The 57,671-nt window shown below is 72.1% G+C and carries 51 protein-coding genes (1 of these 51 cut by a window edge); 36 read left to right on the top strand and 15 right to left on the bottom strand.

From position 1 onward, the window contains the following. Positions 1-230 carry the 3' portion of a chaplin ChpH gene (gene chpH / locus ACFZCF_RS23715; RefSeq protein ID WP_015032475.1) on the top strand. 4 nt of this gene lie to the left of the window's left edge, so the window shows 230 of its 234 coding nt (coding positions 5-234); the start codon falls outside the window, past its left edge; its stop codon occupies positions 228-230. Between the two features lie 171 nt (positions 231-401). Continuing rightward, a complete protein-coding gene (locus tag ACFZCF_RS23710) occupies positions 402-1,220 on the top strand; it encodes a chaplin family protein (RefSeq protein ID WP_391288584.1) in 819 nt (272 codons plus the stop codon). Between the two features lie 57 nt (positions 1,221-1,277). On the opposite strand, the gene ACFZCF_RS23705 is transcribed toward ACFZCF_RS23710, so the two are convergent. Further along, positions 1,278-1,466 carry a DUF5703 family protein gene (locus tag ACFZCF_RS23705; RefSeq protein ID WP_388447136.1) on the bottom strand — a complete coding sequence of 63 codons (189 nt, stop codon included), beginning with the start codon at positions 1,464-1,466 and terminating at the stop codon, positions 1,278-1,280. A gap of 47 nt (positions 1,467-1,513) precedes the next feature. On the opposite strand from ACFZCF_RS23705, the gene ACFZCF_RS23700 reads away from it, so the two are divergent. Beyond that, positions 1,514-2,146, top strand: coding sequence for a hypothetical protein (locus ACFZCF_RS23700; RefSeq protein WP_391288582.1), 633 nt, complete (start codon positions 1,514-1,516; stop codon positions 2,144-2,146). A 78-nt stretch (positions 2,147-2,224) separates the two neighbouring features. Here ACFZCF_RS23700 and ACFZCF_RS23695 read toward each other — a convergent pair whose 3' ends face one another. Together ACFZCF_RS23695 and ACFZCF_RS23690 are read right to left on the bottom strand one after the other, a co-directional pair. Then, a complete protein-coding gene (locus ACFZCF_RS23695) occupies positions 2,225-4,408 on the bottom strand; it encodes a helix-hairpin-helix domain-containing protein (RefSeq protein ID WP_391288580.1) in 2,184 nt (727 codons plus the stop codon). Continuing rightward, positions 4,405-5,382 carry an aldo/keto reductase gene (locus ACFZCF_RS23690; RefSeq protein ID WP_388447130.1) on the bottom strand — a complete coding sequence of 326 codons (978 nt, stop codon included), beginning with the start codon at positions 5,380-5,382 and terminating at the stop codon, positions 4,405-4,407. Before ACFZCF_RS23690 ends, ACFZCF_RS23695 begins: the two co-directional genes overlap by 4 nt. Positions 5,383-5,546: 164 nt before the next feature. On the opposite strand from ACFZCF_RS23690, the gene ACFZCF_RS23685 reads away from it, so the two are divergent. Beyond that, positions 5,547-6,596, top strand: coding sequence for an LLM class F420-dependent oxidoreductase (locus tag ACFZCF_RS23685; RefSeq protein ID WP_391288577.1), 1,050 nt, complete (start codon positions 5,547-5,549; stop codon positions 6,594-6,596). Between the two features lie 211 nt (positions 6,597-6,807). Further along, complete coding sequence (locus ACFZCF_RS23680; protein ID WP_388447126.1) at positions 6,808-7,593, top strand: ferritin-like domain-containing protein; 786 nt, start codon at positions 6,808-6,810, stop codon at positions 7,591-7,593. A 30-nt stretch (positions 7,594-7,623) separates the two neighbouring features. Here the strand turns inward: ACFZCF_RS23680 and corA are convergent, their stop codons facing one another. Beyond that, positions 7,624-8,607 carry a magnesium/cobalt transporter CorA gene (corA, locus tag ACFZCF_RS23675; protein ID WP_388447124.1) on the bottom strand — a complete coding sequence of 328 codons (984 nt, stop codon included), beginning with the start codon at positions 8,605-8,607 and terminating at the stop codon, positions 7,624-7,626. A gap of 121 nt (positions 8,608-8,728) precedes the next feature. Between corA and ACFZCF_RS23670 the strand changes: the two genes are divergently transcribed. From ACFZCF_RS23670 to mshC, 4 genes are all read left to right on the top strand, one after another. Beyond that, entirely contained in the window at positions 8,729-9,418 is a 690-nt protein-coding gene (locus tag ACFZCF_RS23670) for a histidine phosphatase family protein (protein WP_388447122.1), read from the top strand. 65 nt (positions 9,419-9,483) lie between these two features. Beyond that, positions 9,484-10,074 (top strand): DUF3090 domain-containing protein, encoded by a 591-nt coding sequence (locus ACFZCF_RS23665; protein WP_382805588.1) that lies wholly within the window; start codon positions 9,484-9,486, stop codon positions 10,072-10,074. Next, entirely contained in the window at positions 10,071-10,877 is an 807-nt protein-coding gene (locus ACFZCF_RS23660) for an SCO1664 family protein (protein WP_388447118.1), read from the top strand. The genes ACFZCF_RS23665 and ACFZCF_RS23660 overlap by 4 nt, the downstream gene beginning before the upstream one ends. Before the next feature lie 158 nt (positions 10,878-11,035). Continuing rightward, entirely contained in the window at positions 11,036-12,265 is a 1,230-nt protein-coding gene (gene mshC / locus ACFZCF_RS23655; protein WP_388447116.1) for a cysteine--1-D-myo-inosityl 2-amino-2-deoxy-alpha-D-glucopyranoside ligase, read from the top strand. 58 nt (positions 12,266-12,323) lie between these two features. On the opposite strand, the gene ACFZCF_RS23650 is transcribed toward mshC, so the two are convergent. The 5 genes from ACFZCF_RS23650 to ACFZCF_RS23630 form a co-directional block, all read right to left on the bottom strand. Further along, entirely contained in the window at positions 12,324-13,325 is a 1,002-nt protein-coding gene (locus tag ACFZCF_RS23650) for a PAC2 family protein (protein WP_388447114.1), read from the bottom strand. Positions 13,326-13,527: 202 nt separating this feature from the next. After that, the gene (locus ACFZCF_RS23645; RefSeq protein WP_388447112.1) at positions 13,528-15,135 is read right to left on the bottom strand and encodes an FAD-dependent oxidoreductase; all 1,608 of its coding nucleotides are present in this window, start codon (positions 15,133-15,135) and stop codon (positions 13,528-13,530) included. Between the two features lie 16 nt (positions 15,136-15,151). After that, a complete protein-coding gene (glpK, locus tag ACFZCF_RS23640; protein ID WP_391288571.1) occupies positions 15,152-16,690 on the bottom strand; it encodes a glycerol kinase GlpK in 1,539 nt (512 codons plus the stop codon). 50 nt (positions 16,691-16,740) lie between these two features. After that, positions 16,741-17,499 (bottom strand): MIP family channel protein, encoded by a 759-nt coding sequence (locus ACFZCF_RS23635; protein WP_391288569.1) that lies wholly within the window; start codon positions 17,497-17,499, stop codon positions 16,741-16,743. 277 nt (positions 17,500-17,776) lie between these two features. Next, complete coding sequence (locus tag ACFZCF_RS23630) at positions 17,777-18,541, bottom strand: IclR family transcriptional regulator (protein ID WP_359524738.1); 765 nt, start codon at positions 18,539-18,541, stop codon at positions 17,777-17,779. A gap of 255 nt (positions 18,542-18,796) precedes the next feature. On the opposite strand from ACFZCF_RS23630, the gene metH reads away from it, so the two are divergent. The 4 genes from metH (at position 18,797) to ACFZCF_RS23610 (ending at position 26,899) form a co-directional block, all read left to right on the top strand. Continuing rightward, positions 18,797-22,306: a methionine synthase gene (metH, locus tag ACFZCF_RS23625; RefSeq protein WP_391288567.1), complete on the top strand. Its 3,510-nt coding sequence runs from the start codon at positions 18,797-18,799 to the stop codon at positions 22,304-22,306. A gap of 177 nt (positions 22,307-22,483) precedes the next feature. After that, positions 22,484-23,182 carry an HAD-IA family hydrolase gene (locus ACFZCF_RS23620; RefSeq protein ID WP_391288565.1) on the top strand — a complete coding sequence of 233 codons (699 nt, stop codon included), beginning with the start codon at positions 22,484-22,486 and terminating at the stop codon, positions 23,180-23,182. A gap of 481 nt (positions 23,183-23,663) precedes the next feature. After that, a complete protein-coding gene (locus tag ACFZCF_RS23615; RefSeq protein WP_388447102.1) occupies positions 23,664-25,256 on the top strand; it encodes an ABC transporter substrate-binding protein in 1,593 nt (530 codons plus the stop codon). Between the two features lie 68 nt (positions 25,257-25,324). Beyond that, complete coding sequence (locus ACFZCF_RS23610; RefSeq protein ID WP_391288562.1) at positions 25,325-26,899, top strand: ABC transporter substrate-binding protein; 1,575 nt, start codon at positions 25,325-25,327, stop codon at positions 26,897-26,899. Positions 26,900-26,976: 77 nt separating this feature from the next. Here ACFZCF_RS23610 and ACFZCF_RS23605 read toward each other — a convergent pair whose 3' ends face one another. Continuing rightward, positions 26,977-27,654 (bottom strand): response regulator, encoded by a 678-nt coding sequence (locus tag ACFZCF_RS23605; protein ID WP_388447098.1) that lies wholly within the window; start codon positions 27,652-27,654, stop codon positions 26,977-26,979. A gap of 10 nt (positions 27,655-27,664) precedes the next feature. Next, a complete protein-coding gene (locus ACFZCF_RS23600) occupies positions 27,665-28,567 on the bottom strand; it encodes a PD-(D/E)XK nuclease family protein (protein WP_391288560.1) in 903 nt (300 codons plus the stop codon). A gap of 121 nt (positions 28,568-28,688) precedes the next feature. On the opposite strand from ACFZCF_RS23600, the gene ACFZCF_RS23595 reads away from it, so the two are divergent. The 3 genes from ACFZCF_RS23595 (at position 28,689) to ACFZCF_RS23585 (ending at position 31,554) form a co-directional block, all read left to right on the top strand. Beyond that, positions 28,689-29,879 (top strand): site-2 protease family protein, encoded by a 1,191-nt coding sequence (locus ACFZCF_RS23595; protein WP_391288558.1) that lies wholly within the window; start codon positions 28,689-28,691, stop codon positions 29,877-29,879. A gap of 19 nt (positions 29,880-29,898) precedes the next feature. Continuing rightward, complete coding sequence (locus ACFZCF_RS23590) at positions 29,899-30,786, top strand: tRNA (adenine-N1)-methyltransferase (RefSeq protein ID WP_031013975.1); 888 nt, start codon at positions 29,899-29,901, stop codon at positions 30,784-30,786. Positions 30,787-30,960: 174 nt separating this feature from the next. Beyond that, the gene (locus tag ACFZCF_RS23585; protein ID WP_391288556.1) at positions 30,961-31,554 is read left to right on the top strand and encodes a hypothetical protein; all 594 of its coding nucleotides are present in this window, start codon (positions 30,961-30,963) and stop codon (positions 31,552-31,554) included. A 3-nt stretch (positions 31,555-31,557) separates the two neighbouring features. On the opposite strand, the gene ACFZCF_RS23580 is transcribed toward ACFZCF_RS23585, so the two are convergent. Further along, positions 31,558-31,869 (bottom strand): ferredoxin, encoded by a 312-nt coding sequence (locus tag ACFZCF_RS23580; protein ID WP_388447089.1) that lies wholly within the window; start codon positions 31,867-31,869, stop codon positions 31,558-31,560. A 241-nt stretch (positions 31,870-32,110) separates the two neighbouring features. Here ACFZCF_RS23580 and arc point away from each other — a divergent pair, with 241 nt between their 5' ends. The 6 genes from arc (at position 32,111) to prcA (ending at position 38,043) form a co-directional block, all read left to right on the top strand. Then, positions 32,111-33,877, top strand: coding sequence for a proteasome ATPase (gene arc, locus ACFZCF_RS23575; protein ID WP_391288554.1), 1,767 nt, complete (start codon positions 32,111-32,113; stop codon positions 33,875-33,877). Positions 33,878-34,058: 181 nt separating this feature from the next. Then, on the top strand, positions 34,059-35,570 hold the full coding sequence (gene dop, locus ACFZCF_RS23570) for a depupylase/deamidase Dop (RefSeq protein WP_388447085.1): 1,512 nt from the start codon (positions 34,059-34,061) through the stop codon (positions 35,568-35,570). Between the two features lie 168 nt (positions 35,571-35,738). Then, a complete protein-coding gene (locus ACFZCF_RS23565; RefSeq protein ID WP_383462315.1) occupies positions 35,739-35,951 on the top strand; it encodes a ubiquitin-like protein Pup in 213 nt (70 codons plus the stop codon). Positions 35,952-36,069: 118 nt separating this feature from the next. Next, the gene (locus ACFZCF_RS23560) at positions 36,070-36,453 is read left to right on the top strand and encodes an endonuclease domain-containing protein (protein ID WP_391288551.1); all 384 of its coding nucleotides are present in this window, start codon (positions 36,070-36,072) and stop codon (positions 36,451-36,453) included. Then, entirely contained in the window at positions 36,405-37,244 is an 840-nt protein-coding gene (prcB, locus tag ACFZCF_RS23555) for a proteasome subunit beta (RefSeq protein ID WP_391288549.1), read from the top strand. Before ACFZCF_RS23560 ends, prcB begins: the two co-directional genes overlap by 49 nt. Positions 37,245-37,290: 46 nt before the next feature. Continuing rightward, positions 37,291-38,043 carry a proteasome subunit alpha gene (prcA, locus tag ACFZCF_RS23550; RefSeq protein WP_388447078.1) on the top strand — a complete coding sequence of 251 codons (753 nt, stop codon included), beginning with the start codon at positions 37,291-37,293 and terminating at the stop codon, positions 38,041-38,043. A gap of 64 nt (positions 38,044-38,107) precedes the next feature. On the opposite strand, the gene ACFZCF_RS23545 is transcribed toward prcA, so the two are convergent. Then, complete coding sequence (locus ACFZCF_RS23545; RefSeq protein ID WP_388447076.1) at positions 38,108-39,127, bottom strand: LacI family DNA-binding transcriptional regulator; 1,020 nt, start codon at positions 39,125-39,127, stop codon at positions 38,108-38,110. 145 nt (positions 39,128-39,272) lie between these two features. On the opposite strand from ACFZCF_RS23545, the gene ACFZCF_RS23540 reads away from it, so the two are divergent. From ACFZCF_RS23540 to ACFZCF_RS23485, 12 genes are all read left to right on the top strand, one after another. Then, positions 39,273-40,544: an MFS transporter gene (locus ACFZCF_RS23540; protein WP_391288545.1), complete on the top strand. Its 1,272-nt coding sequence runs from the start codon at positions 39,273-39,275 to the stop codon at positions 40,542-40,544. A 69-nt stretch (positions 40,545-40,613) separates the two neighbouring features. After that, complete coding sequence (pafA, locus tag ACFZCF_RS23535; protein ID WP_031013984.1) at positions 40,614-41,975, top strand: Pup--protein ligase; 1,362 nt, start codon at positions 40,614-40,616, stop codon at positions 41,973-41,975. 118 nt (positions 41,976-42,093) lie between these two features. Then, entirely contained in the window at positions 42,094-43,029 is a 936-nt protein-coding gene (locus ACFZCF_RS23530) for an FKBP-type peptidyl-prolyl cis-trans isomerase (protein ID WP_388447072.1), read from the top strand. 96 nt (positions 43,030-43,125) lie between these two features. After that, positions 43,126-43,506: an FKBP-type peptidyl-prolyl cis-trans isomerase gene (locus ACFZCF_RS23525; protein ID WP_189949638.1), complete on the top strand. Its 381-nt coding sequence runs from the start codon at positions 43,126-43,128 to the stop codon at positions 43,504-43,506. A 126-nt stretch (positions 43,507-43,632) separates the two neighbouring features. Beyond that, positions 43,633-44,589 carry a WYL domain-containing protein gene (locus ACFZCF_RS23520; RefSeq protein WP_391288542.1) on the top strand — a complete coding sequence of 319 codons (957 nt, stop codon included), beginning with the start codon at positions 43,633-43,635 and terminating at the stop codon, positions 44,587-44,589. Between the two features lie 16 nt (positions 44,590-44,605). Further along, positions 44,606-45,571 (top strand): helix-turn-helix transcriptional regulator, encoded by a 966-nt coding sequence (locus ACFZCF_RS23515; RefSeq protein WP_388447068.1) that lies wholly within the window; start codon positions 44,606-44,608, stop codon positions 45,569-45,571. A 156-nt stretch (positions 45,572-45,727) separates the two neighbouring features. Beyond that, complete coding sequence (locus tag ACFZCF_RS23510) at positions 45,728-45,982, top strand: hypothetical protein (RefSeq protein WP_388447066.1); 255 nt, start codon at positions 45,728-45,730, stop codon at positions 45,980-45,982. Positions 45,983-46,017: 35 nt separating this feature from the next. Further along, a complete protein-coding gene (locus ACFZCF_RS23505) occupies positions 46,018-46,215 on the top strand; it encodes a hypothetical protein (RefSeq protein ID WP_388447064.1) in 198 nt (65 codons plus the stop codon). Positions 46,216-46,402: 187 nt separating this feature from the next. Next, positions 46,403-46,687, top strand: a complete 285-nt coding sequence (gene tatA, locus ACFZCF_RS23500) for a Sec-independent protein translocase subunit TatA (protein WP_189949628.1) — start codon at positions 46,403-46,405, stop codon at positions 46,685-46,687. Between the two features lie 128 nt (positions 46,688-46,815). After that, positions 46,816-47,724: a twin-arginine translocase subunit TatC gene (gene tatC / locus ACFZCF_RS23495; protein WP_391288730.1), complete on the top strand. Its 909-nt coding sequence runs from the start codon at positions 46,816-46,818 to the stop codon at positions 47,722-47,724. Positions 47,725-47,889: 165 nt separating this feature from the next. Next, positions 47,890-50,718, top strand: a complete 2,829-nt coding sequence (locus ACFZCF_RS23490; RefSeq protein ID WP_391288539.1) for a DEAD/DEAH box helicase — start codon at positions 47,890-47,892, stop codon at positions 50,716-50,718. 200 nt (positions 50,719-50,918) lie between these two features. Then, positions 50,919-52,304 carry a cytochrome P450 gene (locus tag ACFZCF_RS23485; protein WP_391288538.1) on the top strand — a complete coding sequence of 462 codons (1,386 nt, stop codon included), beginning with the start codon at positions 50,919-50,921 and terminating at the stop codon, positions 52,302-52,304. A gap of 33 nt (positions 52,305-52,337) precedes the next feature. Here the strand turns inward: ACFZCF_RS23485 and ACFZCF_RS23480 are convergent, their stop codons facing one another. Continuing rightward, complete coding sequence (locus ACFZCF_RS23480; RefSeq protein WP_391288536.1) at positions 52,338-53,189, bottom strand: SIP domain-containing protein; 852 nt, start codon at positions 53,187-53,189, stop codon at positions 52,338-52,340. 70 nt (positions 53,190-53,259) lie between these two features. Beyond that, positions 53,260-54,168, bottom strand: coding sequence for a 5'-3' exonuclease H3TH domain-containing protein (locus tag ACFZCF_RS23475; RefSeq protein WP_391288728.1), 909 nt, complete (start codon positions 54,166-54,168; stop codon positions 53,260-53,262). A gap of 465 nt (positions 54,169-54,633) precedes the next feature. On the opposite strand from ACFZCF_RS23475, the gene ACFZCF_RS23470 reads away from it, so the two are divergent. Both ACFZCF_RS23470 and ACFZCF_RS23465 read left to right on the top strand, forming a co-directional pair. Then, positions 54,634-55,689, top strand: a complete 1,056-nt coding sequence (locus tag ACFZCF_RS23470) for a glycine betaine/L-proline ABC transporter ATP-binding protein (protein ID WP_388447056.1) — start codon at positions 54,634-54,636, stop codon at positions 55,687-55,689. Next, positions 55,682-57,490 carry a glycine betaine ABC transporter substrate-binding protein gene (locus tag ACFZCF_RS23465; protein ID WP_391288534.1) on the top strand — a complete coding sequence of 603 codons (1,809 nt, stop codon included), beginning with the start codon at positions 55,682-55,684 and terminating at the stop codon, positions 57,488-57,490. The genes ACFZCF_RS23470 and ACFZCF_RS23465 overlap by 8 nt, the downstream gene beginning before the upstream one ends. Positions 57,491-57,671: the final 181 nt, after the last annotated feature.

The following is a 57,671-nucleotide window of genomic DNA, read 5'->3' as shown; positions in this document are numbered from 1 at the left end:
TCAAGAAGGTCGTCGCTGCTGCGGCTGCCACTGGCGGTCTCGTTCTCGCGGGTGCGGGCATGGCCGTCGCCGACGCGGGTGCCCAGGGTGCGGCCATCGGTTCCCCCGGTGTCCTCTCGGGCAACGTCGTGCAGGTCCCGGTTCACGTGCCCGTGAACGTCTGCGGCAACACGGTCTCCGTGATCGGCCTGCTGAACCCCGCCTTCGGCAACACCTGCGTCAACGCCTGACGTTGTGCCCCGCCCCTTGAGGGCGTGAGCCGTCCGGCCCCGGAGTGCGTGCCATGCACTCCGGGGCCGGTGGCCATTCCGCCCCGGGCACGGGCCCGGTGGCCCCACTCTCCGCCGGTCGGGCCGTCCAGGCCGATCAGGCGCATTGCCGAGAAGGCAGGTAAGCAAGCTATGCGACAGGTCACGCGCAAGAGCATCATCACCGTCGCGGCGGCCGGAGGCGTCCTCGCGCTCGGCGGCGGCTTCGCGCAGGCGGACTCCGCCGCGAGCGGCACGGCCGGGAACTCACCCGGCGTCGCGTCCGGGAACACCGTGCAGGTCCCGATCCACGCCCCGGTCAACGCCTGCGGCAACACCGTGAACGTCGTCGGGGTGCTCAACCCGGCGATGGGCAACTCCTGCGCGAACATCTCCGCGCCGCCCGGACCCGGCACCTCCGGCTCCGCGCACGCGGGCGACTCCCCGGGCGTCGCCTCCGGCAACACCGTGGTCGTCCCGGTCGAGGTGCCTGTGAACGCCTGCGGCAACAACGTCACGGGCATCGGCCTCGGCAACGCCGCCGCGGGCAACGACTGCGCCAACGGCCGGACGCCGGACCCCGGCTACGGCGAGGAGGAGCCCGGCGGCTACGGCGAGGAACCAGGCGGCTACGGCGAGGAGACCCCACCGGGGACCCCCGAAACCCCGGGCACGCCCGGCACCCCTGGTACCCCCGGCACTCCGGGCACCCCCGGTACGCCCGGCACTCCCGGTACGCCCGGCACTCCCGGTACGCCCGGGACCCCGGGCACGCCCGGCACTCCCGGTGTGCCGCCCGGCCCCGGGGGCGGCTCGAACCACCCCGGGCCGCAGCTCACGCCGCCGCCGGCCACCCCCGACGAGCTCGCCGAGACCGGCGCGTCCGCGCCGCTCGGCATGATCGTCCCGGCCGCCGCCGGCATGCTCCTCGCGGGCGCGCTGGTCTACCGCCGCTCCCGCCGCGGCGCCTGACCCGCACCGGCCGGAACGCGAAGGGGCCCCGCACCTGCGGGGCCCCTTTCGCGTCCGTCACCAGGTCGCGCGCATCTGACGGATGATCCGCCGCTTCAGCCGCACCCTGCGGCTCCCGTCCCGGCGGAGCGTGAGTCGGTCCAACTCCCAGTGTCCGTACTCGGCATGGTCGGTCAGCAGCCGCGCGGCCTCCTTGCGGGAGACCCCTCGCGGCACGTACACGTCGACAAATTCGTATTCCGGCATCGCATCTATTGTGCGTGCACCGGCCCGGTACGGATAGCGTCTGTCCCATGTCTGATGCTGCGCAGCCCACCGCTGCCGAGGTACGTGCCGCCGCAGAGGCGGTCAAGACCGCACTGGACCGCCACCTCGCGGCGGTCGAAGGCCGCTCGGGGGACGACGACACGGCGGTGTACGAGGCGTTCAACGCGCTCGCCGCGGCCGCCGAGTCCTACGACGAACTCCTCTACGACCGCTACGACGAGGTGACCCCCTTCGAGATCCCCGGGGCCGACGACGGGCTGCCGCCCTACGCCGGACCTGACGAACCCCATGCCCTCAGCGTGCTCATCCGCCGCGACTACGCCGTGGCCGAGCCCCGCCGGCTCGTCGCCCAGGCCCGGCGCGTCGCCGACCTGGACCACGACGAGGACGGACCCCGCACCACGGCCGCCGCGCTCGGCGTCCTCTTCGGGGAGTACGAACCCGACGAGATCGCCTCCCGGCACAAGGAGTTCGGCCTGGAGGAGGGCGACTCCACGCTCTGGGTGACCGCCGCGGGCGAGCCCCCGGAGCCGGGGGAGTGGCTGGCGGCCCCCTTCGAGCAGGCCGACCCGGAGCGGATCGTCTGCCGCTTCGACATCAGCTCCGTCTTCGACGACGAGGACGACGACGAGGCCGGCGAGGTGGCCGCCGGCCGCTGACGCGCGACGGGGAGGACGCCGGAGGGCCGGGACACCCCTCGGGGACGTCCCGGCCCTCCGGCGTTCCTCCGTCCGTCCCTACTCCTCGCCGGGCGCGGCCAGGAGGGCCGCCAGGAGGGGGCGCAGCCGCGTCGTGCGCGCCGGGGCGAGCACCTCGGCCACCGAGCGGGGCAGCGCCTGGTCCACGCCGTGCACGACCGACAGATGGCGCTCGGCCCGGCCGAAGGCCGTGTAGACCCACGGCCGGCTCAGGCCCGGCGCGGCGTCCCCCGGCAGGACGACGACCACCGCGGGCCAGCGGCCGCCCACCGCCTGGTGCGCGGTGAGTGCCCAGCCGTGCCGCAGCGCCGACTCCACCCGCTCCTTCGGTACGAGGACCTCGCCGTCGCCGGTGCGCAGGCGCAGGCCCTCGGCGTCGGCCCCCAGGACCGTGCCCGTCACGGTCCGGCCCGGGACCGGCGCGTACGCCACCCGGTCGCCCGGGTCGTAGCCGCCGAAGCGGCCGGGGCCGGGGTTCAGCCGCTGCTTCAGGGCCGTGTTCAGCGCGCGCGTCCCGGCGGAGCCGCCGTGGCCGACCGTGATCACCCGGGTCTGCTCGGGGGTGAGCCCGAAGGCGCGCGGCACCGAGTCGGCGACCAGCTGGACCGTGCGGTGCACGGCCTCGCCGGCGTCCCGCACGGGGACGATCACGACCTCCTTGCCGGGCGCCTCGACCTGGTTCAGCTCCCCGACGCCGATGCCGGAGACCAGCTCGCCCAGCGGTCCGGGGTCGGGGCGGCGGGAGGCCACCCGCGGGCAGACCCGGGCCGCGAGGGCGTCGGTGAAGACCGCGCCGGGCCCGGCCGACCCGAGGACCTCCGGGTCGCCGCTGAGGACCAGCCGGCAGCCGTCCGGCAGGGCCTCGACGAGCATCGCGCCGGTCTCGACGTCCAGCTGCGGGGCGTCGAGGACCACCAGCAGGTCCAGGGCGAGGGCGCCCTCCTCGTCCCGGCCGGGACCGGCCGTCCCGGAGAGCAGCGCGGCGAGCGGCACGACCGTCCCGGAGGCGCGCTCCTCCTCGGTCGGACGCTCGGCGTCGTGCACGGTGACCAGGACGCGCAGGCCGCGCTCCCGGGCCGCGGCGGCGAGCTCCAGCGGCTCGGCGCGGGCGGCCTCGCCGCCGGTGTGCAGCACCAGGCCGTGGCCGCCGACGGCCCGCTCCAGCTCGCCGCCGTCCCACTCCAGCGCGGTGACCGTGCGCGCCAGCCGGGCGAGGCCGTCCGCGAGGCTCTCCTCGGCCAGGGCGTACCGGTCGAGCCCGAGCAGTGCCGGCTCCGCCGGCCCCTCGTCGGGACCGGCGTCCTCCGCGGCGGGCTCGGCCGCTTCGTCGTCCTCGGGCTCCGGCGGGGTCGCGTCCTCCTCCTGGAAGACCAGGACGGCGCCCTCGGAAACGGCGGTGCCGACGGCCTTCTCGGGGTCGGGGACCTGGTGCCGGGCGAGTCCGGCGGCCACCTCGTCGACGGTGAGCGCGGTGTGGCCCTGGAGGGCGGCGCGGTCGAGCAGCCACACGGTCAGGGCGACGGCCCGGCGCGGGTCGTCGGGACCGCAGGCACCGCCGAGCAGCGCCCGCGCGAATCCGTCGGCCTGCTCCGGCCGCACGCCGTGGACGGCGAGGAGCCGCCAGGGGTCCTCCGTCAGGGCCTCGGCGGCCTGCTCGCCGAGCGCGCCGACGACCTGGCCGGCCAGCGTCTCGGGCGCGCCGCCCCGGGCCAGCACCTCGCGGACCCCGGCCAGGGCGCCGGCGGTGGGCGCGGCCGGCGCAGCCGGGGCGGGCGGGCGGACGGTGGTCTCGGGCGGGCGCGTGGGGCGCGGCGGCTCGGGCGCTGGGGCGAAGAAGGCGCCGCCGGACGCGGAGCCGCCCTCGACGGCCCGTACGGCGGCGAGCAGATCGGCGGCGGCGCCGCTGAGCTTGGTCCCGCTCGCGACGGGGCCGGACTTCTCGGCCTTCCGTGCCTCGATCCTGGCCCGCAGCTCCCGCTGGGCGGCCAGCTCCGCCTGCGCCTCGCTCAGCTCCGCGGCCTTGGCCGCCTCCGCCGCCTCCTCCGTAGAGGGCTCGGTGGATCCGGCGGGCTCGGCGGAGGCCGCAGAGGCGTCGGTCGCCCCGGCGGACGCCGGCGCGTCCTCGGGGGCCACGCCCTCCGGGCCGGCCTCCTCCTGGCCCACGTCCTCCTGGTCCACGTCCTCGGGTGCCTCGGGCGCGGTCTCCCCGGCAGGCTCGGTCACAAGGTGCTCCAGTCGTGATCCGGATAGCGGTGCACGGGCGCGGACACATCGTCCAAAGCCCGGCAGATCTCGTCAGGAAGACTAAGCCCCTCCACTGACAGCGCGGCCGTGAGCTGGCGTGCCGTGCGCGCGCCGACGATCGGGGCGGTGACGCCCGGCCGGTCCCTGACCCAGGCGAGCGCCACGTGCAGCGGGCTCGTGTTGAGCCCGTCGGCGGCGGTGCCGACGGCGTGCACGATCCGGCTCGCGGCCTCGTCGAGATACGGCTCCACGAACGGCGCGAGCGCCTCCGACGCGCCCCGGGAGTCGGCCGGGGTGCCGCCGCGGTACTTGCCGGTGAGCACTCCCCGGCCCAGCGGTGAGGACGGCAGCAGGCCTATGCCGAGGTCGATGGCGGCCGGCAGCACCTCCCGCTCGACGCCGCGCTGGAGGAGCGAGTACTCCAGCTGCGCCCCGGCGAGCCGGGTGCGGTCGCCGGCCAGCTGCCAGGTGCCGGCCTTGGCGAGCTGCCAGCCGCAGAAGTTGGCCACGCCCGCGTACCGCGCCCGGCCGCTGCGCACCGCGATGTCGAGGGCCTGGAGGGACTCCTCCAGGGGGGTGTGGGGGTCGTAGGCGTGCAGCTGCCACAGGTCGACGTGGTCCGTGCCGAGCCGGGCGAGGGAGGCGTCGAGCGCGGCGAGCAGGTGGCCGCGCGAGCCGTCGGTGCGGCGGTCGGGGTCGGGGACGCTGCCGGCCTTGGTGGACAGGACCAGGTCGCGGCGCGGCACCAGCCGCTCCATGAGGCGGCCGAGGAGGTACTCGGCCTCTCCGCCGCCGTAGACGTCGGCGGTGTCCACGAGCGTGCCGCCCGCGTCCCAGAACGCCTTCAACTGCTCCGCGGCGTCCTGCTCGTCGGTGTCCCGCCCCCAGGTGAGCGTGCCGAGCCCGATGCGCGAGACGCGCAGGCCGGTACGTCCGAGATGCCTCTGCTCCATGGGCGGGACATTACTGGCCAGGGCACCACGCGCAGAGACCCTGTGGACGGAACCTGTGGACGGAGACGGCGCGCGACGGCGTGGTGTCCGGCCCCTGACGGATGGGGGAGGGGCGCGCTAGAGTCCGGACCAGAGACGTTACCGATGGGTAAGGGGTGCGTGGAATGCGGCTCGGCATCAACCTCGGCTACTGGGGCGCCGGCATGGACGGCGACAACCTCGCCGTCGCCCAGGAGGCCGACCGGCTCGGCTACGACGTCTGCTGGGCCGCGGAGGCGTACGGCTCGGACGCGCCGACCGTGCTCTCCTGGGTCGCCGCGAAGACGGAGCGGATCGACGTCGGTTCGGCGATCATGCAGATCCCGGCCCGCCAGCCCGCAATGACGGCGATGACCGCCGCCACCCTGGACTCGCTCTCCGGCGGCCGCTTCCGCCTCGGCCTCGGCGTCTCGGGCCCGCAGGTCTCCGAGGGCTGGTACGGCGTGAAGTTCGACAAGCCGCTCGCCCGCACCCGCGAGTACGTGGAGATCGTCCGCAAGGCGATGTCCCGCGAGCGCCTCACCCACGAGGGCGAGCACTGGACCCTGCCGCTGCCCGGCGGCCCCGGCAAGCCGATCAAGCTGACCGTCCACCCGCAGCGCGAGCACATCCCGCTGTACATCGCGGCGATCGGTCCGAAGAACCTGGAGCAGACCGGCGAGATCGCCGACGGCGCCCTGCTGATCTTCCCCTCGGCCGAGCACCTGGAGGAGACGGCGCTGCGGCCGCTGCGGGCCGGCCGCGAGAAGGCCGGGCTGACCATGGACGGCTTCGACGTCTGCCCGACGCTGCCGCTCGCCCTCGGCGAGGACGTGGACGCGCTCGCCGACGTCTTCCGGCCCTACACCGCCCTCTACGTCGGCGGCATGGGCAGCCGCAAGCAGAACTTCTACAACCAGCTCGCCCAGCGCATGGGCTACGAGAAGGAGGCCGTCGAGATCCAGGACAAGTACCTGGCCGGCGACAAGACGGGCGCCGCGGCGGCCGTGCCCCGCTCGCTGATCGACCAGACCGCCCTGCTCGGCACCGTCGAGCGGATCGCGGACCGCATGACCGCCTACGCGGCGGCGGGCGTCACCACGCTGACCCTGGCCCCGGCCGGTTTCACCCTCGACGAGCGCCTCACCGCGCTGCGCGCGGGCGTCGACGCCCTGGAGCGGGCGGGCCTGGCGTAAAGGGAGGACCGCGGCCGTGGTGGGGGCTCGGGGGTCTTCCCCGCCACGGCCGTCATGCCCTTCAACGCGCCACCGCGCCCCCGGTTACGGCCCCGGCTCTCACTCTTTCGGCCGACACCGCCGGGCCCTCCTGTTGCCCCGCGTCCCGGACCGCATTTGACTCGGTCTCCCGGACGCGCGGAGTGCGGTCGTCCGCAGGGAGGTGGCAGCGATGCTCACGGCCAAGAGCCTGTTCCAGGAAATCATCGACGACGACGAGGCCTTCCAGCTCTTCTGTTCGATCGCCGCAAGCGGCGAGTCGCAGGGCGGCTGGGAGAACGCCCGGATCGCCGCCCTCGTCGCCCCCGGCATGCGGGAGCTCGCGCCCAAGATCACCCGGCACGGCGCCGACGAGGACAAGCACGGACGCATCTTCAACGCCCTGCTGCGCAAGCGGGGCCTCGAACCCGTCCCCGTACCGCCCGAGACCGACTACACGATGCTCCTCGAACAGCGCGGCATCGGGCTCGCCCACGACAAACTGCGCGGCGACGAACCGCTGACCGAGCGCGACGTCATCGTCTACCTCGCCCACAGCAGGGTCACCGAGCAGCGCGCCGCCGACCAGATGGACATGCTCGTCACGTATTTCGGGGACCACCCGGAGCTGGGCAAGGCCATCCACATGATCGACAACGACGAGGCCAACCACCTCGCCTACTGCCACGAGGAGCTGCTCCGGCTCGCCCGGGAGGGCCACGGCCGCCTCATCCAGACCACCCTGCGCGAGTCCGCGCTCTCCGAGATCCAGGTCTACCGGGACGTCAGCCTCGCCGTGATGGGCCACATGGGCCGGATCCTGAAGTGGCCGAAGGCCAAGGGCGCGGCGCTCGCCGCCGGCATCCACGGCATGTACGCCTACGAGCGGCTCGCCGGCTGGCACAGGATGATCAGCCTGAGGATGCCGGAGCGGCGGGACGCCCTGGGCGGCCCCGCCACCCCCGCACCCGCGTTCTGACATACTCCGGCGGCGCGGCCGGGATTCTTCTCAGAGCCAGCCGCGCCGCTTGAACAGGCGGTACAGCCCCGTCACGATCCCCGCCATCAGCAGGATCACCGCCGGGTACGACCACACCCAGTGAAGTTCCGGCATGTGGTCGAAGTTCATGCCGTAGATCCCGGCGACCATCGTCGGCACCGCCGCCATCGCCGCCCAGGCCGAGATCTTGCGCATGTCGTCGTTCTGCCGCACCCCCATCTGCGCCAGATGCGCCGACAGCACGTCCGACAGTAGCCGGTCCAACCCCTCCACCTGGTCGTTCGCCCGCAGCAGATGGTCGTTGACGTCCCGGAAGAAGGGCTGCGACTCCGCGTTCACGAACGGCACCGAGCCCGCCGTCAGCCGGGCCATCGGACCCGCCAGCGGTCCCGACGCCCGGCGGAACTCCAGGACCTGCCGCTTCGCCGTGTAGATCCGCTCCGCCGTGTTCGCCGTGCCCGTCCCGCCCGGCGCGAAGACGTCGGCCTCCAGCTCCTCCAGGTCCACCTGGAGCTCGCCCGCCACGTCCAGGTAGTGGTCCACCACCGCGTCGCTCACCGCGTACAGCACCGACGTCGGCCCGTGCCGCAGCACCTCCGGCTGGGTCTCCAGGCGCTTGCGCACCGCCGCCAGGGGCGCCCCCTCGCCGTGCCGGACCGTCACCACGAAGGAGTCGCCCAGGAAGAGCATCAGCTCGCCGGACGAGACCCGGTCGCTCTCCGGCTCGTAGTCCACCGGCTTCAGCACCACGAAGAGGGAGTCGTCGTACACCTCCAGCTTGGGCCGTTGATGGGCCTTCAAGGCGTCCTCGACGGCCAGCGGATGCAGCGCGAACTCCGAGGCCACATGGTCGAACTCGGCCTCCGTGGGTTCGTGGAGACCCAGCCACAGGAAGGCGTCGCCGCTCTTCCGGGCCTCGGCCAGGGCACGCGAGAGGTCGTCGCCGTATTCCGTCCGGCGTCCGTCGCGGTAGAGGGCAGAGTCGACGATCACCGCCGTATTGTCCCCCGAACCCTCCCGGCCCGCATCCGCGCGGGTCCCGGCGCACGCGCGCGTGCCCTCCCGCCCGGCCGCGACGGCCCCGTGCGCGCGCATGCGCCGTAGGCTGGCCGGCATGGCCACGCTCATCCTCGTCCGGCACGGACGCTCGACCGCCAACACCTCCGGACTGCTCGCCGGCCGCACGCCGGGCGTGGCGCTCGACGAGCGCGGCGCCGCCCAGGCCGCCGCCCTGCCCGCCAGGCTCGCCGGCATCCCGCTCGCCGCGGCCGTCTCCAGCCCCCTCCAGCGCTGCCGCGAGACCCTCCAGCCGCTCCTGGACGACCGCCCCGACCTGCCCCTCCACGTCGAGGAGCGGGTCAACGAGTGCGACTACGGCGACTGGTCGGGGCGCAAGCTCGCCGAGCTGAACGACGAACCGCTGATGGAGGTCGTCCAGGCGCACGCCTCCGCCGCCGCCTTCCCCGGCGGCGAGTCCATGCGCGCCATGCAGACCCGGGCCGTCGACGCGGTCCGCGACTGGAACGCCCGGATCGAGGCCGAGCACGGCGAGGACGCCGTCTACGTCCTCTGCTCCCACGGCGACGTGATCAAGTCCCTGGTCGCCGACGCCCTCGGCCTCCACCTCGACCTCTTCCAGCGCATCCACGTCGACCCCTGCTCACTCACGGTGATCCGCTACACCCGGCTGCGCCCCTTCCTGGTCCGCCTCGGCGACACCGGCGACCTCGCCGCGCTCGCCCCGCGCGAGACCCCGGAGGCCGGCGGGGCGGCCGAGGTGGGGGGCGGCGCGGGCGCGCCGTGATCCCCGCGCAGTAGGGTGGACTCGCCGTTGCAGTACGACAGTCGACAGTCAAGGGAGCCGGGAGAGTGTCCCGTCAGGTGTTCCTCTACGACCCGCCGGAGCGCTTCGTGGCCGGTACGGTCGGGCTGCCTGGCCGCCGCACGTTCTTCCTCCAGGCGTCCGCGGCCGGCCGGGTCACCAGCGTCGCCCTGGAGAAGACCCAGGTGGCCGCGCTCGCCGAGCGCATCGACGAGCTCCTCGACGAGGTGCTGCGCCGCACCGGGGGCAACGCCCCGGTCCCGGCCGTGGCCCCCGTGGACATCGCCGACACCGCCCCGCTCGACACCCCCGTCGAGGAGGAGTTCCGGGTCGGCACCATGGCGCTCGCCTGGGACGGCGAGGAACAGCGCATGATCGTCGAGGCGCAGGCCCTGGTCGAGCTGGACGTCGACTCCGAGGAGGACCTCGCCGCGGCCGAGGAGCGCCTCCTCCAGGACGAGGAGAACGGCCCGCCGATGCTCCGGGTCCGCCTGAGCGGCGCCCAGGCCCGCGCCTTCGCCAAGCGGGCCCTGGACGTGGTCAACGCCGGCCGGCCGCCGTGCCCCCTGTGCAGCCTGCCCCTGGACCCCGAGGGCCACGTCTGCCCCCGCCAGAACGGATACCGCCGCGGAGCATGAGCAGCAGCCCCGAGTTCCCGCCGGACACCGAGCTGCTCGCCCGCGGTGAGCTGACCGTCCGGGGGCAGGTCCGCGAGGCCTCCAACGCGGTGCTCTACTGCACCGTCGCCCACGAGGGCCGCGAGGCCGCCTGCGTGTACAAGCCGGTCGCGGGGGAGCGGCCCCTGTGGGACTTCCCCGACGGCACCCTCGCCGAGCGCGAGGTCGCCGCGTACGAGCTCTCCGAGGCCACCGGCTGGGGCCTGGTCCCGCCGACGGTGCTGCGGGACGGCCCCTACGGCCGGGGCATGGTCCAGCTCTGGGTCGAGGCCGACCCGGAGGCCCGGCTCCTCGCCCTCACCGAGGACGAGGAGGCCGGCGAGGGCTGGAAGGCGATCGGCCCCGCCGAGGTGGGGGAGGGGCGCACCGCCCTCCTCGTCCACGCCGACACCCCGGAGCTGCGCCGGCTCGCCGTCCTCGACGCCGTGATGAACAACGGCGACCGCAAGGGCGGCCATCTGCTCCCGGCCCCCGGAGGCCGGCTCTACGGCATCGACCACGGCGTCTCCTTCCACGTGGACGACAAGCTGCGCACCCTGCTGTGGGGCTGGGCCGGCCAGGAGCTGCCCGCCGAGGCCACCGAGGTCCTCACCGGCCTCGGCCGCGCGCTGGCCCCCGGTGCGCCCCTCGCCACCCGGCTGGCGGAACTGCTCACGGACGCCGAGGTGTCCGCCGTACGGGAGCGGGTGGCGGCGATGCTGACCTCGGGGCGGCACCCGGAGCCGTCCGGGCAGTGGCCCGCGATCCCCTGGCCGCCGGTCTAGGAACCGTACGGTTCCGGCCACACCCGGATCACCCCTCCGGGACCCCGCCGCACCCCCGGGGGGTGTGCACACACGCCGCTCACCCGCAAGAGCGCGAGATCGGACAGGATTCCGGATCCGGTTCGTATCCGGAAGAGCTGTCCGGTTACGCTCGGGTCATGCATGCCTGGCCCGCTTCCGAGGTCCCCGCCCTTCCCGGCAAGGGCCGCGACCTCAGGATCCACGACACCGCGACCGGCGGACGAGTGACCCTCGCCCCCGGTCCCGTCGCCCGTATCTACGTCTGCGGCATCACGCCCTACGACGCGACCCACCTCGGTCACGCGGCGACCTACAACGCGTTCGACCTCGTGCAGCGCGTGTGGCTCGACACCAAGCGGCAGGTGCACTACGTCCAGAACGTCACGGACGTGGACGACCCGCTCCTGGAGCGCGCCCTGCGGGACGACCTCGACTGGACCGAACTCGCCGAGCGCGAGACCTCCCTCTTCCGCGAGGACATGACCGCCCTGCGGATGCTGCCGCCGCGGCACTACGTCGGCGCGGTCGAGTCGATACCGTCGATCGTCCCGCTGGTCGAGCGGCTCCGGGACAGCGGCGCCGCCTACGAGCTCGACGGCGACGTCTACTTCTCCGTCGAGGCCGACGCGCACTTCGGATCGGTGTCCCACTACGACACCGAGCTGATGCGCCACCTCTCCGCCGAGCGCGGCGGCGACCCCGAGCGGCCCGGCAAGAAGAACCCGCTCGACCCGATGCTGTGGATGGCCGCCCGCGAGGGCGAGCCCAGCTGGGACGGCGGCAGCCTCGGCCCCGGCCGCCCCGGCTGGCACATCGAGTGCGTCGCCATCGCCCTCGACCACCTCGGCATGGGCTTCGACGTGCAGGGCGGCGGCTCCGACCTGATCTTCCCGCACCACGAGATGGGCGCCTCGCACGCCCAGACCCTCACCGGCGAGTTCCCCATGGCCAAGGCGTACGTCCACGCCGGCATGGTCGCCCTCCACGGCGAGAAGATGTCCAAGTCCAAGGGCAACCTCGTCTTCGTCTCCACGCTCCGCCGCGAGGGCGTCGACCCGGCCGCCATCCGGCTCGCCCTCCTCGCCCACCACTACCGCGCCGACTGGGAGTGGACCGACCAGGTCCTCGCCGACGCCGTCGCCCGCCTCGACCGCTGGCGCGCCGCGGTCTCCCGGCCCGACGGCCCGTCCGCCGAGGCCCTGGTCGAGGAGGTCCGCGAGGCGCTCTCCGACGACCTCGACGCCCCGGCCGCGCTCGCCGCGGTCGACCGCTGGGCCGCCCGTCAGGAGGCCGACGGCGGCACGGACGAGTCCGCCCCCGGCCTCGTCTCCCGCACGGTCGACGCGCTCCTCGGCGTCGCACTGTAAGCAGCGGAAGCAGAAGAAGAGGGGATGGCCTCGGGCCATCCCCTCTTCTTCGTTCTTCTCAGTCCTCGTCGCCGTCCTCGCCGGACTCCTCGGAGGCTTCGGGCTCCTCGGGCTGCTCCGGCCTGGGCGACCGGGTGCGGCCGCTGCCCGGGTCCCGCAGATACGAGGTGTCCCCGCTCTCCGTCGCCACCCCGGGGCCGCCCGGCCCCGGCCCCTGGCCCGGGTCGCGCCGCCGCAGATAGCGCTCGAACTCGCGGGCGATCGCCTCGCCCGACGCCTCCGGCAGCTCCGCGGTGTCCCGCGCCTCCTCCAGCGTCTGCACGTACTCGGCGACCTCGCTGTCCTCCGCCGCCAGCTGGTCCACCCCCACCTGCCAGGCGCGGGCGTCCTCGGGCAGCTCGCCCAGCGGGATCCGCAGCCCGATGAGGTCCTCCAGACGGTTGAGCAGCGCGAGCGTCGCCTTCGGGTTCGGCGGCTGCGACACGTAGTGCGGCACCGCCGCCCACAGGCTCACCGCGGGCACGCCCGCGTGGGTGCACGCCTCCTGGAGGATGCCGACGATGCCGGTCGGACCCTCGTACCGGGTCTCCTCCAGGTCCATCGTCCGGGCCAGGTCCGGGTCCGAGGTGACGCCGCTGACCGGCACCGGGCGGGTGTGCGGGGTGTCGCCGAGCAGCGCGCCCAGGATCACCACCATCTCCACGCCCAGCTCGTGGGCGAAGCCCAGCAGCTCGTTGCAGAAGGAGCGCCAGCGCATCGAGGGCTCGATGCCCCGGACCAGGACCAGGTCGCGCGGCTTCTCCCCACCGACGCGGACCACCGAGAGCCGGGTGGTCGGCCAGGTGATCTTCCGTGCGCCGTTCTCCAGGAAGACCGTCGGGCGGTTGACCTGGAAGTCGTAGTAGTCCTCGGCGTCGAGCGCGGCGAAGACCTCGCCCTTCCATTCCCGGTCCAGATGAGCGACCGCGGTGGAGGCGGCGTCGCCGGCGTCGTTCCAGCCCTCGAACGCGGCCACCATGACCGGGTCGATCAGCTCGGGCACCCCCTCGAGCTCGATCACCCAGTGCCTCCTTCTTCGAAGTTCGTGTCGTACGGACCAACCTTACGGCTTCCGGGTCGTCCGTCCGCAGCCCTCGGGCACGCCCGAGAACCCGTGCGGCCTTGATCGACTACCCAGGATCGGAGCCCCGCACACGGCGCGCGTGAGGGGCGGTCCACACCCTCCCCGGAGTGGACCGCCCCTCGGCTCGTGGCGCCGGTGACTACCGGGCGCGCAGCATCGCGTCGACCTCGGCGCGGATCTCGTCGGTGGCGAGGCCGCGAATGGTCAGGGTGGTGCGGCGGCGCAGCACGTCGTCGGCCGTCTCGGCCCACTCGTGGTCGCGGGCGTAGGCGACCTGCGCCCAGATCTCCGGGGCGTCCGGGTGGATCCGGCGGGCGAGGTCGGGGTTCTCGTTCGCCATCCGGGCGATGTCGAAGGAGAGCGAACCGTAGTGCGTGGCCAGGTGCTTGGCCGTGTCGGCGGCCATCCGGGGGCCGGGGGCCGGGCCGTCGACGAGCAGCCGGTGGGCGACCGCGTTCGGGTTGGCGATGCCGGGGAGCGGCAGCCGCTTGGGGAGCGTGGAGACCGACTCGTAGTCCTCGCCCAGCGGGTGGCCGGGGAGCGCCTCCAGCTTCTTCATGATGGTGCGTCCGATGTGGCGGAAGGTGGTCCACTTGCCGCCGGCGACCGACAGCATCCCGCCGCGGCCCTCGGTGACGACCGTCTCGCGCTTGGCCTTGGAGGTGTCGCCGGGACCGCCGGGGAGTACCCGCAGGCCGGCGAAGGCGTAGGTGATGAGGGAGCGGTCGAGCTGCTGGTCGCGGATGGAGAAGGCGGCCTCGTCCAGGATCTGGGCGGTGTCCTTCTCGGTGACCGCGACCTCGCCCGGGTCGCCCTCGTACTCCTCGTCGGTGGTGCCGAGCAGGAGCATGTCCTCCCAGGGGAGGGCGAAGGTGATCCGGTACTTGTCGATGGGGGTGGCGAGGGCGGCCTTCCAGGGGGCGGTCCGCTTGAGGACCAGGTGGGCGCCCTTGGAGAGGCGGATGGAGGGGGCCGCGTTCGGGTCCTCCATGCGGCGCAGGTGGTCGACCCAGGGCCCGGTGGCGTTGAGGACGAGCCGCGCGGTGACACCGAACTCCTCGCCGGACATGCGGTCCTTGAGCTCGGCGCCGGTGACCCGGCCCTTGGTGAAGCGGAGCCCGGTGACCTCGGCGTGGTTGAGGACGACGGCGCCGGCGTCGACGGCCGCGCGGACCGTCATGAGCGCCATGCGGGCGTCGTTCATCTGGTCGTCGCCGTAGACGGCGACGGCCTTGAGGTTGTCGGTGCGCAGCTCGGGCACGTCCTGGGCCGCCTTGGCGGGGGAGAGGAGGTGGCCGACGCCGTCGCCGAAGGCGGACAGCGCGGAGTACGCGAAGACGCCCGCGCCCAGCTTGGCGGCGCCGTGCGGGCCGCCCTTGTAGACGGGCAGGTAGAAGGTGAGCGGGTTGGACAGGTGGGGGGCGACCTGCCGGGAGACGGCGCGCCGCTCGAAGTGGTTCTCGGCGACGAGCTTCACGGCGCCGGTCTGCAGGTAGCGCAGGCCGCCGTGGAGGAGCTTGGAGGAGGCCGAGGAGGTGGCGCCGGCGAAGTCGCCGGCGTCCACCAGGGCCACCCGCAGACCGGACTGCGCGGCGTGCCAGGCGGTGGAGATGCCCAGGATGCCGCCGCCGATCACCAGGAGGTCGTACGTCGCCTTGGCAAGCTGCTCTCTGGTTTCGGCACGGGTCGGAAGCGAGCCGGCGGCCGGGTGCGTTCCGAGGGCGGGAACGGTCTGCGGGGTGGTCATCTCGGTCTACTCCTCGTCACTTCTCTTCTTCGAGCCAGCCCATGGAGCGCTCCACGGCCTTGAGCCAGTTCTTGTACTCGCTGTCGCGCTTGTCGGCGTCCATGCGCGGGGTCCACTCCGCGGCACGGCGCCAGTTGGCGCGCAGCGCGTCGGTGTCCGGCCAGAAGCCGACGGCGAGGCCGGCGGCGTAGGCGGCACCGAGGCAGGTGGTCTCGGCGACCATCGGGCGCACCACGGGGGCGTCCAGGAAGTCCGAGAGGGTCTGCATCAGCAGGTTGTTGGAGGTCATGCCGCCGTCGACCTTGAGCGCGCTCAGCTCGACGCCGGAGTCCTTGGTCATGGCGTCGGTGATCTCGCGGGTCTGCCAGGCGGTGGCCTCCAGGACGGCACGGGCGATGTGCGCCTTGGTGACGTACCGGGTGAGGCCGGCGATCACGCCGCGGGCGTCGGAGCGCCAGTACGGGGCGAAGAGGCCGGAGAAGGCGGGCACGAAGTAGGCGCCGCCGTTGTCCTCGACGGAGGAGGCCAGGGTCTCGATCTCGGCGGCGGACTTGATCAGGCCCATCTGGTCGCGCATCCACTGGACGAGCGAGCCGGTGACGGCGATGGAGCCCTCCAGGGCGTAGACCGGCTTCTGCTCGCCGATCTGGTAGCCGACCGTGGTCAGCAGGCCGCTGTAGGAGTTGATGATCTTGTCACCGGTGTTCATCAGCATGAAGGTGCCGGTGCCGTAGGTGGACTTGGCCTCGCCCTCGGCGAAACAGGTCTGGCCGAAGAGCGCGGCCTGCTGGTCGCCGAGCGCGGAGGCGACCGGGACGCCGTCGAGGATGCCGCCCTTGACCGTGCCGTACACCTCGGCGGAGGAGCGGATCTCGGGGAGGACCGCGGCCGGGATGTCGATGGACTGGAGGATGCGCTCGTCCCAGGCCATCTCGTGGAGGTTCATCAGGAGGGTGCGGGAGGCGTTGGTGACGTCGGTGACGTGGACGCCGCCCCGGGTGCCGCCGGTGAGGTTCCAGATGACCCAGGAGTCCATGGTGCCGAAGAGGATGTCGCCGCGCTCGGCGCGCTCGCGCAGGCCCTCGACGTTGTCGAGCAGCCAGCGGACCTTGGGGCCGGAGAAGTAGGAGGCGAGCGGCAGGCCGGTCTCGCGGCGGAAGCGGTCCTGGCCGACGTTGCGGCCGAGCTCCTTGCAGAGGGCGTCGGTGCGGGTGTCCTGCCAGACGAGCGCGTTGTGGACGGGCTCGCCGGTGTTCTTGTCCCACATCAGCGTGGTCTCGCGCTGGTTGGTGATGCCGATGGCCTTGACGTCGGCGGCGGTGATGCCGGCCTTGACGATGGCGCCGGCGACGACCTCCTGGACGTTGGTCCAGATCTCGGTGGCGTCGTGCTCGACCCAGCCCGGCTTCGGGAAGATCTGCTCGTGCTCCTTCTGGTCGACCGAGACGATCCGGCCGTCCTTGTCGAAGACGATGCAGCGGGACGAGGTGGTGCCCTGGTCGATGGCGGCGATGAAGGGGCCTGCGGTGTGGGAGTCGGTCACGGTGTGCTCCATGGGAAGTCTCGGAAGGACGGCTCGGGGCTCTGTGGCTGTTCTCGTACGGATCAGGCGAACGCGAGCTTGTAGATACCCGCTGCGAGGGCTCCGCCGACCAGCGGACCGACGACGGGGACCCAGGCGTAGCTCCAGTCGGAGCCGCCCTTGTTCGGGAGCGGCAGCAGGGCGTGCACGATGCGGGGGCCGAGGTCGCGGGCCGGGTTGATCGCGTAGCCGGTCGGGCCGCCGAGCGCGAGGCCGATGGAGACCACGACGAAGGCGGTGATCAGGGCGCCGAGGACGCCGAGGCCCTTGCCGCTGTCGTTGAGTCCCTGGGTGAGCACGGCGAGCACGAGCACGACGGTGCCGATGATCTCGGTGGCGAGGTTCTGCCAGGTGTTCCGGATCTCGGGGCCGGTGGAGAAGATGCCGAGCACGGGGCCGGGGCCCTCGACGGGCTTCTCGCCGAGCGTCTCCGGGTCGGTGAGGTGGGCCTGGAACTGGCCGTAGTAGGCGACCCAGACCAGGGCGGCGCCGATCATCGCGCCGAGGAACTGGCCGGCGAAGTAGACCGGCACGTCGCCCCACTCGCCGCTGTTGACGGCGATGCCGACCGTGACGGCGGGGTTCAGATGCGCTCCGGAGAGGGAAGCGGTCATGTAGACCGCGGTCATGACCGCGAAGCCCCACCCGAAGGTGATCGCCAGCCAGCCCGCGCCGCGGGCCTTGGAGCTCTTGAGCGTCACGGCGGCGCACACGCCGCCGCCGAGAAGAATGAGAACGGCGGTACCGATGGTCTCGCCGAGGAAGATGTCGGAGCTGGACACCCGCGACTCCTTTGTCCTTCGTCCAGGGGGATGGCGAACCCGGTTCGCCCCGGTGGTCCGCGCCCTCGTGTGAGGGCGTCCACGGCCCTTGGCACTGCCACACTCTAGCGCGTATTGCCGGTAGGTGTTCGACAATGCCGACCGATGAACGGAAGTTTTGCCCTGGGGTTAACAGCGCGTCAAGAGTCTGGGAAGTGAAAAACCCGCCGATAACGCGATCGTTACCGACGGGTTCGCTCTGTGTGCGGACCGGCTCACCGGCCCCGCGGGCGCGGCCTCAGAAGCGGTTCGCCCCCAGGTCCCGCGAGACCGCCCGGGCGCAGTCCCGCACCGCGGCCACCAGCTCCGGACGCAGCTCCCCGTCCGGGCAGACCCGCTCCACCGCCCCGGTCACCGCCACCGCCCCCACCGGCATCCGGCGCCGGTCGTGGATCGGCGCCGCCACCGAGGCGACTCCCTCCCAGGTCTCCTCCACGTCCGCCGCCCAGCCGCGCGCCCGGGTCATGTCGAGCAGCGACTCGAAGTCCTCCAGGCCCGTGACCGTACGGGGCGTGAACGGCTCCCGCGCCACCTCCACGGCCTCGCTGTGGGCCACCGGGTCGTACGCCGACAGGACCTTGCCGAGGGCCGTGGAGTGCAGCGGCTGCATCGCGCCCACCTCCAGGACCTGCCGGCTGTCGTCCGGCCGGAAGACGTGGTGCACGATCAGCACGCCCTGCTGGTGCAGCACCCCCAGGTGCACGCTCTCCCCGCTGGACCGCGCCAGGTCGTCCGTCCACACCAGCGCCCGCGCCCGCAGCTCGTGCACGTCCAGGTAGCTGTTGCCGAGCCGGAGCAGCTCCGCGCCCAGCTGGTAGCGGCCCGAGGGGGCGTCCTGCTCCACGAAGCCCTCCGCCTGGAGGGTGCGCAGGATGCCGTGGGCCGTGCCCTTGGCCAGCCCGAGCGAGGAAGCGATGTCGGAGAGGCCGAGCCGGCGCTCGCCGCCCGCGAGCAGTCGCAGCATGGCCGCCGCCCGTTCAAGCGACTGGATGTTCTTCGCCATCGCCCGGCCCTTCTCCTCACCTGTGCACACACAATGCTGTTCGACAATGCTGAACACTATCGGTCGATGCCGACCTTGCCTCGCACTTGTCAGTGTCCTCGAAGAAGGGGCCGCGCCGGGAGTCCTCGGACAAAGGATGCCGTCCGCCCTGCGGGACGCCGTGTCCACCCCGGCCCTTCCGCGGTTACGCTGACCCCGTGCACCCTGTGCCCAGGGTGCAAAGCCGACAGCCGTCGCAGCCCAGGGAGCCCCCTTATGGCCTCGTTGCCGACCCCTTCCGCCGACAGCCGGAGCCGCGTCACCGCGCTCCGCGAAGCACTCGCCAACCGTGTCGTCGTCGCCGACGGCGCCATGGGGACCATGCTCCAGGCCCAGGAGCCGACCCTCGCGGACTTCGAGAACCTCGAAGGCTGCAACGAGATCCTCAGCCTCACCCGGCCGGACATCGTCGCCTCGGTCCACCGCGAGTACTTCGCCGCCGGCGTCGACTGCGTCGAGACCAACACCTTCGGTGCCAACCACGCCGCCCTCGGCGAGTACGACATCGCCCACCGCGTCCACGAGCTCTCCGTGGCCGGCGCCCGCGTCGCCCGCGAGGTCGCCGACGAGTTCACCGCCGCCGACGGCCGGCAGCGCTGGGTCCTCGGGTCCATCGGCCCCGGCACCAAGCTGCCGACCCTCGGGCACGCCCCGTACACCGTGCTGCGCGACGCCTACCAGCAGAACGCCGAGGGCCTCGTCACCGGCGGCGCCGACGCGCTGATCGTCGAGACCACCCAGGACCTCCTCCAGACCAAGGCCTCCGTCATCGGCGCCCGCCGCGCCCTCGACGCCCTCGGCCACGACGTGCCGCTCATCGTCTCCGTCACCGTCGAGACCACCGGCACCATGCTCCTCGGCTCCGAGATCGGCGCCGCCCTCACGGCCCTGGAGCCGCTGGGCATCGACATGATCGGCCTGAACTGCGCCACCGGCCCGGCCGAGATGAGCGAACACCTGCGCTACCTCGCCCGCCACTCCCGCATCCCCCTGTCGGTGATGCCGAACGCCGGCCTGCCCGTCCTCACCTCCGACGGCGCCCACTACCCGCTCTCCCCGGCCGAGCTCGCCGACGCCCAGGAGTCCTTCGTCCGCGACTACGGCCTCTCCCTCGTCGGCGGCTGCTGTGGCACGACCCCCGAGCACCTGCGCCAGGTCGTCGAGCGCGTCCGCGACCTCACGCCCGCCCCGCGCGACCCGCGCCCCGAGCCCGGTGCCGCCTCCCTCTACCAGACCGTGCCCTTCCGGCAGGACACCTCGTACCTCGCCATCGGGGAGCGGACGAACGCGAACGGGTCGAAGAAGTTCCGCGAGGCCATGCTCGACGGCCGGTGGGACGACTGCGTGGAGATGGCCCGGGACCAGATCCGCGAGGGCGCGCACATGCTCGACCTGTGCGTGGACTACGTCGGCCGCGACGGCGTCGCGGACATGGAGGAGCTCGCCGGACGGTTCGCCACCGCCTCCACCCTCCCGATCGTGCTGGACTCCACCGAGGTCGAGGTGATCCGGGCCGGGCTGGAGAAGCTCGGTGGCCGGGCGGTCATCAACTCCGTCAACTACGAGGACGGCGACGGGCCCGAGTCCCGCTTCGCGAAGGTCACCCGCCTGGCGCAGGAGCACGGCGCGGCGCTGATCGCGCTCACCATCGACGAGGAGGGCCAGGCCCGCACCGTCGAGAAGAAGGTCGCCATCGCCGAGCGGATCATCGACGACCTCACCGGGAACTGGGGCATCCACGAGTCGGACATCCTCATCGACACCCTGACCTTCACCATCTGCACCGGTCAGGAGGAGTCCCGCAAGGACGGCATCGCGACGATCGAGGCGATCCGCGAGCTGAAGCGCCGCCACCCGGACGTGCAGACCACGCTGGGTCTGTCGAACATCTCCTTCGGTCTGAACCCGGCGGCGCGGATCCTGCTGAACTCGGTCTTCCTCGACGAGTGTGTGAAGGCGGGTCTCGACTCGGCGATCGTGCACGCCTCGAAGATCCTGCCGATCGCCCGGTTCGACGAGGAGCAGGTGACCACCGCGCTGGACCTGATCTACGACCGGCGCGCCGAGGGCTATGACCCGCTGCAGAAGCTGATGGCCCTCTTCGAGGGCGCGACCGCGAAGTCGCTGAAGGCCGGCAAGGCCGAGGAGCTGGCCGCGCTGCCGCTGGAGGAGCGCCTGAAGCGGCGGATCATCGACGGCGAGAAGAACGGCCTGGAGGCCGACCTCGACGAGGCGCTGACCACCACCCCGGCCCTCGACATCGTCAACGACACGCTGCTCGACGGGATGAAGGTGGTCGGCGAGCTGTTCGGCTCGGGCCAGATGCAGCTGCCGTTCGTGCTCCAGTCCGCCGAGGTCATGAAGACCGCGGTGGCCCATCTGGAGCCGCACATGGAGAAGACGGACGCGGACGGCAAGGGCACGATCGTGCTGGCCACCGTCCGCGGCGACGTCCACGACATCGGCAAGAACCTCGTCGACATCATCCTCTCCAACAACGGCTACAACGTCGTCAACATCGGCATCAAGCAGCCGGTCTCCGCGATCCTCGAAGCCGCGGAAGAGCACAAGGCGGACGTCATCGGCATGTCCGGCCTCCTCGTGAAGTCCACCGTGATCATGAAGGAGAACCTGGAGGAGCTCAACCAGCGCGACCTCGCCGCCAAGTACCCCGTCATCCTCGGCGGCGCCGCCCTGACCCGGGCCTACGTCGAACAGGACCTCCACGAGATCTACCAGGGCGAGGTCCGCTACGCCCGCGATGCCTTCGAGGGCCTGCGCCTCATGGACGCCCTGATCGCCGTCAAGCGCGGCGTCCCCGGCGCCGTCCTGCCCGAACTGAAGCAGCGCCGCGTCCCCAAGGGCACCGTCGCCCTCCAGGTCGACGAGCCCGAGCCCGCCGGCCGTTCCGACGTCGCCACCGACAACCCGGTCCCCACCCCGCCGTTCTGGGGCACCCGGGTCGTCAAGGGCATCCCGCTCAAGGACTACGCCTCCTGGCTCGACGAGGGCGCGCTGTTCAAGGGCCAGTGGGGCCTCAAGCAGAACCGGGCCGGCGACGGGCCGACGTACGAGGAGCTGGTGGAGACCGAGGGCCGGCCCCGGCTGCGCGGCTGGCTGGAGCGGCTGCACACCGAGAACCTCCTGGAGGCGGCCGTCGTCCACGGCTACTTCCCGTGCGTCTCCAAGGGCGACGACCTGATCATCCTCGACGAGGCCGGCCACGAGCGGACCCGCTTCACCTTCCCGCGCCAGCGCCGCGGCCGCCGCCTCTGCCTCGCGGACTTCTTCCGCCCCGAGGAGTCCGGCGAGACCGACGTCGTCGGCCTCCAGGTCGTCACCGTCGGCTCCAGGATCGGCGAGGCCACCGCCGAGCTCTTCGCCGCCGACTCCTACCGCGACTACCTGGAGCTGCACGGCCTCTCCGTGCAGCTGGCCGAGGCCCTCGCCGAGTACTGGCACGCGCGCGTGCGCGCGGAGCTGGGCTTCGGCGGCGAGGACCCGGCGAGCGTCCAGGACATGTTCGACCTCAAGTACCGCGGCGCCCGCTTCTCGCTCGGCTACGGCGCCTGCCCCGACCTGGAGGACCGCGCGAAGATCGCCGACCTCCTCCGGCCGGAGCGGATCGGCGTGCACCTCTCCGAGGAGTTCCAGCTCCACCCGGAGCAGTCCACCGACGCGATCGTCCTCCACCACCCCGAGGCGAAGTACTTCAACGCCCGGTGACGACCCGCTGACCGGCCGCCGGGCCCGCCCCACCGTCGTCCGCCGTGAGCGCCGTGTGTCACATCACGGCGCCCACGGTGACCGCGACGTACACTGGTCGGTCCAGTGCAGGCCGGCCCTCCTCCCCGTACCGGGAGCGGGGGCCGGCCTTTCCGTCCCTCCATGGAGGTGTGCCGGATGACCAGTACGGTCCCCGCGTCCCTGTTCCGCGCCAACGGAAGCTCCGCCCTGCAGGCGGTCTTCCTCGACATGGACGGGACCCTCGTCGACACCGAGGGCTTCTGGTGGGACGCGGAGGTCGAGGTCTTCGCCGACCTCGGACACCGGCTCGACGAGGCCTGGAAGGACGTCGTGGTCGGCGGGCCGATGACCCGCAGCGCCGGCTACCTGATCGAATCCACCGGCGCCGACATCACCCTCGACGAGCTGTCCGTGCTGCTCAACGACAAGTTCGAGCAGCGCATCCAGCGCGGCGTCCCCCTCATGCCCGGCGCCGAGCGCCTCCTCGCCGAGCTGGCCCGGCACTCCATCCCCACCGCGCTCGTCTCCGCCTCCCACCGGCGGATCATCGACCGCGTCCTGGAGTCCCTCGGCCGCGACCGCTTCCACCTCACCGTCGCCGGCGACGAGGTCACCCGCACCAAGCCGCACCCGGAGCCGTACCTCACCGCCGCGCGGGGGGTCGGCGCCGACCCGGCCCTCTGCGCGGTCATCGAGGACACCGCGACCGGTGTCGCCGCCGCCGAGGCGGCCGGCTGCCGGGTCGTCGCCGTGCCCTCCGTCGCGCCGATCCCCGCGCTGCCCGGCCGGGTCGTGGTCCGCTCCCTGGAAGAGGTCGACGTGCCCTTCCTGCGCGCCCTCGTCTCGGGAATCTGAGCCTTATCTGAGCTTTTCCCGCCGGTACCCCGGGCGGCCCCCGGGGCTTTCCCCCGGGGTAATTGCTTCAGGCCATCCCTCGAATTTCGAGCGCGTGACGTTGGTCACCCAGCGTGCTCGCCGAGGGGTGGCCTGAAGCCGTTCCCTGCCCGGAATGCGGACGTCCGCCGCCCCCTTGTGTCCCGTTTCGCTCACTCGCGTCCGCCTCGCGCACCGCATGACTATCGATGCCCTCGCATTCATGATCACCCTGCGATTACCCCCCACCGGCCACCCCGTCCGGCCGCGGCACCGCCGCCGACTAATCTTTCGCGAGTACTTCGCCGCAATCACCGCGTGCGCCGGCGCATACCCAAGTCGCCGAGAACACAGGACCGATCGCAACTTCCCGGCCCGATCGCTCCCGCCCCGACCGGGCGGCCGGCGGCGGAGTGTCGTCATGACCGCTGTACTCCAGGCCGGCTGAGGAGAACGTCCCTTGATGAACCGCAAGACCTTGGTGCTGCCGGCCGTGGCCGGACTGCTCGCCCCCCTGCTCGCCGCGTGCGGCACGGGGGAGGACGCCGGAGCCATCGTCGTCGGAACCACCGACCAGTTCGTCGCCACCGAGGAGGCCCCCGCCCCCCTCGACCCGGCCTACGCCTACGACACCGGCGCCTGGAACATCCTCCGCCAGACCGTCCAGACCCTGGTCCACGTCCCCCGCGGCGGCGGCCGGCCCGTGCCCGAGGCCGCCGAGACCTGCGCGTTCACCGACACCGCCAGCGAGAGCTACCGCTGCGTCCTGCGCGCGGGCCTCACCTTCGCCGACGGCACCGCCGTCACCGCCGAGGACGTCAAGTTCTCCATCGACCGGGTCCGGAAGATCAAGTCCGACAACGGCGCCGCCGCCCTCCTGTCGACGATCGACACCGTCGAGACGAAGGGCGACCGCGAGATCGTCTTCCACCTCAACGCCCCCGACGCCACCTTCCCGTACAAGCTCTCCACCCCCGTCGCCGGCATCCTCAGCAAGGACAAGTACGCCGCCGACAAGCTCCGCGAGGGCTTCGTGGTGGACGGCTCGGGTCCGTACACCCTCAAGACCGAGCAGAACGGCGACCAGGCCACCCGCTTCGTCTTCTCCCGCAACCCCCGCTACAAGGGCGACATCACGCCCCGCAACGAGCGGGTCGAGCTCCGCGCCTTCGCCGACGCCGGCGCCATGGGCAAGGCCCTGGAGAGCAAGGACATCGACATGATGGCCCGCTCCCTGTCCCAGGAGCAGGTCCGCGACCTCACCGAGAGCCCCGCCGCCGGCATCCGCGTCTCCGAGGTCCCCGGCCTGGAGATCCGCTACCTCGGCTTCAACACCAAGGCCCCCGCCGTCGAGGAGAAGGCCGTCCGCCAGGCCATGGCCGCCGTCATCGACCGCGGCGCCCTCGTCAACCGCGTGTACGGCCCCACCGCCGAGCCGCTCTACTCGCTCATCCCCTCCAGCATCAGCGGCCACGCCACCCCCTTCTACGAGGAGTACGGCGAGGGCGACGCCGGCCGCGCCGCCGCCATCCTCCGCAAGGCCGGCGTGCGGACCCCGGTCAAGCTGACCCTCAACTACACCACCGACCACTACGGCGAGGAGACCGCCCAGGAGTTCGCGACGCTGAAGAACCAGCTCGTCGCGAGCGAGCTCTTCGACGTCACCGTCAAGGGCACCGCCTGGTCCGAGTTCCGCCCCGCCCAGCGCCGCGGCGACTACGCCGTCTACGGCCTCGGCTGGTTCCCCGACTACCCGGACCCGGACAACTACGTCGCGCCCTTCCTCGACAGCGACAACTTCCTCGGCACCCCGTACGTCAACAAGACCGTCCGCGACCAGCTCATCCCGCAGTCCCGCCGCGAGGCCGACCGCGCCGCCGCGAACCCGGTCTACCACCGCATCCAGAAGATCGTCGCCCAGGACGTGCCCGTCCTGCCGCTCTGGCAGGGCAAGCAGTACGTCGCCGCCCGCGACGACATCAACGGTGTCGAGTACGCCCTCAACACCTCCTCGGACCTGCTCCTCTGGGAGCTGAGCCGCGGCACCACCGCCTGACCCCTTCGTTCGTACCGGCCGCGCGGCCACGCGCGGCCGGCCTGGCAAGAGATCACGAGGCAAGTTCTGTGAAGACGCACCACAAGTGGCTGACCGCCCCGCTCGCCGCGGGCCTCTCCGCCGCCCTCCTCGGCGGCTGCGGCACCGAGCAGGGCGCGGGCTCCGGCGCCGCCGGGGGCATCCGGGTCGGCATGTCGGACGAGATCCTGGCGATCGACCCGGCGGCCGGCTACGACCCCGGCTCCTGGCTGCTGTTCAACAACGTCTTCCAGTCCCTCCTCGCCTTCCCCAAGGGCGGCTCCGTCCCCGAGCCCGAGGCCGCCGACAAGTGCGGCTTCGGCGAGGGCAGCACCGTCTACACCTGCACCCTCCGCCCCGGCCTGAAGTTCTCCAACGGCAATCCGCTCACCTCCGAGGACGTCAAGTTCTCCTTCGAGCGCGCCCTGAAGATCGCCGACCCCTCCGGCCCGGCGCCGCTGCTCTCCACCATCGACACCATCGAGACCCCCGACGAGCGGACCGTCGTCTTCCGCCTCAAGGTCCCGGACGCCACCTTCCCCAGCAAGATCGCCTCCGGTGCCGGCTCCATCGTCGACCACCGCGAGTACCCGGCCGACGCGCTCCGCACCGACGGCAAGGCCGTCGGCTCCGGCCCGTACAAGCTGGACTCCTTCGGCGACACCGAGGCCGTCTTCTCCGCCAACACCGGCTACCAGGGCACCGCCGAGCGCCGCAACGACAAGATCACCCTCAAGCTGTACCAGGGCGACCGCACCGCCCTCGCCAAGGCCTTCACCGACGGCGACGTCGACATCGCCTACCGAGGCCTCTCCGCCGCCGACATCTCCGCCCTGGAGAACGCCGACGGCGACCACGACGTCCAGATCGTCCAGGGCGGCAGCGCCGAGGTCCAGCACCTCGTCTTCAACATGAAGGACCCGGTCGCCGGCAAGCTCGCCGTCCGCAAGGCGATAGCCCACCTCGTCGACCGCGACGCCCTCGTCGAGGACGTCTACAAGTCGACCGCCACCCCGCTGTACTCGATCGTCCCGGCCGGCATCGACGGCCACAACACCGCCTTCTTCGACACCTACGGCGCCCCCGACCCGGCCAAGGCCAAGCAGGTGCTGCGCGCCGCCGGCATCAAGGCCAAGGTCGCCCTGACCCTCTGGTCCACCCCCAGCCGCTACGGCCCCTCCACCGACGCCGAGCTCAAGGCCATCGCCGCCCAGCTCAACGCCAGCGGCCTCTTCACCGCCGACGTCAAGTCCGTCCCCTTCGAGCAGTACGAGAAGGACATCGCCGCCGGCAAGTACGGCGTCTACGTCAAGGGCTGGGTCCCCGACTACCCCGACGCCGACAACTTCACCTCCCCGTTCTTCGGCGAGGGCAACGTCCTCGGCAACCACTACGAGAACAAGGCGATCACCGGCACCCACCTGCCGAAGACCGCCGCCACCGCCGACCGCTCCACCACGGACGAGGAGTACGGCGCCATCCAGGACGCCGTCGCCGAGGAGCTCCCGCTCCTCCCGCTCTGGCAGGGCAAGCAGTACGCCGTCACCCGCGACGGCGTCACCGGCCTGGAATGGACCCTCGACGCCTCGACCGTCTTCCGCTTCTGGGAGCTCCGCAAGAGCTGACCCCGATCCGGACACGGCGAAGGGCCCGACGCGCACCCCGCGCGCCGGGCCCTTCCCCGTACCGCCGTCACCCGGCCCTACTGGCCGTTGGCCCCCGGACGCACCAGGCCGCTCTCGTACGCGTACACCGCCGCCTGCACCCGGTCGCGCAGACCCAGCTTGGTCAGCACATGCCCCACGTGCGTCTTCACCGTCGTCTCGCTGACGAACAGGTCCGCCGCGATCTCCGCGTTCGACAGGCCCTTCGCGACCAGCTTCAGCACCTCCACCTCACGGTCGGTGAGCGTGCCCAGGGTGTCCGGCATCCGCTCCTCACCCGTCGGCAGGTGCGCCGAGTACTTGTCGAGGAGCCGCCGCGTGATCGACGGGGCCAGCATCGCCTCGCCCGCCGCCACCACCCGGATCGCCTGCACCAGCTCGTTCGCCGGGGCGTCCTTCAACAGGAAGCCGCTCGCGCCCGCGCGCAGCGCCTCCACCACGTACTCGTCCAGATCGAAGGTGGTCAGCACCAGGACCTTCGCCGGCCCGTCCCGGCCGGGACCGGTGATCTGCCGGGTCGCCTCCACCCCGTCCATCCGCGGCATCCGGATGTCCATCAGCACCACATCGGGCTGCAGAGCCCGCACCTGGTCCAGCGCCTGCAGACCGTCACCGGCCTCGCCCACCACCGCCAGGTCCTGCTCCGCCTCCAGAATCATCCGGAAACCGGTGCGCAGCAGCGGCTGGTCGTCGACCAGGAGGACGCGAATCGTCACAGGGGCTCCTTCACGAGGGGGGCCGGGCGTCGCCCATTCTGCCCTGCACCGATCCACCCGCCTCCGCCGGGCGCGCGGAGACGATCTCCAGCGGATACACCGGGGGAGTCCCCCCGAACTCCGGACACACCGCCCGGTGGTCGCACCAGCCGCACAGCTTCGTCGGCCGCGGACGCCAGTCGCCCGTCTCCGTCGCCGTCCGGATCGCGTCCCACAGCGCGTGCAGCTTCCGCTCCACCCGCCGCAGGTCCGCCTCCACCGGGTCGTACGTCAGCACGTCCCCGCTCCCCAGGTACACCAGCTGGAGACGGCGCGGGATCACACCCTTCAGCCGCCACACCACCAGCGCGTAGAACGTCATCTGGAACAGCGCGCCCTCGCTGTACTCCGGCCGCGGCGCCTTCCCCGTCTTGTAGTCGACGATCCGGACCTCACCCGTCGGCGCCACGTCCACCCGGTCGATCACCCCGCGCAGCCGCAGCCCCGACTCCAGCTCCGTCTCCACGAACAGCTCGCGCTCCGCCGGCTCCAGACGCGCCGGATCCTCCAGCGTGAACCACCGCTCCACCAGACCCTCGGCCTCCGCCAGCCACTGCCCCAGCCGCTCGCCCGCCGGATCGTCCGCGAACAGCTCGCCCAGCTCCGGCTTCGACTCCAGGAGCCGGTCCCACTGCCCCGGGACCATCGCCTTCGCCCGCGGCACCGTCCGCTCCGCCGCCGGATCGTCGAAGAGCCGCTCCAGGACCGCGTGCACCAGCGTCCCGCGCGTCGCCGCCGCGCTCGGCTTCTCCGGCAGCCGGTCGATCACCCGGAACCGGTACAACAGGGGACACTGCATGAAGTCGCTCGCCCGCGAGGGCGACAGCGACATGGGCGCCCGGGGCCCCTCCGGGAGCCGCTCGCTCGTACTCATGACACAGACCCTACGACCCGCCACCGACAGCGAGCCGCATACCATCGACGCACGACCCGTCGCGCTGCATGATCGATCCGTGACGCGGCGGCGCGGTCACACCCGGCGACGAGAGGAACCCGTGAACCAGGACGAGCCCAAGCCGCAGCGGACCGAGGAACCCGGCGGCGGGATCCTGATGGGCCGCCCCTTCGGCGTGCCCGTCTACGTCGCGCCCAGCTGGTTCCTCGTCGCCGCCCTCATCACCTGGGTCTTCGGCGACCAGATCGAACGGGTCCTGCCCGAACTCGGCGCCGCGCGCTACCTCGTCTCCCTCTTCTTCGCCGTCGCCTTCTACGCCTCCGTCCTCGTCCACGAGCTCGCCCACACCATCGCCGCCCTCCGCTTCAAGCTCCCGGTGCGGCGCATCCAGCTCCAGTTCTTCGGCGGCGTCTCCGAGATCGAGAAGGAGTCGGAGACCCCCGGCCGGGAATTCGTCCTCGCCTTCGTCGGCCCCCTCCTCTCCCTCGTCCTCGCCGGCGCCTTCTACCTCGCCCTGTACGCCGTCGACCCCGGCACCGTCCCCGGCGTCCTCCTCGCCGGCCTGATGATCTCCAACCTCATCGTGGCGATCTTCAACCTGCTGCCCGGCCTGCCGCTCGACGGCGGCCGGATGCTCCGCGCCGTCGTCTGGAAGATCACCGGCAAGCCCATGAGCGGCACCATCGCCGCCGCCTGGGTCGGCCGCGCCCTCGCCGTCACCGTCCTCATCGGCCTCCCCCTCCTCACCCGCACCGGATGGCTCGGCAACTCCACCGCCGACATCGACGGCTTCACCACCGTCACCGACGCCCTCCTCGCCGCCATCCTGGCCGCCATCATCTGGACCGGCGCCGGCAACAGCCTCCGCATGGCCCGCCTCCGCGAACACCTCCCCGAGCTCCGCGCCCGCGCCCTCACCCGCCGCGCCATCCCCGTCGAGCCCGCCACCCCCCTCTCCGAAGCCCTCCGCCGCGCCAACGAGGCGGGCGCCCGCGCCCTCGTCGTCGTCGACCCCACCGGCGAGCCCACCGCCATCGTCCGCGAGGCCGCCATCGCCGCCGTCCCCCAGCACCGCCGCCCCTGGGTCGCCGTCACCACCCTCGCCCAGGACCTCACGGACGGCATGCGGGTCCCCGCCGAGCTCACCGGCCAACCCCTCCTCGACCACCTCCGCACCACCCCCGCCACCGAGTACCTGGTCGTCGAGGAGACCGGCGAGATCTACGGCGTCCTCGCCACCACGGACGTCGAGCGCGCCTTCGTGAAGGCCATGGCACGACCCTCCTCCTAGGCCCGGTACTCTTGTTCCCATGTCCGAACCGACCGGTGCCGCCCGCCGACGCGGGCCCTTCAAGGTCGGGGACCAGGTTCAGCTGACCGACCCCAAGGGCCGCCACTACACGTTCACGCTCGAAGAGGGAAAGAACTTCCACACCCACAAGGGTTCCTTCCCGCACGACGAGCTGATCGGCGCTCCCGAGGGCAGCGTTGTCCGCACCACCGGAAACGTGGCCTACCTCGCGCTGCGCCCCCTGCTCCCCGACTACGTCCTGTCCATGCCCCGCGGCGCCGCCGTGGTCTACCCGAAGGACGCGGGACAGATCCTCGCCTTCGCCGACATCTTCCCCGGCGCGCGCGTCGTGGAGGCCGGCGTGGGTTCCGGCTCGCTCAGCAGCTTCCTGCTCCGCGCCATCGGCGACAGCGGCATGCTGCACTCCTACGAGCGCCGCGAGGACTTCGCCGAGATCGCGAAGGGCAACGTCGAGCGCTACTTCGGCGGCCCCCACCCCGCCTGGCAGCTCACCGTCGGCGACCTCCAGGACAACCTGACCGACACCGACGTCGACCGGGTCATCCTCGACATGCTCGCCCCCTGGGAGTGCCTGGAGGCCGTCTCCAAGAGCCTCGTCCCGGGCGGCATCCTCTGCTGCTACGTGGCCACCACCACCCAGCTCGCCCGCACCGTGGAGTCCATCCGCGAGATCGGCTGCTACGCCGAGCCTCAGCCCTGGGAGTCCATGATCCGCAACTGGCACGTCGAGGGCCTCGCCGTCCGCCCCGATCACCGCATGATCGGCCACACCGGCTTCCTCGTCACCGCCCGCCGCCTCGCGGACGGCGTCGAACCCCCGATGCGCCGCCGCCGCCCCGCCAAGGGCGCCTACGGCGAGGACTACGACGGCCCCAACAAGGGCTGACACTCCGACAGGATCCCGCCCACGCCGCCGTCCGCCCCCGCCCCGCGGGGAACCGGGCGGCGGCGTCGCCGTGTTCGGCACCGCGCTCTCCCCACCCCGGCGGTTCCGCCGCCCTGTGACGTGTGGCACGATGCCCGCAACCCCTCGGCACGACCCTCACAGGAGACCTCCCGCGTGCAGCCCTCCGCCGCCCCGGACACCGTGGACCTCGCTCACACCCACGCCCGGCCGCTGCACTGGCTGGCCACCGCCACCGCGACCGCCGCGGTCGTCGCCCTCGCCGGCACCCTGAGTCCCGAGGCCGCCGAAGCGGGCCCCGCCACGGCTTCCGCTTCCGCCCCCGCGGCGGCGGGACCGGCCGCCGCACCCGACCCCGGCACGGCCGACTACCCCCTGCGGTGCGGGGGAGCGGACCACCGCGTCGCCCGGACCGCCACCGGCGACCTCGACGGCGACGAGAAGCCCGAGACCGTTGCGGTCGTACACTGCGAAGCCGGATCAGGAACCCCGCCCGCCGGCGTCTACGTCCTCACCGCGGGCCGCGGCGACGGCGCCCCCGCGCGCGTGGTCGCCACCCTCGTCGACCCGCGCGAACAGCGCAGCGTCACCGGCCTCGCGATCCGCGACGGAGCCGTCCGCGCCACCCTGCTCGGCTACTCGTCCCCCGACGTCCCCAGCTGCTGCCCCGACCAGAAGGAGCAGGTCAGCTGGGAATGGACCGGCGGCGCCTTCGTCCGCACCACCGGCGCGACGGCCTTCGGCGCCTGAGCGTCACTCCGCGTCCGGGCCGTACACCTCGACGCGGTCCCGGACCCGCCGCACATGGATGCAGTCGCCCGGGCACTCCTTCGCCGAGTCCACCACGTCCTGGAGCAGCGGCAGCGGCACCGGGGTTGTCGCCCCAGCCTCCTGCAGCAGCTCGTCGTCGGCGCTCTTCACATACGCGAGCCCGTCGATGTCCAGTTCGAAGACCTCGGGAGCGTACTGCGCGCAGATACCGTCCCCCGTGCACAGGTCCTGGTCGATCCAGACCTCCAGGGCCTCCTCGGCCCCGTCGGCCGGAGCCTCGTGCTGCACGCTCATCTCTTCTGCCGTTTCTGCTCCGCGCGGACAATTGAGGCCGCGACCCGCGGGTGTTGACCCCTCACGACGATACAACTGCCCGCTTTCAGAGCCCGAAGGGTGGGTATTCAGCTGGCGAGAGGGGAAGCGCAAGGGTGAAGATCGGACACACCCCGGAGTCTTTTTGATCTAGGGGTTTCAATCATCACCCACGCAGGTAGGGTCAGGATGCGTCCAGCTCCCCTTGGAGGAGGTGAGGACCGTGGCAGCCCACGACGACGACATCAACCGCGGCATCCGGCCGGGGCGAGGGTCTGAAGACCCCGCCGGCCAGGTTGCCTATCTCGAGCAGGAAATCGCCGTCCTGCGCCGCAAGCTCGCCGACTCTCCGCGACACACGAGGATTCTCGAAGAGCGGATCGTCGAGCTGCAGACCAGCCTGGCCGGCGTGTCCGCGCAGAACGAAAGGCTGGCGAACACGCTCCGTGAGGCGCGCGACCAGATCGTCGCCCTCAAGGAGGAGGTCGACCGGCTCGCACAGCCGCCGGCCGGATTCGGTGTCTTCCTTCAGGCCAACGAGGACGGCACGTGCGACATCTTCACCGGCGGCCGCAAGCTCAGGGTGAACGTGAGTCCCAGCGTCGAGCTCGAAGAGCTCCGGCGCGGCCAGGAAGTCATGCTCAACGAAGCGCTCAACGTGGTCGAGGCCATGGAGTTCGAGCGCGCCGGCGAGATCGTCACCCTCAAGGAGATCCTGGAGGACGGCGAGCGCGCCCTGGTGGTGGGCCACACCGACGAGGAACGGGTGGTGCGGCTCGCCGAGCCGCTCCTGGACATCACCATCCGCTCCGGTGACGCCCTGCTCTTCGACTCCCGGTCCGGGTACGTCTACGAGGTCGTGCCCAAGAGCGAGGTCGAGGAACTCGTCCTCGAAGAGGTCCCGGACGTCGACTACGACAAGATCGGCGGCCTGGGCAACCAGATCGAGCTGATCCGCGACGCGGTCGAGCTCCCGTACCTCCACCCCGACCTGTTCAAGGAGCACGAACTGCGGCCGCCCAAGGGCATCCTGCTCTACGGGCCGCCCGGCTGCGGCAAGACCCTCATCGCCAAGGCCGTCGCCAACTCCCTGGCCAAGAAGGTCGCCGAGGTCACCGGCCAGCCCGCGGGGAAGTCCTACTTCCTCAACATCAAGGGCCCCGAACTCCTCAACAAGTACGTCGGCGAGACCGAGCGGCACATCCGCCTGGTCTTCCAGCGGGCCCGCGAGAAGGCCAGCGAAGGCACCCCCGTCATCGTCTTCTTCGACGAGATGGAATCGCTCTTCCGCACCCGCGGATCCGGTGTCAGCTCGGACGTGGAGAACACCATCGTCCCCCAGCTGCTCGCCGAGATCGACGGCGTCGAAGGCCTGGAGAACGTGATCGTGATCGGCGCCTCGAACCGCGAGGACATGATCGACCCCGCGATCCTGAGGCCCGGCCGGCTCGACGTGAAGATCAAGATCGAGCGTCCGGACGCCGAGGCCGCGAAGGACATCTTCGCCAAGTACCTCACCGCCAACCTTCCGCTCCACTCGGACGACGTCTCCGAACACAGCGGCTCCAAGGCCGCCGCCGCCCACGGAATGATCCAGTCCGTCGTCGAGCAGATGTACGCCGAATCCGAGGAGAACCGCTTCCTCGAAGTCACGTACGCCAACGGCGACAAGGAAGTCCTGTACTTCAAGGACTTCAACTCCGGCGCGATGATCCAGAACATCGTCGACCGGGCCAAGAAGATGGCCATCAAGGCATTCCTCGACCACAACCAGAAGGGCATCCGCGTCTCCCACCTCCTCCAGGCCTGCGTGGACGAGTTCAAGGAGAACGAGGACCTGCCCAACACCACCAACCCCGACGACTGGGCCCGCATCTCCGGAAAGAAGGGCGAGCGGATCGTGTTCATCCGCACCCTCGTCACCGGAAAGCAGGGCGCGGACACCGGACGCTCCATCGACACGGTGGCCAACACCGGCCAGTACCTGTAGAAGCGCAGACCGGCTGCGGATGTCCGGAAACCGGGCATCCGCAGCCGTCGCATTCGTACCGGAAAAACTCCCGGCCATATCCGGGAAATACCGCAAGTGATCTCCCCACCAGCGCGGAGCCGCTCTAGGCTCTTGGTACCGCCGAGTCGCGCACTGAGCGCCGCCGGGCAAGGAGGGCCGCATGACCGTACGGCGAGTAATGGGCATCGAGACGGAGTACGGGATCTCCGTCCCGGGTCACCCGAACGCCAATGCCATGCTCACCTCGTCCCAGATCGTCAACGCCTACGCCGCGGCGATGCACCGGGCGCGCCGCGCCCGCTGGGACTTCGAGGAGGAGAACCCGCTGCGGGACGCCCGCGGCTTCGACCTCGCCCGCGAGGTCGCCGACTCCAGCCAGCTCACCGACGAGGACATCGGCCTCGCCAACGTGATCCTCACCAACGGCGCCCGGCTCTACGTGGACCACGCCCACCCCGAGTACAGCGCCCCCGAGGTCACCAACCCGCGCGACGCCGTGCTCTGGGACAAGGCCGGCGAGCGGATCATGGCCGAGGCGGCCGAGCGCGCCGCCCAGCTCCCCGGCGCCCAGCCCATCCACCTCTACAAGAACAACACGGACAACAAGGGCGCCTCCTACGGCACGCACGAGAACTACCTGATGAAGCGGGAGACCCCCTTCTCGGACATCGTGCGCCACCTGACGCCCTTCTTCGTCTCCCGCCAGGTCGTCACCGGCGCCGGCCGCGTCGGCCTCGGACAGGACGGCCGCGAGGACGGCTTCCAGATCAGCCAGCGCGCCGACTACTTCGAGGTCGAGGTCGGCCTGGAGACCACCCTCAAGCGCCCCATCATCAACACCCGTGACGAGCCGCACGCCGACGCGGAGAAGTACCGCCGGCTGCACGTGATCATCGGGGACGCCAACCTCTCCGAGATCTCCACCTACCTCAAGCTCGGCACCACGGCGCTCGTCCTGTCCATGATCGAGGACGGGTTCATCACCGTCGACCTCGCCGTGGACCAGCCCGTCCGCACCCTCCACCACGTCTCGCACGACCCCTCGCTCCAGTACCTCGTCACGCTGCGCAGCGGCCGGACGCTCACCGCGGTGCAGCTCCAGATGGAGTACTTCGAGCTGGCCAGGAAGTACGTGGACGAGCGGTACGGCACGGACGCCGACGAGCAGACCAGGGACGTCCTGGCGCGGTGGGAGGACACCCTCAACCGCCTGGAGAACGACCCGATGAGCCTCGCCGGCGAGCTGGACTGGATCGCCAAGCGGGAGCTCATGGAGGGCTACCGGCGCCGCGACGGCCTGGACTGGGACGCCCCCCGGCTGCACCTGGTCGACCTCCAGTACGCGGACGTGCGGCCCGACAAGGGCCTGTACAACCGGCTGGCGGCCCGCGGGCGCATGAAACGGCTCCTGGACGAGGCCGAGGTCGAGCGGGCCCGGACGGCGCCGCCGGAGGACACCAGGGCCTACTTCCGGGGCCGCTGCCTGGAGCAGTACGCGGACGACGTGGCCGCCGCGTCCTGGGACTCGGTGATCTTCGACCTGCCGGGCCGCGACTCGCTCCAGCGCGTCCCGACCTTGGAGCCCCTGCGGGGCACCAAGGCCCATGTGGCGGCCCTCCTGGACCGCTGCCGCACGGCGGAGGAGCTCGTCAGAGTCCTCTCGGGCAACTGATTCGAGACCGGAAAAGGGCCTGAAATACCTGGGGCCTGGGAATCATGGAAGCAGTGCACGGGCGTTGCGGAAACGCGGGGGCCGATGTCGGTCCCGGCTTGTAGGGTCTGATCTTGCAGGACCCCAGCAGCACATGTCCGAGCGATCCGATTCGAGCGGGGTGAGGAAATGGCGGCCAAGGACACCGGCGGCGGACAGCAGAAGGCCACGCGTTCCACGGAGGAGGTCGAGGAGACCACCACGGAGGCGAACTCCGACCTCCAGGAACGCCAGGAGAAGCTGAGCGAGGACGTGGACTCGGTCCTCGACGAGATCGACGACGTACTCGAAGAGAATGCCGAGGAGTTCGTGCGGTCCTTCGTACAAAAGGGTGGCGAGTAGTCCCACCGCCGATTCGAAGGTGGAACGCGGGTGGGGGCTTGATCGGCAACGGCAGTCGGCCGGGTGAGAACGTCCGCTCTCGGGTGGACGCGCCGGCAGGGCGCACGTACCGCCGCACGTGGCGGCAGATCAAGGCCCCGCTCCGGGCGGGACCGGCGAGGGCGGGGACCGGAGGGGCTCTCGACGCGCTGCGGGCGCGCCCCGCTCCGGCGGCACGCGGGCGCCGTCAGCGGCCTCGGTGCGGCCGCACCGGAGCCGAGCGCGAGCCGCTGACCGCCGCCCGGCGGGTGTCTGCGTGATCTGCCAGGAGAGTCCGGCGGAGCATGTGGATCACGATCATCGGACGGGTAAGGTCCGAGGCGTACTGTGCTTCAGCTGCAACGCGGCTCTGGGGCAACTCAAGGATCGGCCGGACGTCATCAGGCGGGCGGCCGCTTACGTGGAAGGAAACCTGTGGAACCCAACACTCGTAGCACGGGGCGTCTACCGGCAGCCTTCCTGACGCCGGGCTCCTCCTCCTTCATCGACTTCCTCGGCGACCACTCGCCGGAGCTGCTGCCGGGCAACCGGAAGCTCCCGGAGGGGATCGTCGAGGCTCCGCACGGTACGACCATCGTGGCCGCGACGTTCCCGGGGGGCGTCGTGCTCGCGGGTGACCGGCGGGCCACCATGGGTAACATGATCGCGCAGCGGGACATCGAGAAGGTGTTTCCGGCGGACGAGTACTCCGCGGTCGGCATCGCCGGCACCGCCGGTCTCGCCGTCGAGATGGTGAAGCTGTTCCAGCTGGAGCTGGAGCACTTCGAGAAGGTGGAGGGCGCCACGCTCTCGCTGGAGGGCAAGGCGAACCGTCTCTCCACCATGATCCGCAGCAACCTCGGCATGGCCATGCAGGGCCTCGCCGTCGTGCCGCTCTTCGCCGGCTGGGACGAGGGCCGCGAGAAGGGCCGGATCTTCTCGTACGACGTCACCGGCGGCCGCTCCGAGGAGCACGGCTACGCCGCCACCGGCTCGGGTTCCATCTTCGCCCGCGGCTCCATGAAGAAGCTGTACCGCGAGGACCTCTCGGAGCAGCAGGCGACCACCCTGGTCGTGCAGGCGCTGTACGACGCGGCGGACGACGACTCGGCGACCGGTGGCCCGGACCTGGCCCGCCGGATCTTCCCGATCGTCACCGTCATCACCGAGGAGGGCTTCCGCAGGCTCAGCGAGGCGGAATCCTCCGAGCTGGCCCGTTCGATCACCGAGCGGCGTATGGAGCAGCCGGACGGTCCGCGCGCCGCCCTGCTCTGACCCGTACGTCGCCCCCTCACAGCCCAGAAGAAAGGGACGAGCGCCGGTGTCGACACCGTTCTACGTCTCCCCCCAGCAGGCCATGGCCGACCGCGCGGAGTACGCCCGCAAGGGCATCGCGCGGGGCCGCAGCCTCGTGGTCCTCCAGTACGCCGACGGCATCGTCTTCGTCGGCGAGAACCCGTCCCGTGCCCTGCACAAGTTCAGCGAGATCTACGACCGGATCGGCTTCGCCGCCGCCGGCAAGTACAACGAGTACGAGAACCTGCGCATCGGCGGCGTCCGCTACGCCGACCTGCGCGGCTACACCTACGACCGGGACGACGTCACGGCGCGCGGTCTGGCCAACGTGTACGCGCAGACGCTGGGCACCATCTTCTCCAGCGCCGGCGAGAAGCCGTACGAGGTGGAGCTGGTGGTCGCCGAGGTCGGCACCGAGCCGGCCGGGGACCAGATCTACCGGTTGCCGCACGACGGCTCCATCGTGGACGAGCACGGCTCGGTCGCGGTGGGCGGCAACGCGGAGCAGATCAGCTCCTTCCTGGACCAGCGCCACCGGGACGGGATGTCGCTCGCGGAGGCCCTGAAGCTCGCCGTGCAGGCGCTGTCCCGGGACACCAACGGCACCGAGCGGGAGATCCCCGCCGAGCGGCTGGAGGTGGCGGTGCTGGACCGCACGCGTCCGCAGCAGCGGAAGTTCAAGCGGATCGTCGGCCGCCAGCTCTCCCGCCTCCTGGAGGCGGACAACGCGGCGCTGGCGAAGACGGACGAGCCCTCGGACGAGGCGGCCGAGGAGTAGGCGCGCCCGCGCGTGCGGAGGGGCCCGGTCCACCAGGACCGGGCCCCTTTGCGCGTTCCGGGGCTCAGGGGGCCGGTGCGGGGCCGGTGGAGCCGCGGGCGACCAGTTCGGCGGGGAGGACGTCCGATCGGGCGGGCTCGCCCGCCAGGACGGCGAGCAGTGCCTCCATGCCCCGGCGGCCGAACTCCTCGGCGGGCAGCCGGACGGTGGTGAGCTCGGGTTCGACGGCCGTCGCGAGGGCCATGTCGTCGAAGCCGGTGACGGACAGGTCCTCCGGCACGCGCAGGCCGAGGCGCCGGGCGGCCTTGCACACCCCGGCCGCGAGGATGTCGTCGTCGCAGACCACCGCGGTGGGGCGGGGCCCGGGTGCGGCCAGGGCCGCTCCGGCGGCTTCCCGGGCGGCCGCGACGGTCAGCGGGGACCGTACGGTGCGGACCTCGGCCCCGCGCAGCGCCTCGCCGAGGGAGGCGGCCCGGACGTCGAAGGTCCAGGAGGGGGCGGCGGACGCCAGGTGCAGGAAGCGGCGGTGGCCGAGGGCGAGCAGGTGGGCGGTGACGAGCCGCATGCCCTGGGCGACGTCGAGGTTGACGTGGGCGGCGGCGCCGGGGTCGGCCGGGTCGCTGTCGAGCATCACGAGCGGGAGTTCGCCGCCCCGGAAGGCGTCCAGGGCGGCGGTGGCCATCGAGGAGGCGAGTACGCCGTCCAGGGCGGCCTGGGCGGAGGCGAAGGGGTCGCGGGCGGGGCCCACGCCGTCGGGGGAGGGGTAGAGGACGACGCCGAAGCCGTGGTCGGCGGCGACCGCCGCCGCGCCCGTGTACACGTGGGCGAAGAACTCGTTGGTGAGCGCGGGGACGACGAGGAGGGCGGTGCGGGTGCGGCCGAGGCGGAGGTTGCGGGCCGCGAGGTTGGGCCGGTAGCCGAGCTCGCGGGCGGCCTGCCGGACGGTGCCGGCGGTGCGTTCCGAGACCCGGCCGCGCCACTTCTCGCCGAGGACGAGTGAGACGGTGGCCTGCGAGACGCCTGCGGCCCGGGCGACGTCCTTGCTGGTCGGACGGGTGGTGCCCGGGGGTTCGGGGGTCTGCACGGGGCCTCCGCGTCGGGCGGTGTCGGTGGGCGGCGGGTGGGGTCGGTCGGGGTGCGGGGTGGACCCGCGACACGGCGCCATGATACGTATGACGACGGAAGTTATACGTAAAACCTCGGCGGGAGCCGACGGAGGGGAGACCCGCATGGCCACCGAGGCCACGGCACACGGCGGCTACCGCGACATCCTGCGGGCGCCGCACGCGCTCCGCCTGCTCACCGGCACCCTGGTCGGCCGGCTGCCCAACGGCACCGGTCCCGTCGCCATGACCCTCTTCGTCCGCGACCAGGGCGGCGGCTACACCCTCGCGGGCGGCCTCGTCGCCGCGTACGGCCTCGCCAACGCCGTCGGACAGCCGCTCCTCGGCCGCGCCGTCGACCTCAAGGGCCAGCCCCGGGTCCAGCTCCCCGCCGCGGTGCTCTCCGCCCTCGGCATGGCCCTCTTCGCCCTCGCCGGCATCGGGAACCTCCCGCTCGCCTACGCCGCCGTCGTCCTCGCCGGGTTCTTCACCCCGCCGCTGGAGGGCGGCCTGCGGGCCCTCTGGCCGAGCGTGCTGGGCCGCGAGGACCGGGTGCACCGCGCGTACGCCCTGGACGCGGTCGCCCAGGAGGTCATGTTCACCGTCGGCCCGCTCCTGGTGACCCTCCTCGTCGCCCTGTGGTCGCCCGCCGCCGCCCTGCTCGTCATCAATGTCATCGGCGTGCTCGGCGCGCTGTCGGTCGTGGTCTCGGAGCCCTCCCGGGCCTGGCGCTCCGCGCCCCGGGAGGCCCACTGGCTCGGCGCCCTGCGCTCCCCGGGGCTGCTCGCCCTGCTCGGCTCCTTCTTCTTCGTGGGCCTCGCCCTCGGCTCCATCACGGTGGCCGCCGTCGCCTACGCCGACGACCGCGGCGCCCCGTCCGTGTACGGCTGGCTGATGGCCGCCCTCGGCCTCGGCGCCCTCCTCGGCGGCGTCCTCTACGGCGCCCGGCGGTGGGCCGGCGCGCCCGAACGTCGGCTGCGCGTCCTGGTGGCGCTCCTCGCGCTCTGCTACCTGCCGCTGACGCTCATGCCGGGCCCGATCGCCATGAGCGGCCTCGCGGCCCTCTCGGGCTTCTTCCTCGCCCCGGTCCTGGCCTGCGCGTTCATCGTGGTGGACCGGCACGCCCCGGCGGGCACGGTCACCGAGGCCTTCTCCTGGCTGGTCACCACCTTCGGCGTCGGCGCCGCCCTGGGCTCGGCCGCCGCGGGACCCGCCCTCGAAGAGGCCGGGACCGTGGCCGGGTTCGCGGTGGCGGGCGCCGGCGGTCTCGCGGCGCTGCTGGTCCTGCTCGCCACCGGGCGGGTGCTGAACGACCCCGACGCGCCCGGGCGCGGCTCGCGACACGCCGTGAGCGGGGGCGGCGCCACTGCCGTGCACACCGAAAAGAACGCCCTCTGACCGGAAAACGATCGAGACGGAAACGTCCAACCCGGTTTCAGCACAGGCTGTCAGGCGTAATGTTCAGACATGGACCGCCGCATTTTCGGGCTGGAGAACGAGTACGGCGTCACGTGCACGTTCAGGGGACAGCGCCGACTGTCTCCTGACGAAGTGGCGCGGTACCTCTTCCGCCGAGTCGTGTCATGGGGCCGCAGCAGCAATGTCTTCCTGCGGAACGGTGCCCGCCTGTACCTCGACGTGGGTTCGCATCCGGAATACGCCACACCGGAATGCGACGACGTGATCGAACTGGTCACCCACGACAAGGCCGGCGAGCGCATTCTCGAAGGTCTTCTCGTGGACGCCGAACGCCGCCTGCACGAGGAGGGAATCGCGGGCGACGTCTATCTCTTCAAGAACAACACCGACTCCGCCGGAAACTCCTACGGCTGCCACGAGAACTATCTCGTCGCCCGCCACGGCGAGTTCTCCCGCCTCGCCGACATCCTCATCCCGTTCCTGGTGACGCGTCAGCTGATCTGCGGCGCGGGCAAGGTGCTGCAGACCCCGCGCGGCGCCGTCTACTGCGTCTCCCAGCGCGCCGAGCACATCTGGGAGGGCGTCAGCTCCGCCACCACCCGCTCCCGGCCCATCATCAACACCCGGGACGAGCCGCACGCCGACGCCGAGCGCTACCGCCGGCTCCACGTGATCGTCGGCGACTCCAACATGTCCGAGACGACCATGCTCCTCAAGGTCGGCGCCACCGACCTCGTGCTGCGCATGATCGAGGCGGGCACCGTGATGCGGGACCTGACTCTGGAGAACCCGATCCGGGCCATCCGCGAGGTCAGCCACGACATCACCGGCCAGCGCAAGGTGCGCCTGGCCAGCGGCCGCGAGGCCTCCGCCCTGGAGGTGCAGCGCGAGTACTTCGAGAAGGCCTCCGACTTCGTCGACCGGCGCGGCATCCGCTCCGGCACGGTCGCCCAGGTGCTCGAACTGTGGGGCCGCACGCTCGACGCGATCGAGCAGGAGGAGCTGGACCGCATCCAGACCGAGATCGACTGGGTGATGAAGTACAAGCTCATCGAGCGGTACCGGGCCAAGCACAACATGACCATGTCGAACCCGAGGGTCGCCCAGATAGACCTCGCGTACCACGACATCCACCGCCGCCGCGGGCTGTACTACCTGCTCCAGAAGAACGGGCAGGCGGCGCGGATCTGCAACGACGTGAAGATCTTCGAGGGCAAGTCCGTGCCCCCGCAGACCACCCGGGCCCGGCTCCGCGGCGACTTCATCCGCCGCGCCCAGGAGCAGCGCCGGGACTTCACCGTCGACTGGGTCCACCTGAAGCTCAACGACCAGGCGCAGCGCACGGTCCTGTGCAAGGACCCGTTCCGCTCGGTCGACGACCGGGTGGAGAAGCTGATCGCCGGTATGTAGGACGATCACAAAACCGGGCCGGGGCCCCGCGCGGAGGACGCGCGGGGCCCTGGACGTCTCAGGCGGGTCCCCTAGAGTGTCCGGACAACTACTGTGCCGTCTGAGATCTGAGGAACACGTGCGCCGACTTGCCGGCCTTCTCGTCGTCCCGCTGCTGCTGCTCACAGCGGCCTGCGGCAGCGAGACCAAAGGCTCCGATAACGCCTCGATGACCAACGGGCTCCCCGCGATCACCGCGGGCGAGAAGTTCGGTGAGAAGCCGACCCTCTCCAAGGGCGAGGGCGACCCGCCGAAGGAGCTCAAGGTCAACGTCATCAGCGAGGGCGACGGCCCGGCGACCAAGGAGGGCGACGCCCTCCAGGTCAACTACCTCGGTCAGACCTGGGACTCGACGACCCCCTTCGACAACAGCTTCGACCGCGGCGAGCCCTTCACCCTCACCCTCGGTGCCGGCCAGGTCATCAAGGGCTGGGACCAGGGCCTGAAGGGCCAGAAGGTCGGCAGCCGCGTCGAGATCGGCATCCCGCCGGAGCTCGGCTACGGCGAGCAGGGCTCCCCCCCGAGCATCAAGGGCGGCGCCACCCTCGTCTTCGTCGTCGACATCCTGAAGGCGACCACGATCCCGAAGTCCGCCGAGGGCACCGTCGTCGCCCAGGAGAACAAGGACCTTCCCAAGGTCGGCACCAACACCGACGGCAAGGCCCCCTCGCTGACCGTCCCGAAGACCGACGCGCCGAAGAAGCTGGTCTCCGACTACGTCATCGAGGGCAAGGGCGAGGCCGTCAAGGCCACCGACACGCTGACCGTCCAGTACCAGGGCGTGCTCTGGAAGGACGGCAAGAAGTTCGACAGCTCTTACGACCGGGGCGCCCCGGCCACCTTCCCGCTCGCCAACGTCATCAAGGGCTGGAGCAAGGGCCTCGAGGGCAAGAAGGTCGGCAGCCGCGTGATGCTCGTCGTCCCGCCGGCCGACGGCTACGGCGACCAGGCCCAGGGGCCGATCCCGGCGAACTCGACCCTCGTCTTCACCGTGGACATCCTGTCCAAGCAGTGACGGGTTCCCGCGCGCCCCGGCCCTCCAAGCGGTAGGTTGTCGGGGTCGCGCGGGCCATCGTCCGCGCGGTTCCACCCGTATGAGGAGCACACTGCAGTGAGCATCGAGAAGCCCGAGGTCGACTTCCCGGGCGGCGAGCCGCCGGCCGACCTGGAGATCAAGGACATCTGGCAGGGCGACGGCGCGGAGGCCGCGGCCGGCGACCACGTCAAGGTCCACTACGTGGGTGTCTCCTTCAGCACCGGCGAGGAGTTCGACGCCTCCTGGAACCGCGGCGAGGCGCTGCCGTTCCAGCTCGGTGTCGGCCAGGTCATCAAGGGCTGGGACCAGGGCGTCCAGGGCATGAAGGTCGGCGGTCGCCGCCAGCTGGTCATCCCCGCGCACCTGGCCTACGGCGACCGCGGCGCCGGCGCCAAGATCGCCCCGGGCGAGACGCTGATCTTCGTCTGCGACCTGGTGGACGTGAAGAAGGGCTGAGCCGCCCCGCGCGGCCACGAGGGCCCCCGCCTCCGCGGCGGGGGCCCTCGGCTTTTGTCCGGACACCCCGGGGCGGTACGGTCGGACGTCCGAGAACGGAACCGGGGAAGAGGGTGCAAGGCGTCCATGGCGATTGCCAAGGCCGAGCGGCTCATGAATCTCGCGCTGTGCCTGCTCGGGACGCGACGCGCCCTCAGCAAGCGGGAGCTGCGCGGCTCCATCGAGGCCTATCTGGAGGCCAGCGGCGACGAGGCCTTCAATCGCATGTTCGAGCGCGACAAGGACGACCTGCGCGAGCTCGGACTGGTGATCGAGACCGTCGAGAACCTCGACGGCGAGACCGGCTACCTCGCCCGCCGCGACTCCAACCGCCTGCCTCCCATCACCCTGGACGTCGAGGAGGCCGCCGCGCTCGGCCTTGCCGCCCGCGTCTGGCAGCAGGCCCGGCTGGCCGGAGCCGCCAGCGGTGCCCTGCAGAAGCTGCGCGCCGCCGGCATGCCCGAGGCCGAGGACACCTACGACCTCCAGCCGAGCGCCCTCGAACCCCGCATCCCGGTCCACGAGGCCGCCTTCGAGCCGCTGATGCTCGCCTGCCGCGACCGGCGCCCGGTCTCCTTCGAGTACCGCAAGGCGAACGCCGCCCGCCCCGAGCCCCGCCAGGTCGAGCCGTGGACGCTGGAGTGCTGGCGCGGCCACTGGTACCTCGCCGGCTGGGACCGCGACCGCGGCGCCGAGCGCGTCTTCCGCCTCTCCCGCATCACCGGCAAGGTCCGCTCCCGGGCCGGCGCCTTCACCGCGCCGGTGCCCGACGCCGTCACCGTCCGCGAGACCGTCGAGAGCTGGGCGGGGGAGACCGCCACCCGCTCCGCCCGGATCCGGCTGCGCAGCGGCTGCGGCTACCCGCTGCGGGCCCGCGCCACCGAGACGCGCGAGGGCACCGACGGCTGGGACGAGCTGGAGATCCCGTACGGGCACGGCCTCGACGCCTGGCTCGTCGAGTTCGGCCCCGACGTCGTCGTACTGGAACCGGCCGACCTGAGGGCCGACGTGGTGGAGCGGCTGCGCGCCGTCGCCAAGGGCTGAGGGGAAGACGAACCGCATGGCTGCCAACGCGATCGACCAGACGAGGCGGATGCTCTCCCTCGTCACCTACCTCCGCGAGCGCCCCGGCGCCCACGTCGCCGACGTGGCCCGCGCCTTCGGCATCACGGAGGACGAGCTCATCTCCGACCTCGACGTGCTGCCCATGTGCGGCACCAGCTTCCGGGGCGGCGACCTCCTCGACATCGACACCGACGGCGACCGGATCTGGTGGCGCAACCCGGGCGCTCTGAGCGCCGAGGCCTCCGAGCCGCTGCGCCTGGCCGCCGACGAGGCGACCGCGCTGCTGGTCGCCGCCCGGGCCGTCGCCACCCTGCCGGGGCTGCGCGAGGGCGACCGGGACGCGCTGGTGCGCGCCACCGCCAAGCTGGAGGCCGCCGCCGGCGAGGCCGCCGGAGCCAGCGCCCGGCTCTCGGTCACCTTCGAGTCCGAGGGCGGTGTCTTCGCCGAGGTCGACCGCGCCATCTCCGAGCGCAAGCGGCTCTGGCTCCGCTACTACTCGCCGGCCCGCGACCGGCTCACCGAGCGGGAGGTCGACCCCATCCGCCTCTTCGCGGTCGGCCACACCTACATGGAGGCGTGGTGTCGCCTCTCGGAGGACCGCCGCACCTTCCGGCTCGACCGGGTCGCCGAGATCCGGATCATGGACGAGGCCGCCGCGCCCCCGGAGCTGGAGCTGCGGGACCTGTCCGAGGGGCTGGTCCAGCCCTCCGCCGACGACCCGGAGGTCGTGGTCGAGGTCGGGCCGGGCGGCCGCTGGGTCGCCGAGTACTACCCGCACGACCGGGCCGACGAGCTGCCCGACGGCGGCCTGCGGATCACCCTGCGGACCCCCGACCCGGCCTCGCTGAAGCGGCTCGCGCTGCGGCTCGGCAGCGACGGGCGGATCGTCACGCCGGCCGGGCTCGCGGACAGTGCCCGCGAGGCGGCGGCGGCGGCCCTCGCCGCGTACGAGGGCGTGTGACCTGTCTCTCGTGAGGCGGGCGGGTGACGGGTCTCTCCTACGAGGGCGCGTCACCGGCCCCGTCAGAGGGGCGGGCGGGGGAGCCCTCCGGAGGGGGGGGACTTTCCCGAGTGGCAGCGAATCCCAGCGAGTCTTCCAGGTAGAGAGTTGAGGGAAATGTCCGTGATGTCCGGCCTGTCGGCGTCGATCACCCCGGTCCTCTTCAAGGCCGCCTGCCCCGACTGCCGCTGCCGCTTCGAACTGGCCGCCGGCGCCCTGCGCCTCGCCATCGGAGCCAGCCGCCGCACCACCTTCTACTCCTTCACCTGCCCCGCATGCGGAAGCTCCGTCCGCAAGCCCGCCGGCGAGCGCATCGTCGAACTCCTCACCGGCGGCGGCGTCCGCACCCTCCGCCTCCACACCACCGCCTGACCGGCGCCCGACCCCGCAAACGCTAGGCTCCGCCCATGTTCTGGCCCATGCTCGCGATCGCCCTCGGCTTCCTCGGCCTCGCCGTCCTCGGCGTCCTCGCCGTCCGGGTCTTCCTGGAGGTGCGGCGGCTCGGCCGCCAAGTGGAAGACACCACACGACGCATCCAGCGCGCCGCGGACGAGCTGGAGACCGCCGCCGACGGACTGGCGCGAACAAGCCGTTCCCTGCCGTGAGTCGAGAGGCCCGCACCCGGCCGATACGGCCTGATCAGGGCCGCTCGGACGCAATCGCGAGTACGCACGGGCATTGCCCGACGTTTACTCCTGCGGGTTACGATCGCAGACAGCGCGGAGGCCGGACGCATGTCCGACCGGCCGGGCACGCACCCATGCCGCCTCGGTGAGAAGAGAGACCACAGTCATGTTCCGTCAGATCGGTCCCCTGGAGATCAGCCTCATCCTGCTGGTCGTCGTGCTCCTCTTCGGTGCCAAGAAGCTTCCGGAGATGGCCCGCTCCCTCGGCAAGTCGGCCCGCATCCTCAAGAGCGAGGCCAAGGCGATGAAGTCGGAGGGCCAGGAGGCCGCTCCCGCCGAGGCCCCGGCCGACCAGGCCGCCCCCGCGGCCCCGCGCACCATCAAGGCCGCCCCCGGCGACGTCACCGGCGCCCGTCCCGTGACCGAGGCGTCGGACACCACCCAGCGCTGACCCGGCCCGCGCCGGCCGCTGAACCGTTCGCCCGCAAGTTCGCCGCCCAGCGGCCTGCCCGCACGAGATGAGGACGTGGGTTGCCCAAGTCTGCCCGCATCAAGAAGGAGAAGGACCCCGAGGGGCGGATGCCACTCGCGGACCACCTCCGTGAGCTGCGCAACCGCCTCGCGAAGGCGATGCTGGCGATCGTGCTCGCCTCCGTGGTGGCCGCGTTCTTCAGCCAGCAGCTGATGGCCCTTCTGTCGTCCCCCGTACCGAAGTGCGACCCGGGCACCTCCCTGGCCGCGAACACCGGCGGTCGGTGCGTCGTCCTCGCCTACCAGACCATGCTCTCCCCCTTCACCTCCACGGTGAAGGTGATCATGCTGGCGGGCCTCGTCGCCTCCAGCCCGATCTGGCTGTACCAGCTGTGGGCCTTCGTCGCGCCCGGCCTCCACAAGAGCGAGAAGAAGTACACGTACTGGTTCGCCGCCATCGCCGTCCCGCTCTTCGCGGCCGGCGCCTACACGGCGTTCCTGATCATGCCCGTCAGCGTGCGCGTCCTGATCAGCATCACGCCCGACGTCGCCTCGAACTTCCTCTCCCTCGACGACCTGCTGGACTTCACCACCAGGATGGTGCTGGTCTTCGGCCTCGCCTTCGAGCTGCCGCTGCTGCTGATCATGCTCAACCTCACCGGCGTGGTCACCGGCAAGCGCATGGCCGGCTGGTGGCGCGCCATGGTGATGGGCACCTTCGTCTTCGGCGCCGTCGCCACCCCGTCGACCGACCCGCTCGGCATGATCGCCCTCGCCGGGCCGATCATCGTCCTGTACTTCATCGCCGTCGGCTTCTCGCTGCTCAACGACAAGCGGCGGGCCCGCAACAACCCCGACGCCCAGCTCTCCGACGACGAGGCGTCCGTACTGGACCTCACCCCCGAGCCCGTCGGCGCCCTGGACCCCGTCCCCGCCGCCCGCGCCCTGCCCGAGCAGGCCACCGGCGACGGCGACGGCACCCGCGCCCACCGGGCCGGCTACGACGACATCACCTGACCCCGGCCAGGTCGTGAACAGGTCCCCCCGGACGAGAGAGCAGGGGGGACCTCGTCGTTCCCGGAGCCGCGCGCACCGTGCCCGCCCGGTCACGGAGGGCCGCCTCGAACCCTGTCGATAAAGATCGCGTCACTGTCGGAGGGGGCGGGTAGGCTCGAAGACAAGATGACAGAGGACCTCACCCCAGCCGAGGCGTACGCGGCCGCACGGGCGCGCAACGCGGAGCAGGCCACCGCGCTGGCCCCCTTCCGAGAGATGTACGAATTCGGACTGGACGCGTTCCAGATCGAGGCGTGCCAGGCTCTCGAAGCGGGCAAGGGCGTGCTCGTCGCCGCCCCCACGGGCTCCGGCAAGACCATCGTCGGCGAGTTCGCCGTCCACCTCGCCCTCACCCAGGGCCGCAAGTGCTTCTACACGACGCCCATCAAGGCGCTGTCGAACCAGAAGTTCGCCGACCTCGTCAAGCGGTACGGCCCCGACAAGGTCGGCCTGCTCACCGGCGACAACAGCGTGAACGGCGACGCGCCGATCGTCGTCATGACCACCGAGGTCCTCCGCAACATGCTCTACGCGGGGTCCCAGGCGCTCTCCGGCCTCGGCTACGTGGTCATGGACGAGGTCCACTACCTCTCCGACCGCTTCCGCGGCGCCGTCTGGGAGGAAGTGATCATCCACCTCCCCGAGTCGGTCACCCTCGTCTCCCTCTCCGCCACCGTCTCCAACGCCGAGGAGTTCGGCGACTGGCTCGACACCGTCCGCGGCGACACCGAGGTCATCGTCTCCGAGAGCCGGCCCGTCCCGCTCTGGCAGCACGTCCTCGCCGGCCGCCGGATGTACGACCTCTTCGAGGAGGAGACCGACCACGGCGGCCGCGGCGCGGGCCGCCGCGAGGTCAACCCCGACCTCCTCCGCCTCGCCCGCACCGAGAACACCCGCACGTACAACCCCCGAGACCGCCGCCGCGGCAAGATGGTCCGCGAGGCCGACCGCGAGCGCGAGCGCCGCCAGCGCTCCCGCATCTGGACCCCCGGCCGCCCCGAGGTCATCGAACGGCTCGACAACGAGGGCCTGCTTCCGGCCATCACCTTCATCTTCAGCCGCGCCGGCTGCGAGGCCGCCGTCCAGCAGTGCCTCTACGCCGGCCTCAGGCTCAACGACGACGAGGGCCGCCGCCGCGTCCGCGAGATCGTCGAGGCCCGCACCGCCGCCATCCCCGACGAGGACCTCCACGTCCTCGGCTACTTCGAGTGGCTGGAGGCGCTGGAGCGCGGCATCGCCGCCCACCACGCCGGCATGCTCCCCACCTTCAAGGAGGTCGTCGAGGAGCTCTTCGTCCGCGGCCTCGTCAAGGCCGTCTTCGCCACCGAGACGCTCGCCCTCGGCATCAACATGCCCGCCCGGTCGGTCGTCCTCGAGAAGCTGGTCAAGTGGAACGGCGAGCAGCACGCGGACATCACCCCCGGCGAGTACACCCAGCTCACCGGCCGGGCCGGCCGCCGCGGCATCGACGTCGAGGGCCACGCCGTCGTCCTCTGGCAGCGCGGCCTCGACCCCGAGCACCTCGCCGGGCTCGCGGGCACCCGCACCTACCCGCTGCGCTCCAGCTTCCGCCCCTCGTACAACATGGCGGTCAACCTGGTCGAGCAGTTCGGCCGGCACCGCTCCAGGGAGCTCCTGGAGACCTCCTTCGCCCAGTTCCAGGCCGACCGCTCCGTCGTCGGCATCTCCCGGCAGGTCCAGCGGAACGAGGAGGGCCTCGACGGCTACCGCGAGGGCATGACCTGCCACCTCGGCGACTTCGAGGAGTACGCGCGGCTCCGCCGCGACCTCAAGGACCGCGAGACGGAACTGGCCAAGCAGGGCGCCGCCCAGCGGCGCGCCCAGGCCGCCGCCTCCCTGGAGAAGCTGAAGCCCGGCGACGTCATCCACGTGCCGACCGGCAAGTTCGCCGGCCTCGCGCTCGTCCTCGACCCCGGCATCCCCGCCGGCCGCACCAACGGCCACCGCGGCTTCGAGCACCACGACGGGCCCCGGCCCCTCGTCCTCACCGCCGAGCGGCAGGTCAAGCGCCTCGCCTCCATCGACTTCCCGGTCCCGGTGGAGGCCCTGGAGCGCATGAGGATCCCCAGGACCTTCAACCCGCGCTCCCCGCAGTCCCGCCGCGACCTCGCCTCCGCGCTCCGCTCCAAGGCCGGACACATCAACCCCGAGCGGCACCGCAAGCAGCGCTCCGGCGCCGCCGACGACCGCGAGATCGCGCGGCTGCGCTCGGCGATCCGCGCACACCCCTGCCACGGCTGCGACGAGCGCGAGGACCACGCCCGCTGGGCCGAGCGCTACCACCGCCTCCAGCGCGACACCAAGCAGCTGGAGCGGCGCATCGAGGGGCGGACCAACACCATCGCCCGCACCTTCGACCGGATCGTCGCGCTCCTCACCGAACTCGACTACCTGCGCGGCGACGAGGTCACCGACAACGGCAAGCGGCTCGCCCGCCTCTACGGCGAACTGGACCTCCTCGCCAGCGAATGCCTCCGCGAGGGCGTCTGGGAGGGGCTCGCCCCCGCCGAACTCGCCGCCTGCGTCTCCGCCCTCGTCTTCGAGGCGCGACAGGCCGACGACGCCGTGGCGCCGAAGGTGCCCGGCGGCCAGGCCAAGGCGGCGCTCGCCGAGATGGTCCACATCTGGGGCCGGCTCGACGCCCTGGAGGAGGAGTTCAAGATCAACCAGGCGGAGGGCGTCGGCCAGCGCGAGCCCGACCTCGGCTTCGCCTGGGCCGCCTACCAGTGGGCCTCCGACAAGAGCCTCGACGAGGTGCTGCGCGAGGCGGAGATGCCGGCCGGCGACTTCGTCCGCTGGTGCAAGCAGGTCATCGACGTCCTCGGCCAGATCGCCGCGGCCGCCCCCAAGGAGAACAGCACGGTCGCGAAGAACGCGCGCAAGGCCGTGGACGCGCTGCTGCGCGGAGTGGTGGCGTACAGCTCCGTGGGCTGACGTCGCCTCACATCCCGCTGGAGGGGCCCGTGGTGGAGGACACCGCGGGCCCCTTCGCCGCTTCTGGAGGGCACCGCGGCTCCCCTCCGCCGCTTCGGCGCGGTTGTCCACAGGCCGTCGTCCACAGGGTGGCGCGACGGCCGAGCCATCCGCTTGCATGGACGCACACAGGGGCACAGCGAGTGGGGGAGGGGCCGTACATGACCACGCACACCGGCGCGGAGGCGGGAAGCGCCATCACCATCGCCGAGGGACCGCGCGGAGTGCCGGTGCTCGGCAATCTGCCGGCCTTCGGCAAGGACCCGCTCGCCTTCTTCGAACAGCTGCGGGACCGGGGCGACTTCGTCCGCTGGCGGTTCGGCCCGAGCCCCGCGCTCTTCATCGCCCACCCGGACCACATCGGCGAACTCCTCACCGGCGTCGAGACCACCTTCGACCAGCCTGACCTGGGCATCGCCCTCCGCACCCTGCTCGGGAACGGCGTCGTGGTCGCCAAAGGCCGGGACTGGCGCCGCAAACGCTCGCTCGTGCAGCCGTCCGTCCGCCCCAAGCAGGTCCGCTCCTACGCGGCGACCATGACGGAGTGCGCCGTCGCCCTCGCCGACCGCTGGTCGGAAGGGCAGCGGATCGACATCAAGAAGGAGATGGCGGACCTCACCCGACTGATCGCCGTCCGCACCATCTTCGGGGCCGACACCGCCGCCGACGCGGAAGCCATCGGGCGGGCCATGGACATCGCCCAGCAGGAGATCGGCGCGGAACTCAGCGGGATCGGCGCCCTCCTGCCCGACTGGATCCCCACCCCCGGCCGGACCCGCGTCAAGCGCGCCACCGCCGTCATCGACGCCGAGGTCGCCCGCCTCGTCGCCCGCCACCGGGACGGCGACGAGGACCGCCCCGACCTCCTCAGCCGGCTCCTGACGGCCCGGGACGAGACCGGGGCCCAGCTCTCCGACCGAGAGGTCCGCGACGAGACGGTCACCCTCTACATCGGCGGCCACGAGACCACCAGCTCCACCCTCGTCTGGGCCTGGTACCTCCTCTCCCGCGACGAGAGGGTCCGCCGGACCCTGACCGAGGAACTCGACCGGGTCCTCACCGACCACGAGCCCGGCTACGACGACTACGCCTCCCTCACCTACACCCAGGCCGTCATCAAGGAGACCCTCCGCCTCTACCCCACCATCTGGCTGCTCACCGGCATCGCCAAGGAGGGCGCCACCCTCGGCGGCACCCCCATCCCGCCCGGCACCCGCGTCTGGTCCAGCCAGTGGGCCACCCACCGCGACCCCCGCTGGTACGGCGACGCCGACACCTTCCGCCCCGAGCGCTGGCTCACCGACGACGCGGCCGCACCGGCCGAGAAGATCCCCGAATACGCCTGGTACCCCTTCGGCGGCGGCCCCCGCGTCTGCCTCGGCACCCGCTTCGCCCTCGTGGAGGCGGTCCTCGTCCTCGCCGTCCTCGCCCGCCGCTACGACCTGCGCGTGGACCCCGAAGAGATACGCCCGGTCCCCAGCCTCACCCTCCAACCCCACCGCGAGGTCCTGGCCCACGTCCGGAGACGGGGGAGCGGGGAGGGGTAAGGGGCCCGCCTCCTCCTGCCTCCGGGGTGGGCGTCAGGGGGTCTGGGTGGTGGGTTCCTGTTCGCGTTCCACCTGGGCGTTCCATTCGCGCTTGATGGCGCGCCAGGCTTCGTCGGTCTTGCCGTGGCGCCAGTAGCCGGAGATGGAGAGGCGTTCGCGGGGGACCTGGCGGTCCATGCGGAGGTGGCGGCGGAGTTCCTTGACGAAGCCGGCTTCGCCGTGGACGAAGGCGTGGACGTCGCCCTCGGGGAAGGGCAGGGCTCGTACGGCCTCGATGAGGGCCTCGCCGGTCGGGCGGCCGGCGCGGTGGAGCCAGGTCACCTCGATGCCCGGCTCGGTCGCGAACTTCTGCTCGTCGGAGGCGCCCTCGACCTCGATGAAGGCGTGCACCCGCGCGCCGGCGGGGAGGCGTTCGAGGGCGACCGCGATGGCCGGGAGAGCGCTCTCGTCGCCGGCCAGGAGGTGCCAGTCCGCGGCCGGGTCCGGGGCGTAGCCGCCGCCGGGGCCGAGGAAGCGGACCGTCTCGCCGGCCTGGGCGCGGGCCGCCCAGGGGCCCGCCAGGCCCTCGTCGCCGTGGACCACGAAGTCCACGGTCAGCTCGCGGTGCACCGGGTCCCAGGCGCGCACCGTGTACGTGCGGGTGGTGGGCCACTGCTCGCGCGGGTACTCGGCCCGGATCCGCTCCATGTCGAAGGGCTCCGGATAGGTGACCTCCGCGGGCGCGAAGAGCAGCTTCACGTAGTGGTCGGTGAAGGATCCGGCGTCGAAACCGTCGAGGCCCGGGCCGCCGAGCACGATCCGCACCATGTGCGGGGTGATCCGCTCGGTGCGCACCACACGCGCTTCGGTGGCCCGGGGGGCCTTGCGGGCCGGCTGCTCTGCCACGGTGGGCACTCCTGACTGCCTGAGTGAGAGTTAGGTATGCCTAAGTTAACACCCTCGTGCGCTCGGCGCGTCAGCGGTCGGAGAGGACCGGCAGCAGTCGGCTCACGGCGCCGCCGAGGTTCCAGCGGGCCGCCAGCGCCTCCAGGGACGCCGGATCGCGCGGGGCCGCGGGCAGCGCCGGGTCGAAGTCGGGCAGCGCCACGTCCCGCGCGACCCGGACCACCGTCGGCGCCACGTCCAGATAGGCCGCGGCCTCGACGATCCCGCGCCGCTTGGCCGGGGTGAGCTTCGAGGTGCGGTCCTCGGCCGCCGCCCGGACGCCGGCCAGGTCGCCGTACTCGGTGATCAGCTGTGCCGCCGTCTTCTCGCCGATGCCCTTCACCCCGGGCAGGCCGTCGCTGGCATCGCCGCGGAGCGCCGCGAAGTCGGCGTACTGGTCGGGCCGCACCCCGTACTTCGCGCGGATCAGCTCGTCGTCCACCAGATCGCAGTCGCCGACGCCCTTGCGCGGGTACAGCACCCGGACCGCCCGCTCGTCGTCGACGAGCTGGAAGAGGTCCCGGTCGCCGGTCACGATGTCCACCGGGCCCTTCGCCCGCTCCGAGAGCGTGCCGATCACGTCGTCCGCCTCGTAGCCCGCCGCGCCGATCCGGGCGATGCCGAGCGCCGCGAGAACCTCCTCGATCACCGGCACCTGCGGGGCGAGCGTGTCCGGGATCTCCTCCTCGTCCGGCCCGGTCTCCGTCTCCACGGCCACCCGGTGCGCCTTGTAGGACGGGATCAGGTCCACCCGCCACTGCGGACGCCAGTCCTCGTCCCAGCAGGCGACCAGGTCGTCCGGCCGGTGGTCGTGCACCAGCCGGCCGATGAAGTCGAGCAGCCCCCGCACGGCGTTGACCGGTGTCCCGTCCGGGGCCCGGACCGAGTCCGGCACGCCGAAGTACGCGCGGAAGTAGAGGCTGGCGGTGTCCAGGAGCATCAGGCGTCGCGTCACACCCCGATCATGCCGCACCCGACCGACACCGGCCCGCACCCGACCGTGACCGGCCCGGATCCCGCCTGGACCCGGCCCGGGCCAGGCCCGGACCCGGCCGGACCTGGCCCGGACCCGGCCGGACCTGGCCCGGATCCGGCCGGACCTGGCCCGGATCCGGCGCGCACCCCGGCGGCGGCCGCACGCTCCGGGCGCGGCCCGGCGCCGGCCGGAGCACCCGCCGGGCGTCGGCTGCCGCACCCCGCGGTCTCCGTACCCCCCCCGTGACCCCCGTCACCTTTGCGTTTGCTCTCTGGGGGCCGGGGCAGGCGCGAGCGCGGAGCGGACCCGGTAAGGGGCCCCGAGCAGTGGGCCCCGTACACGACGGGTGACGCGGGCAGATCCCGTCCCGCTCCAACGGCCCGGTCGCGGGGGTGGCGGGCCGTTTTCCCTGCTATCCGTGAGGTGAATGTGTCCAGGCTCCAGGCCGACCACCTGTTCAAGGTGTTCGCCAGACGCCCCGCCGACGAGACCGCGGCCGTCCGCGCGCTCGTGAACGGCGCCGACCGCGACGAACTGCGCGAGGACGGCGTCACCGCCGCCGTCGTCGACGCGTCGTTCGTGGTCGAACCGGGTCAGATCTTCGTGGTCATGGGCCTCTCGGGTTCCGGCAAGTCCACCCTGCTGCGCATGCTGAACGGCCTGCTCGAACCCACCGCGGGCCGCGTCCTCTACGACGGCGACGACCTCACCGCGCTCTCCCCCCGCGCGCTGCGCGAGGTCCGTTCCCGCCGCGTCAGCATGGTCTTCCAGCACTTCGCGCTCTTCCCGCACCGCACCGTCCTGGAGAACGCCGGCTACGGCCTGGAGGTCCAGGGCGTCCCGCGCGCCGAACGCGAGAAGCGCGCCGCGGAGGCGCTGGAGCTGTGCGGCCTGGCCGGCTGGGAGAAGTCCTGGCCCGACGAGCTCTCCGGCGGCATGCAGCAGCGCGTGGGCCTGGCCCGGGCGCTCGCCACCGACGCCGACCTGCTGCTCATGGACGAGTCCTTCAGCGCCCTCGACCCGCTGATCCGCCGTGACATGCAGGACCAGCTCCTGGTGCTCCAGAAGCAGCTGAAGAAGACCATCGTCTTCATCACCCACGACCTCAACGAGGCCATGCGCCTCGGCGACCGCATCGCCGTGATGCGCGGCGGCCGGATCGTGCAGCTCGGCTCGGCCGAGGACATCCTCGTCCGGCCCGCCGACGACTACGTCGCCTCCTTCATCCAGGACGTCGACCGCTCCCGGGTGCTCACCGCCTCCGCCGTGATGACCTCCCCGGAGGCCGGGACCGAACTCGACCCGGACGCCCCCGTCGCGGGCCCCGACACGCTCCTCGCCGACCTGTGCGCCCTCGCCGCCGAGGGCCCGCACCCGGTGACCGTCCGGGACTCCGGCGGGGCCGCCCTCGGAGTCGTACAGAAGGAAAGGCTGCTCGCCGTGATGGGCGGGCTCGCGACCGAGGAGGTGACCGCTCGTGCCTGAGCTTCCCCTCGGTTCCTGGGTCGACGCGTCCGTCGACTGGCTCCAGGCCCGGTTCTCCTGGCTCTTCGACGCCGTCAGCTCCGGCATCACCGGCCTCTACGACGGCATCGACGCCGTCCTGTCGGCGCCCCAGCCGCTGCTCTTCGCCGGCATCCTCGCCGTCGTCGCCTGGTGGCTGCGCGGCCTCGCCGCCGGTCTGCTCTCCTTCGCCGGGCTCGCGCTCGTCGACTCCGTACAGCTGTGGGACGAGGCGATGGCGACGCTCTCGCTGGTCCTCGTCGCCACCCTCGTCACCCTGGTGATCGCCGTCCCGCTCGGCATCTGGGCGGCCCGGTCCACGACGGTCAGCGCCGTGCTGCGGCCCGTCCTCGACTTCATGCAGACCATGCCGGCGATGGTCTACCTCATCCCCGGCATCATCTTCTTCGGCGTGGGCGTGGTCCCCGGCATCATCGCCACCATCGTCTTCGCGCTGCCGCCCGGCGTCCGCATGACCGAGCTCGGCATCCGCCAGGTCGACGCCGAACTCGTGGAGGCCGCCGAGGCGTTCGGCACCACGCCGCGCAACACCCTGCTCCGCGTCCAGCTGCCGCTCGCCGTCCCCACGATCATGGCCGGCGTCAACCAGGTCATCATGCTCGGCCTGTCCATGGTCGTCATCGCCGGCATGGTCGGCGGCGGCGGGCTCGGCGGCGCCGTCTACAAGGCCATCGGCAACGTCGACATCGGCCTCGGCTTCGAGGCCGGCGTCTCCATCGTCGTCCTCGCCATGTACCTCGACCGGATGACCGGCGCGCTCGGCCGCCAGGTCTCCCCGCTCGGCCGCCGCGCCCTCGTGAAGGCCCGCGCCGCCGTCGCCCGCCGCCGCACCGCCCGGCTGTGGGCGCACCGCCCGCAGCCCGTCACCGCGCTCGTCGGCATCGTCGTCCTCGCGCTCGTCGCGGGCGGCACCGGCTTCCTCGGCGGCTCCGGCGCCACCTCGACCGCCGCGTCCGGCACGGGCGCCGGCCACGGCAAGAAGATCAGCATCGGCTACATCCCGTGGGACGAGGGCATCGCCTCCACCTACCTGTGGAAGGAGCTCCTGGAGCGCCGCGGGTACGAGGTCGAGACCAAGCAGCTGGAGGCCGGCGCGCTGTACACCGGCCTCGCCGGCGGGCAGCTCGACTTCCAGACCGACGCGTGGCTGCCCGTCACCCACGCCTCGTACCTGGAGAAGTACGGGAACAAGCTGGAGGACCTCGGTTCCTGGTACGGCCCGACCTCCCTGGAGCTTTCCGTCCCCTCGTACGTGAAGGACGTGAGGTCCCTCGCCGACCTGAAGGGCAAGGGCGACCGCTTCAAGGGCCGCATCATCGGCATCGAGCCCAGCGCCGGCATGATGGGCATCCTCAAGGACAAGGTCCTGAAGGAGTACGGCCTGGAGGGCGAGTACGAGGTCGTCGACGGCTCCACGCCCGGCATGCTCGCCGAGCTGAAGCGCGCGTACGACCGCGAGGAACCGGTCGTCGTCACCCTGTGGTCCCCGCACTGGGCGTACTCCGCGCACGACCTGACGAAGCTCGCCGACCCGAAGGGCGTCTGGGGCAAGGGCGACGGCGTCCACACCCTGGCCCGCAAGGGCTTCAGCGCGGAGAACCCCGAGGTGGGCGCCTGGCTGAAGGACTTCGAGCTCAGCGAGAAGCAGCTCACCGGGCTCGAGGCGGAGATCCAGAAGAGCGGCAAGGGCAAGGAGCAGCAGGCCGTCCGCACCTGGCTGGACGCCCAGCCGGGCCTCGCGGAGCGGCTCGCCCCGCAGTGACGGGGGGTCTTCACCCGTAGCGGGGGGTTTCACCCCTAGGCGGAGGGGTGGGGGGCCGGGCCCCCCCGCGGCCCCCCCCCCCCCCGGGGCCCCCCCCCCCCCGGGGGGGGGCCGCGGGGGGGGGCCCCCGCCCCCCCCCCCCCCCCCCCCGGGGCCCCCCGGCCGGCGCGGAGGGGGGTGC

Source organism: Streptomyces sp. NPDC007945 (assembly GCF_042958885.1).
Taxonomy (GTDB): Bacteria; Actinomycetota; Actinomycetes; order Streptomycetales; family Streptomycetaceae; genus Streptomyces.
Note: the sequence above shows the minus strand (reverse complement) of the source record. Positions and strands in the feature narration are given on the sequence as shown.

Excerpts from the sequence above, each read along its gene's own strand:
- ACFZCF_RS23710 (WP_391288584.1), top strand. The coding sequence starts at position 402 with ATGCGACAGGTCACGCGCAAGAGCATCATCACCGTCGCGGCGGCCGGA.
- ACFZCF_RS23705 (WP_388447136.1), bottom strand. The coding sequence starts at position 1,466 with ATGCCGGAATACGAATTTGTCGACGTGTACGTGCCGCGAGGGGTCTCC.
- ACFZCF_RS23700 (WP_391288582.1), top strand. The coding sequence starts at position 1,514 with ATGTCTGATGCTGCGCAGCCCACCGCTGCCGAGGTACGTGCCGCCGCA.
- ACFZCF_RS23690 (WP_388447130.1), bottom strand. The coding sequence starts at position 5,382 with ATGGAGCAGAGGCATCTCGGACGTACCGGCCTGCGCGTCTCGCGCATC.
- ACFZCF_RS23685 (WP_391288577.1), top strand. The coding sequence starts at position 5,547 with ATGCGGCTCGGCATCAACCTCGGCTACTGGGGCGCCGGCATGGACGGC.
- ACFZCF_RS23680 (WP_388447126.1), top strand. The coding sequence starts at position 6,808 with ATGCTCACGGCCAAGAGCCTGTTCCAGGAAATCATCGACGACGACGAG.
- ACFZCF_RS23670 (WP_388447122.1), top strand. The coding sequence starts at position 8,729 with ATGGCCACGCTCATCCTCGTCCGGCACGGACGCTCGACCGCCAACACC.
- ACFZCF_RS23660 (WP_388447118.1), top strand. The coding sequence starts at position 10,071 with ATGAGCAGCAGCCCCGAGTTCCCGCCGGACACCGAGCTGCTCGCCCGC.
- mshC (WP_388447116.1), top strand. The coding sequence starts at position 11,036 with ATGCATGCCTGGCCCGCTTCCGAGGTCCCCGCCCTTCCCGGCAAGGGC.
- ACFZCF_RS23645 (WP_388447112.1), bottom strand. The coding sequence starts at position 15,135 with ATGACCACCCCGCAGACCGTTCCCGCCCTCGGAACGCACCCGGCCGCC.
- glpK (WP_391288571.1), bottom strand. The coding sequence starts at position 16,690 with ATGGAGCACACCGTGACCGACTCCCACACCGCAGGCCCCTTCATCGCC.
- ACFZCF_RS23630 (WP_359524738.1), bottom strand. The coding sequence starts at position 18,541 with ATGGCGAAGAACATCCAGTCGCTTGAACGGGCGGCGGCCATGCTGCGA.
- metH (WP_391288567.1), top strand. The coding sequence starts at position 18,797 with ATGGCCTCGTTGCCGACCCCTTCCGCCGACAGCCGGAGCCGCGTCACC.
- ACFZCF_RS23620 (WP_391288565.1), top strand. The coding sequence starts at position 22,484 with ATGACCAGTACGGTCCCCGCGTCCCTGTTCCGCGCCAACGGAAGCTCC.
- ACFZCF_RS23615 (WP_388447102.1), top strand. The coding sequence starts at position 23,664 with ATGAACCGCAAGACCTTGGTGCTGCCGGCCGTGGCCGGACTGCTCGCC.
- ACFZCF_RS23600 (WP_391288560.1), bottom strand. The coding sequence starts at position 28,567 with ATGAGTACGAGCGAGCGGCTCCCGGAGGGGCCCCGGGCGCCCATGTCG.
- ACFZCF_RS23590 (WP_031013975.1), top strand. The coding sequence starts at position 29,899 with ATGTCCGAACCGACCGGTGCCGCCCGCCGACGCGGGCCCTTCAAGGTC.
- ACFZCF_RS23580 (WP_388447089.1), bottom strand. The coding sequence starts at position 31,869 with ATGAGCGTGCAGCACGAGGCTCCGGCCGACGGGGCCGAGGAGGCCCTG.
- dop (WP_388447085.1), top strand. The coding sequence starts at position 34,059 with ATGACCGTACGGCGAGTAATGGGCATCGAGACGGAGTACGGGATCTCC.
- ACFZCF_RS23565 (WP_383462315.1), top strand. The coding sequence starts at position 35,739 with ATGGCGGCCAAGGACACCGGCGGCGGACAGCAGAAGGCCACGCGTTCC.
- ACFZCF_RS23540 (WP_391288545.1), top strand. The coding sequence starts at position 39,273 with ATGGCCACCGAGGCCACGGCACACGGCGGCTACCGCGACATCCTGCGG.
- pafA (WP_031013984.1), top strand. The coding sequence starts at position 40,614 with ATGGACCGCCGCATTTTCGGGCTGGAGAACGAGTACGGCGTCACGTGC.
- ACFZCF_RS23520 (WP_391288542.1), top strand. The coding sequence starts at position 43,633 with ATGGCGATTGCCAAGGCCGAGCGGCTCATGAATCTCGCGCTGTGCCTG.
- ACFZCF_RS23515 (WP_388447068.1), top strand. The coding sequence starts at position 44,606 with ATGGCTGCCAACGCGATCGACCAGACGAGGCGGATGCTCTCCCTCGTC.
- ACFZCF_RS23510 (WP_388447066.1), top strand. The coding sequence starts at position 45,728 with ATGTCCGTGATGTCCGGCCTGTCGGCGTCGATCACCCCGGTCCTCTTC.
- ACFZCF_RS23505 (WP_388447064.1), top strand. The coding sequence starts at position 46,018 with ATGTTCTGGCCCATGCTCGCGATCGCCCTCGGCTTCCTCGGCCTCGCC.
- tatA (WP_189949628.1), top strand. The coding sequence starts at position 46,403 with ATGTTCCGTCAGATCGGTCCCCTGGAGATCAGCCTCATCCTGCTGGTC.
- tatC (WP_391288730.1), top strand. The coding sequence starts at position 46,816 with ATGCCACTCGCGGACCACCTCCGTGAGCTGCGCAACCGCCTCGCGAAG.
- ACFZCF_RS23490 (WP_391288539.1), top strand. The coding sequence starts at position 47,890 with ATGACAGAGGACCTCACCCCAGCCGAGGCGTACGCGGCCGCACGGGCG.
- ACFZCF_RS23485 (WP_391288538.1), top strand. The coding sequence starts at position 50,919 with ATGACCACGCACACCGGCGCGGAGGCGGGAAGCGCCATCACCATCGCC.
- ACFZCF_RS23475 (WP_391288728.1), bottom strand. The coding sequence starts at position 54,168 with ATGCTCCTGGACACCGCCAGCCTCTACTTCCGCGCGTACTTCGGCGTG.